This window comes from Hyphomicrobiales bacterium (assembly GCA_039973685.1).
Taxonomy (GTDB): Bacteria; Pseudomonadota; Alphaproteobacteria; order Rhizobiales; family JACESI01; genus JACESI01.
Window position 1 is genome coordinate 1 of sequence record JBDWKL010000049.1, and the last position, 46,166, is coordinate 46,166.

The window sequence follows — 46,166 nt, forward strand, 5'->3', positions numbered from 1 at the left end:
CCACCACGGGCAAGACGGATTTTAGTAGCCATTGTTTTTTTCCTTTAGTGAAGTTCTTTAAATTCTTGAGGGGGAAGATGACGCCAAATGTCGACTTTGTAGTCGCCAAGAGGCACATCGGTTTGTTCTTTCACCGCACCCATTTTCTGGGAGACAGTTTGAGAGGCGTGGTTGTCGCGGTCGATACAGCTCATTGCTGTTTCCCAACCGAGATTAAAATAGACAAAGCTGAGAGCCGCTTTCAGCGCCTCACTAGCATAGCCTTTACCCTGTGCCGTGCGTGCTAGCGTGTAGCAAATTTCCGGTTCAGGGAATTTTGGGGTCGCCCACGGTCCGCAATAGCCAATGAGAGCATTGGTTGCTTTTTCTTCCAGCGCAAACGGGCCGAAGCCACGCAAGGTCCAGTGGGCAATCATCACGGCCATGTAGCGCCATGCTTGATCTTCATTATGAACGCCGCCAGTAAAACGGGTCATTTCTTCGTCGCTCTCAATCACACACAAAGACGCGTGATCATCCTCGCGGAAGCCGCGCAAGATGAGACGTTCGGTCTCGAGTGTTGGAATGGTTGCGAAGGTTGTCATTTCTTTTTCGGACCCTTCGGCATGCCGGGAAGGCCGCCGCCACCAAGGCCTGGGAGTTTTGGCATGCCACCGGGCATTCCGCCTAAACCGCCCATTCCACCAGGAAGTCCGCCACCCATTTGTTTGGCGATTTTTTCAAGTTCTTTCGGGTCCATCTGTGAGGGGTCCATGCCAGGAGGCATGCCAGGCATTCCGCCACCAGGCATACCGCCGCCCATCATGGAGCCGAGGGCGCCCATGATGCCCTTTTTCTTACCTTTGCCGCCCATGGCTTTCATCATGTCTGCCATTTGGCGGTGCATCTTGAGAAGCTTGTTGATCTCGGAGACTTCCGTGCCAGAGCCTTTCGCGATCCGTTTTTTGCGGTTGGCGTTTAAAAGCTTTGGTGTGGCGCGCTCTTTCTTGGTCATCGACGTAATAATCGCCTGCTGACGTTTGAAGATGCTGTCATCCATGCCTGCGGCATCCATCTGCTTCTTCATTTTGCCAATGCCGGGCATCATCGACATAATGCCGCCCATGCCGCCGAGGTTTTTCATCTGCTCAAGTTGCTCATGCAGGTCGTTGAGGTCGAATAGACCCTTCTGCATTTTCGCAGCCATTTCGGCGGCTTTTTCTTGGTCGATTGCCTCAGATGCTTTTTCAACAAGGCTAACGATATCGCCCATGCCCAAAATGCGGTCGGCAATTCGGTTGGGGTAGAAATCTTCTAGGTCTTCGGCTTTTTCACCAACACCAATAAGCTTGATTGGTTTGCCAGTGACAGCGCGCATAGAAAGCGCTGCACCGCCACGGCCATCACCGTCAACACGGGTAAGGACGATACCTGTAATATCAACGCGCTCGTTAAAGCTCTTGGCAAGGTTGACTGCGTCTTGACCTGTTAGCGAGTCAGCAACCAGCAAAACTTCATGCGGGTTGGTGGCTTTCTTGATGTCGGCCATTTCCTGCATAAGCGGTTCGTCAATTGCGAGACGACCAGCTGTATCGAGGATCACGACATCATAACCACCAAGACGAGCTGCCGTTTGCGCGCGCTCAGCAATTTGCACTGGCATTTGGCCTTCAACGATTGGAAGCGTGTCCACATCGTTTTGCTCACCTAGTACAGCAAGCTGTTTTTGAGCGGCAGGACGGCGCACATCGAGGGAGGCCATCAAAACTTTTTTCTTGTCGCGGTTTTGGAGGCGACGGGCAATTTTGGCAGAGGTCGTTGTTTTACCTGACCCTTGCAAACCAACCATCATAATGGCGACAGGCGGGGTTGAGGCGAGATCAATCGGCTCTGCATCAGAACCGAGCATTGCGACCAATTCGTCATGCACGATCTTGACGACCATTTGGCCCGGTTTGATTGATTTTACAACATCCGCACCAACAGCTTTGCTGCGTACGCGGTCTGTGAAGGAGCGCACAACATCAAGGGCTACATCGGCCTCGATTAGGGCGCGGCGCACTTCACGAAGGGCTTCGTTGACGTCTTTGTCTGAGAGGGCGCCACGTTTTGTTAGGCCGTCAAATATCGAGCCAAGGCGGTCGGACAGACTTTCAAACATCGCGTTCCCTCATCTTCAGGTGGGTAAACCACCAACAAAACAGCCATGTTGGCGTAGACCAACAAAGCAAAGCAAAATTACACCAGAGGGCGCATCGCGCTGTCTGATGTTAACCTCCATGATCGCAACCATGGTCAGCCGGAAATGGGTTTCATTTCCAAGAATTGAGCGAGGTATAGAGGGGAAAGCCCTCTTTTGTCAATGGATCAATGCGGTTGGAATGCCGCAAAACTGCTGATTATACGGACTATGCGCACGCGTTTGTGCTTTCCAAGCAGTTGATCATGTTAATTCTGGAGAATATAGAGGTTTTGGACTACAAAGGTTTATGCAGCCTATTTGTTCTGATTTAGAGTTGGTTTGCTTGGAAAGTGTTGTGAATAACGATGTCTGAGACCGGAAAAGACACAATTTTTGATCGCATTGGTCGCTTTGTCGCCAAGGGTTTGAATATGGAAAAGAGCGGCTATGTGCCGTTTACGCCATCAGACCTTAAAACCATGCGTGCCATTTTGCGGCCAGGGGATATTGTGCTGGTTGAAGGAAACCGCCAAGTTTCATCTGCTATCAAATATTTGACCCAATCAACGTGGTCTCATGCGGCGATGTATGTGGGCGATTCTGTTAGTGTTCCCATTGATCAAGATAATGACCCTGAAGACCGGCCTTGTCTTGTTGAGGTGAACTTGGGTGAGGGCTGCGTCGCAGTGCCGCTTTCTAAGTATGAGACTTATAATACGCGGATTTGTCGGCCTGTCTCATTGAGTGATGAAGATACGGAAAAAGTAATCCATTATGCGATTTCGAGAATTGGCACGCAGTATGACCATTCCAACATTTTTGACATGCTGCGCTATTTCTTTCCGATCCCTTTCCCAGCGCCCATCCGCCGACGGATGATTTCGCTTGGATCAGGTGATCCCAGTCGTGCAATTTGCTCCACGTTGATTGCACAAGCTTTTCAAGAGGTTGGTTATCCGGTTTTGCCAGTCTTTGACGATATTGAAAGCAAAGACTGCGCTAAAGGGCATTGTCAGTCAGAAGTCATGCATATCAGGCATCACTCGCTCTTTGCACCGCGTGATTTTGATTTGTCGCCCTATTTTGAAGTGGTCAAACCAACCTTAGTCAAAGGTTTTGACTATAAAAATATCGTATGGAGCGGCGAAGTTGCCTCCATTGATCCACTTAATAAGCGGCATACTAGAAAAGCTGCAGAAGAAGCAGCAGAAGAAAAGCAAAATGCGGCGCCCTAATTGCTCAAATGTTTCTAAACTTGAAGAATTTGATCTCCCTCTAAAAGCGCTTGAAGGCAATTGGATGGGGGACAATCCGCTTAAAGGTGTGGCCGTATGGTACCCAAAAAGCCATGAAACTGCTGGTTTGCCGCTGCTTGTGTGCCTTGCCTCATATCTCAATAGTGGGCCCTCTTTAACGGGGTGGCGCAATTTTGGTGAGAGTATTCCTGAACGTCTCGATCGCTTGTTTGAAAGTGGCGAGCTTGCGCCTTGTGTGGTGGCTTTCGTTGATAGCTATAATCGGCTTGGTGGCACACAATTTGTGAATTCTGCTGTTATCGGCAATTGGTCTTCTGCATTGGCAGATGATCTTGTGCCCGCCCTTGAAGAAAAATATGGCTGTGGCGGTGAGGGTTGTCGTGGACTGTTTGGTCATTCATCTGGTGGATATGGCGCGCTTTATAATTTGGCGAAACGTCCTGATGTTTGGGCAGCCGCTGGCAGTCATGCTGGCGATTGCGGATTTGATTTCGTTTATCGCGGCGAACTGCCAAAAGCGCTGCGTGTACTCGGTGCTTATGATTTTAACGCGCAAGCGTTTCTGGATGCCTTTTGGCGCCAAGAAAAGCCGAAGGGTGAGCAGATTTCTGCCCTTATGATGCTTGCCATGGCGGCGAGCTATGACCCTGTCGGTGGTGCAGGTGCTCCGCTTGACGTCAGATTGCCTGTGACGCGCGACACCTGCGAATTTATCCAAGAGCATTGGCAAAAGTGGTTGGCGTTTGATCCGCTGACATTTGTTCCCAACACGATGGACGCTTTTAAACAAGCAAAAGCGGTTTATATCGATTGTGGGCGTCAGGATGAATACAATATCCTTTATGGCACACGGCGCGTTGTGCGAATGATGGAAGAGGCTAACGTCAAAGGTCGATTTGAAGAATTTGACGGCGGCCACGGCACCATTGGCCCGCGTTATGAAGTGAGCCTGCCTTGGTTGGTTGATGCTTTGGCCAATTAGAGCGGTTTTTTGGGTCTAATTACCCTGATAAAAAGGCTAACTTACAAGAAGAATTAGCCTTTGCGCTTAAATCTCCTTTCCAGCCGTTGCAACCGATGCTATCTGACCCTCATGACAGACATATCCAAAATCCGAAATTTTTCAATTGTTGCCCATATTGACCATGGGAAATCCACATTGGCTGATCGCTTGATCCAAGTGACAGGCGGTCTAACTCAGCGTGAGATGACCAACCAAGTACTCGACAATATGGACATTGAACGCGAACGCGGCATTACGATTAAGGCGCAGACCGTGCGACTTGAATATCCGCACCGCGATGGTTCTACTTATGTGTTGAACCTAATCGACACGCCGGGCCACGTGGATTTTGCCTATGAGGTGAACCGCTCGCTTGCTGCTTGTGAAGGCTCGCTTTTGGTGGTGGATGCATCCCAAGGTGTGGAAGCGCAGACCCTTGCCAATGTGTATCAGGCAATTGAGGTGGACCATGAGATCGTTTCTGTCCTCAACAAAATTGACTTGCCTGCGGCGGAACCAGACCGGATTAAAGCTCAGATTGAAGATGTGATCGGTCTTGATGCGTCTGAAGCGGTAATGATTTCGGCGAAAACAGGCATTGGTATTGAAGATGTTCTCGATGCCATCGTTGAGCGTTTGCCTGCACCTGAAGGGGACCGCGATGCGCCGCTAAAAGCGATGCTGGTTGATTCATATTATGATGTGTATCTCGGTGTTGTTGTGATTGTCCGCATCATTGATGGCACCATGAAAAAGGGTCAACAAATCAAAATGATGGGCACCGATGCCACCTATGGCATTGAGCGCATGGGTGTCTTCCGGCCTAAAATGGAAGCGATGGAAACGCTTTACCCCGGTGAAATTGGGTTCATTACCGCTTCCATTAAAGAAGTGGCTGATACCCGTGTGGGTGATACGATTTGTGATGCCAAAGGCAGCAATGTGGAACCGCTTGGTGGTTTCCGTGAAGCGCAGCCTGTTGTATTTTGTGGCTTGTTTCCTGTTGATGCCAATGACTTTGAAGAATTGCGCGCGGCAACAGGCAAGCTGCGGTTGAACGATGCGAGTTTCTCATTTGAGATGGAATCGTCTGCCGCTCTCGGCTTCGGTTTCCGTTGTGGCTTCTTGGGGCTGTTGCACTTGGAAATCATTCAAGAGCGGTTAGAGCGCGAGTTCAATCTCGATCTCATCGCGACGGCGCCAAGTGTGGTTTATGAAATGACCATGACGGATGGCTCTGAGATTATGCTGCACAATCCGGCTGATATGCCTGATGTGGTGAAAATTGACGAAGTGCGCGAACCTTGGATTAGAGCGACGATTTTGACGCCCGATGAATATTTGGGCCCAATTCTCAAAATCTGCCAAGAGCGCCGAGGCATCCAAATTGAGCTGACCTATGTCGGCACACGGGCGATGCTCACCTATGATCTACCACTCAATGAAGTGGTGTTTGATTTTTATGATCGCTTGAAGTCGATTTCCAAAGGCTATGCCAGCTTCGATTATAACATCACCGATTACCGCGCTGGTGATTTGGTGAAGATGTCGCTGCTAGTTAATGCCGAGCCTGTTGATGCGCTTTCCATGCTGGTCCACCGTTCACAGGCAGATGCGCGTGGCCGTGTGATGTGTGAGAAGTTGAAAGACTTGATCCCGCGTCATATGTTTAAAATTCCAATTCAAGCAGCCATTGGTGGTAAGGTGATTGCACGCGAAACAATTTCTGCTTTGCGTAAAGATGTGACCGCAAAATGTTACGGTGGTGATGTATCTCGTAAACGCAAACTGCTTGAAAAGCAGAAGGCGGGTAAGAAGAAGATGCGTCAATTTGGTAAGGTGGAAATCCCGCAAGAAGCCTTTATTGCGGCTTTGAAAATGGACGATTAAGCTGCCATTTGGCCCTCGCGTTGAGAAAGACTGTTGTCGATGAAACGCCCTCAGATTATGGGAATTTTGAATGTAACGCCGGATTCTTTTTCCGATGGCGGTGCATTTGATGCCCCTGAACATGCTTTGGAACAAGCCCGCCTAATGGAAGCTGATGGTGCTGATATTCTTGATATCGGTGCTGAATCAACAAGGCCGGGCCATGAGGCTGTAACTGTAGAAGATGAATGCGCGCGGCTTGGCCCCATTTTTGATGCGCTTGATGGTAACATTAGCATTCCGATTTCCATCGATACTTATAAAGCCGAAACAGCCCGATTTGCATTGGCGCGCGGCGCAAAAATCATCAATGACGTTTGGGGTTTGCAGCGTGACGCTGACCTTGCGAACGTTGCTGCTGATCACGATAGCGACGTGGTGATTATGCATAATCGGTTTGATGGTATCGACGGAACGATCGACATTTTGGACGACATGGAGCGCTGGTTCGCGCGCTCGCTAGAGATTGCGCGCAAGGCAGGTATTAAAGAGGGCCGAATTGTGCTCGACCCCGGCATTGGGTTTGGCAAAGACTTTGACCAAAACATCAAAGTGCTTGCCAATCTTGATTGCGTAAAGCGCTATGGCTTTCCGGTTTTGATGGGGCTATCGCGAAAACGGTTCCTTGGGGCGATCCTCAATGCGGAAGTTGATGAGCGCTTGTTTGGTACATTGTCTGCTAATTTGCTGAGCATTTATGAAGGTGTTTCAATCATCAGGGTGCACGATGTTAAACCGCATCGCGAGGCGATTGACGTTTTCATGCAGATTGACGCCGCACGTGGTTAAGTGCATAGCTCGAATAAGATCATATTGAACGGATGATCAGGAGACAGATATGAGCGATAAAATACTCGTTTCTAATTTGCGGTTGCATGCTCACCATGGGGTTTTCCAAGAGGAAAACACGCTTGGGCAAAAGTTCGATATCGATATTGAATGCGAGCTGGATACCCGTTCTTTCGCGGCAGAGGATGATTATTCAACCGCCGTTTGTTATGGCTCACTTACTCAAATTGCAGAAGATGTTTCAAACAGTGGACCGTTTGCGTTGATCGAGAAATTTGGCCATGAGATCGCGATCACCTCTTTGAAACGCTATGAAGACATAACATCAATCAAAGTCACCATCCGCAAGCGTTCGGCGCCTGTGCCCCAAGTGGTTGATTATCTTGGCGTGCAGATTGTTCGGACCCGTGATGACATCGGCTGATAAAATCTGGCAACCTGTCGGCTTTTCGCTTGGCAGTAATCAGGGTGATCGTATTGCGGTTTTAAATGAAGCGCTCGATGCGTTGCATGCGAGCGATGGTTTAAGACTCACTGTCGCTTCCAGCTTTTATGAAACCGCACCTTGGGGCGTTGAAGATCAAGCTTCCTTTCTCAATCTATGCGTAATCGGTGAGACGAACCTGTCGCCACGAGCGCTAATGACAGCGACGCAAGCTATTGAGAATAAGATGGGGCGGGTCAAAACAATCCGCTGGGGCCCAAGGTTGATTGATATTGACATCCTCTATTGCGGTGACCATGAGCTTTCAACGGATGACCTGACAGTGCCGCATAAACACATGCTGGACCGCGTGTTTGTGCTTATGCCGCTCGCTGAAATTGCACCTGATGTTGTCATTAGAGGTACCCGCGTTGAAGATGGCTTAAATCAATTGCAGGTTGATGCTGATGAATGCGCTTTGACGAGCGATGAAAAGTGGACGCCAAATAGTTCTGGCGGCATTTCTAGTTAGGCTGAATTTCCCAACTTCTTTTTGGTTTTTATTATTTTACAGTCCATTTTTATTAATTGCGGGTTTCTGGGTCTTTTCGCAGGTGCACAATTGCGCTATTAGCTTCTTCAAACAATCAAACGCGCCAGATTCAGCGGTTCGCTGAATTCTCCAACCCGGATAGGAGACCCCATGGCTATTAAAAAAATTCTCGTTGCTAACCGTTCAGAAATTGCAATCCGTATATTTCGCGCTGCCAATGAACTTGACCTGAAAACAGTTGCTGTTTTTGCTGAAGAAGACAAATTGGCGCTGCATCGCTTTAAAGCTGATGAAGCCTATCAAATTGGTCGCGGCATGGGGCCGATTGAAGCTTATTTGTCGATTGATGAGATTTTACGTATTGCGAAAATTTCGGGTGCAGATGCGATCCACCCAGGTTATGGCCTTCTTTCAGAAAGCCCAGAATTTGTTGATGCTTGTGAAGAAGCAGGCCTTACCTTTATTGGCCCTAAAGCATCCACGATGCGCTCGCTCGGCAACAAAGTCTCAGCGCGTAACTTAGCGGAAAAAGTGGGTGTGCCTGTTGTTCCTGCGACCCAGCCTTTGCCAGATGATTTTGATGAAATCAAAAAAATGGCGAAAGGCGTTGGTTATCCATTGATGCTGAAAGCCTCTTGGGGCGGCGGTGGCCGCGGTATGCGGGTTATCCGTGCCGAGGAAGAAATTGAACGTGAAGTAACTGAAGCCAAACGCGAAGCACGTGCGGCATTCGGTAAGGACGAAGTTTATCTGGAAAAACTAGTTGAACGCGCCCGCCACGTTGAAGTGCAAATGCTTGGCGATACCCACGGCAATGTTGTGCATTTGTTTGAACGCGATTGTTCTGTTCAGCGCCGCAACCAAAAAGTTGTCGAGCGTGCACCAGCACCTTATGTAACACCAGAAATCCGCAAAGGCTTGACCGACGCGGCTATCGCTTTGGGCGAAGCAACCGATTATATCGGTGCGGGTACTGTTGAATTCTTGATGGATGCTGACACCGATGAATTTTACTTCATTGAGGTTAATCCACGTATTCAGGTTGAGCACACGGTAACGGAAGAAATTACCGGTATCGATATTGTTAAAGCGCAGATCCATATTTTGGATGGCTTTGCAATTGGCGATGAGAAGTCGGGTGTTCCAGCACAGCCTGAGATCACCATGAATGGTCATGCACTTCAGTGTCGGATTACAACTGAAGACCCTGAACAAAATTTCATTCCAGACTATGGCCGCATCACAGCTTATCGTGGCGCGACAGGTTTTGGTATTCGTCTTGATGGCGGCACGGCTTATTCGGGTGCTGTGATTACGCGTTTTTATGATCCGCTTTTGGAGAAGGTCACCGCATGGGCGCCAACCTCTGCTGAGGCGATCAAACGTATGGACCGTGCTTTGCGCGAGTTTCGTATTCGCGGTGTGTCGACCAACTTGACGTTCCTTGAAAACATCATCACCCATGAGAAATTCAAAAACGATACCTACACAACAAAGTTCATCGACAACACGCCAGAGCTTTTCGACAAAGTTCAACGTCGTGACCGTGCAACCAAGTTGTTGCGCTATGTTGCTGATGTGTCTGTTAACGGGCATCCAGATGTTAAAGGTCGCGTAAAGCCACTGGATGGTTTGCGTATTCCTGTGGCACCGATTTATCGCCAGCCAGCACTTGATAGTACGAAGCAGATTTTGGAAAAACGCGGCCCTGAAGGCCTCGCCAAATGGATGCGTGAACAAGATCGTACGCTGATTACAGACACAACCATGCGCGATGCACACCAGTCGTTGCTTGCAACACGTATGCGGACCCACGACATTGTCGCAATTGCTGATGCTTATGCGCGCGCAATGCCGAATTTGTTCTCACTTGAATGTTGGGGTGGAGCAACCTTTGATGTGTCTATGCGCTTCCTTACAGAAGACCCGTGGGAACGCTTGGCGCTGATTCGTGAGCGTGTGCCGAACATTTTGCTACAGTGTCTTGTGCGTGGCTCCAACGGTGTTGGTTATAAAAGCTATCCTGAAAATGCGGTTCAATATTTCATCAAGCAGGCAGCTGATTCTGGCATGGATTTGTTCCGAGTGTTTGATGCGTTGAACTGGGTTGAAAATACGCGTGTTTCAGTCGATGCAATTTTGGAAAGCGGCAAGATTTGTGAGGGCGCTGTTTGTTATACCGGCGATCTCATGTCTAGTCGTTCAGATAAGTACACAATTGATTACTACCAAAAACGCGTCAAAGAATTTGTCGATGCGGGTGTTCATATTATCGGCCTGAAAGACATGGCGGGTTTGATCAAACCGGCTGCCGCGACCACATTGGTCAAAGCAATTCGTGATGTGACAGACTTGCCAATTCACTTCCACACACACGACACATCAGGTATTTCTGCGGCTTCTGTTTTGGCGGCTATTGATGCCGGTGTTGATGCGATTGATGCGGCGATGGATCCGTTTTCTGGCCTGACATCACAGCCAGCGCTGGGTTCTATTTCTGCGGCAATTGAGCATGGTAATCGTGCAACGGGTCTTGATGATAAAGCCATCCGCGAAATCGGGTTTTATTGGGAAACGGTGCGTAAGCAATACGCAGCCTTTGAAAGTGATTTGAAAGGCCCTGCTTCTGAAGTTTACCTGCATGAAATGCCAGGTGGTCAATTTACCAACCTTAAAGAGCAGGCTCGTTCGCTCGGTCTTGAAAGCCGTTGGCATGAAGTGGCGCAGACCTATTCTGATGTGAATGAGATGTTTGGCGACATCATCAAAGTAACGCCATCATCGAAGGTTGTTGGTGACATGGCGCTAATGATGGTGGCTTCTGAACTCACCGTTGAAGATGTGCTTAATCCTGACAAAGAAGTTGCCTTCCCAGAATCTGTCGTTGACATGCTGTCGGGCAATCTTGGTCAGCCTGAAGGTGGATGGCCTGAGGCCGTGCAGAAGAAAGCGCTTAAAGGTGCTGAGCCGATTACCGAAGTGCCGGGTAAATTGTTGGCACCAGCAGACCTTGATGCGGAACGTGCGGAAGCAGAAAAAGAGATCGGTCGTAAAATTACCGATCAAGAACTTGCTTCCTATTTGATGTACCCGAAAGTCTTCGTCGAATTTGCCAAAGCGCAAGAGCTTTACGGGCCAACATCTGTGCTTCCGACTTTGACCTATTTTTACGGTATGAAAGAACAGGACGAAATTTCGTTTGACCTTGAAAAAGGTAAAACACTTGTCGTGCGATGCAGAACCTTCTCTGAGACAGATGAGACGGGCGAGCAGAAAGTGTTCTTCGAACTCAACGGTCAACCAAGAACGAGCAAGGTGCCAGATCGGGCCCATGGAGCCGCTGGTTCAACAGCACGACCAAAGGCTGAAGATGGCAATGCCGATCACGTTGCTGCTCCAATGCCAGGCGTTATTTCAACCTTGGCTGTGAAGTCAGGCCAGAAGATCACTTCAGGTGATGTTCTGCTATCCATTGAAGCGATGAAAATGGAAACAGCTATCCATGCTGAGCGCGATGGTGTGATTTCTGAATTGCTTGTAAAAGCTGGCGATCAGATCGACGCTAAAGACTTGCTCGTGGTTTATGAAGGCGAATAATTCGCCTTCGTTTCACGGGTAAAAGCTTAACTGGTTGGCGGATTTAGTATCCGCCTGCCATGATGACCGCTGAGTGCATAAGCAAGCCAATTGCCAAAATGGATGTTGAAGATAGCGTTAGCACCATGCCTGCGATGCGTGGCTTCATATTTCTAGATGGATTTAAAAACCAATAGGCATGTGACATGCGGCCTATGGTGAAAGCTAAACCAAGAATATGCAGAGCAATTGGCGGCGCTGAAAGTAAAGCTGCGACCCCCAATAGCAGGAAGAACAAGGGCATGTATTCTGAGGCGTTTCCCTGCCCGCGCATACGCAGGGCGAGTGTTTTGTTATCGCCATCACCAATTGAAATCTGTTCTCCTCGTCTCACACCAATTACTTTGATGCATAGCCACATAAATAAAAGTGCGTTGATTGATAGATAAAACCCGACGATTGCAAATTTAGCCATTTTTGTTTCCAGAAAATTGAGATTACGAAGCTTAGCAAGCTGGAATTGCAAGGCAAGTGTATTCATGTGATAGAAAACTTGATCAGCGATCTATCGTTATTTTGGTTAGGTCGGAATTGATGGAATTTGGAACGGTATGAGCGATAACTCAACAATCTATGTGGATGCGGATGCTTGTCCGGTTAAAGACGAGGTTTTAAAGGTCGCAATCCGCCATGAGATGCCGATCTACTATGTCGCCAATGCCTTCATGCGCCTGCCTGAAGACCGACTGGTCAATCGCGTGGTTGTGCCAGATGGGCCAGATGTTGCCGATGATTGGATTGCAGAACGGGCGGCTAAAGGCGATGTAGTCATCACCCAAGACATTCCGCTTGCAGGGCGATGTTTGGAGAAAGGCGCGATTGTGATTGGTAATACGGGGCGTGAATTTGATGATGCCAATATTGGCCAAGCACTGGCCTCACGCGCGATCAATCAACATTTGCGAGAAATGGGCGAGATGGGCGGCGGGGCAAAACCGTTCGCCCCACGTGATCGTTCAGCATTTTTGCAAGCGCTCGAAAGCGCTTGCAGACGGGCAAGGAGCGCTTAAAGCGCTGTCCAGCCACCATCAACGGAGATGGTTGTGCCTGTGATTTGTTTGGCATGCTCTGACGCCAAGAAGAGGGCAGTGCCACCGAGTTGCTCGGTTGTTGCCATTTCGCGTGATGGTTGGCGAAGCAGCATGACATTTTTCAACACGTCTTCGCGTGACATGTTGTGAGCTTTCATTTGCTCTGGAATTTGGCTTTCAACCAATGGCGTCATCACATAACCAGGGCAAATTGCATTGCAGGTAATGTCTTCTTCCGCCGTCTCCAATGCTGTCACTTTGGAAAGGCCAACCACACCGTGTTTGGCAGCAACATAAGCAGATTTATAAGGCGATGCTGTTAAGCCGTGAGCGGATGCAATGTTGATCACACGGCCCCAACCTTTTTCGCGCATGATTGGCAAAGCAGCTGCCGTTGTGTGAAATGCTGATGACATGTTGATTGCGATAATCGCATCCCATTTTGAAGCGGGGAATTCGTCAATCGGCGCCACAAATTGGATGCCAGCATTGTTGACCAAGATATCAACAGAACCCAGTTGCTCTTTTGCCTGCGTCACAAGGGCTGTGCATTCGTCCGCTTTTGACATGTCGGCTTTGATGTAAATGACTTTAGCACCAGTTTCGTCACTGAGCTTTTTAGCCAACGCATGATCTTCTGCATTATCGGTGTATGAATTTAGGGCAACGCTATAACCAGCTTTTGCAAATTCCTCGGCGATGCCAAGGCCAATACCTGAACTTGATCCTGTAACGACGGCGCATTTTGGTGATGACATGGTGGTTCCTTTGTGTCTGATTTTTTGCAATGCAGCATAATTGACTGTGTGTTTCAAGCACCTCACGTTTTATCACATTCATTTGCCTAGCCATTTGTTGACTTATTGCGAGACTGTGTTGACCAAATTGAGCCTATTGCGATTGCATGAGGGCGCAATACGGTCTAAATCAAGGACAAATTCAAAAGCGATCAACTTAGGTTCGACCATGACTGAATATCTCACAAAGCCACTTCCTCGCCGTCAATCTGTCGCCGTACAGGTCGGATCCGTTCAAGTAGGTGGCGGTGCGCCGGTGGTTGTGCAGTCCATGACAAACACAGATACAGCCGATATCGAAAAAACGGTTGAGCAGGTAACCGCGCTTTCTGTGGCAGGTTCCGAACTCGTGCGTATCACCGTTGATCGTGATGAGAGTGCGGCCGCTGTTCCCTACATTAAAGAAAAGCTTGATGCAGCAGGCATAGATGTGCCGTTGGTCGGTGATTTTCACTATATCGGCCACAAGCTTTTGAAAGACCACCCGGCTTGCGCTGAAGCGCTGGCGAAATATCGGATCAATCCGGGTAATGTTGGCTTTAAAGCAAAGCGCGATACACAATTTGCCGATATGATCGAAGTGGCAAACAAATACGATAAGCCCGTGCGCATTGGCGTGAACTGGGGTTCGCTTGATGAGGAACTACTCACCAAGTTGATGGATGACAATGCGGCAGCTGGTAGCCCGATGACGGCGACAGAAGTGATGTATGAGACGATTATTCAATCGGCTTTGTTGTCTGCTGATCGCGCCGAAGAACTGGGCATGCCGCGCAATAAGATGATTTTGTCTGCCAAGGTTAGCCAAGTGCAGGATTTGATTGCCGTTTATACCGACCTTGCAGGACGCTCTGACCATTGTTTGCATTTGGGTCTTACAGAAGCGGGTATGGGCACAAAGGGTATTGTGGCGTCTTCTGCTGCTATGGGTGTTTTGTTGCAGCAAGGCATTGGCGACACGATCCGCATCTCGCTCACACCAGAGCCAAATGGCGATCGGACCCGTGAAGTTCAAGTGAGCCAAGAATTGCTACAGACGATGGGCTTCCGTCAGTTCGTGCCAATCGTTGCAGCTTGTCCTGGTTGTGGGCGCACGACATCGACAACATTCCAAGAACTCGCGCAGCAAATCCAAGCAGACATTCGTGACAGCATGCCGGAATGGCGTGAGAAATATCCAGGCGTTGAAGCACTCAATGTCGCCGTTATGGGTTGTATCGTGAACGGGCCGGGTGAAAGCAAGCACGCTGACATCGGCATTTCATTGCCAGGCACAGGCGAAACGCCTGCCGCTCCTGTTTTCATCGATGGACAAAAAGCAAAGACATTGCGCGGCGAAAACATTGCAGAAGATTTCAAAGTGATGGTCAGCGAATATATCGAAAATCGCTACGGTGTTTAACTAAAAAGATAATTTTTATTGAATTAAAAAAATTCAAGAGAATGATTTTTTAGATTTTTAAACTTTCTGGTGCAGAATTCAGGAAATTTCCATAAAAAGGATGATTTTCTGTGGCAAAATACTGTTTGAATTCCTCTAAATTTTTATTTGCATCAAGTGTCTTGGCGAGCAGTGTGCTCCTTATGCCAGCGGTGAAAGCCCAAGAAACGGATAAGGAACAATCGGCGAAAGGCGAGGTGGTAAAGTTTGAACTATCACGTCATCTTGCAAGGCTGATCGAACGGTCGCCAGATAGAGCGCTCGAAAATTATTTGAAAGTCCTTTATCAAATCAATCCTTCAGGCGTTGTCACACCAGCAGATTTGGAGCGGTATAACAACGTTCTTGCTGCTAAAAGTAGAAGTAGAATTGTTGCGCAATTTCTACACCTCGATCTTGATGGGGATACAGTTATAACACCCGAAGAATTCAAGGCGGTTCAAAGTGTTCAGGATTCAAATGCGCGATCTAGAAATAAGATATTCGAACTAAATGCGGATACAGACAATGATGGAAACATCTCAATTAAAGAACTGAGTGCTTATGCGAAAACAAAAGTCGAGCAGGTGCCAGGCAGAAGGACTTCTCAAACCTTCAGTAATGTATTCGTCTTTGATTTAAACAAAGACGGAAAAGTGGACGCTAAAGAGATTTCAGATGCGATCAAGAAAATTTCAGCGGACCCAACATTGGTGGCAAAGAAGCGGCCCGCTGCAAACAGGTCATCGCTCAAACGCAATAAATACGGCAGGAGGAGCGCGCTAGAATGCAAACTCCCGCAAGTGCCTTCAGGGGCTGACGTTGTGGTTGTTAGTGGTAGTGCAGGAGCCGCCGCCTCAACTGTCACTGTTGCTGGGCAGGATGTAATGACAACGACAGGCCATCTCAATATAGAAGCAGGAAAAACGCCTCTTTATATTTTTTCCCACGTATTAAAACCACAGATTTGGCGCATAACTGGGGCAACTGAGCGGATTGCTAAATTTGTCGTGGGAACTCGTCGGGATAAAGAGCATGGCGGCGTTGTTGGGCTGGATGCAGATAAGATTGAGTTTTCTGTTACAGGGCACTGTTTCAACTATGCTCTAAAGGCTGAAGGCGGGCGGGCTAAAATTATGTCTGCTAAGATCGCTACCCTTTTGCAGCAACCTGTAGAAAAATTAATCGCCGACCGTAGGTTTCCCACAGTCCACATTCCTTCAGGCCGACTTGAAGAGGATAAAGCGAAAAAACTCGTACCGCTTGTCGGGCTAGACCGTTTTGCCAAACGACTCGATAGCCAACGAAAGTCTGTTAAGAAATTTGACAGCAAAAAACCGCGCTTGTTTAAAAGCTCAGAACTTAATTCATTTGTAGAAATTGATCCCAAAGCGGTGGTTTCACCAAAGCTAGCCGTTGCCTACCGTGTGATGCCAGGCAGGATTGGTTTGAACCAATTGGTAGAGCAGGGCGCTTTGGAATACACCTCAGATCAATATTACTGGATCAAAAAACCATTCGATAGGTTTCCTGGTGGCCTCTCCGCAATTTACGGGATGAAGTTCATATTGGGTAAGGGGATTAAGTTGCCTGCAGGAGACACAGGTCATTCAAGTGTGTACTCAGAAGAAACTGGAGAATGCCTTACTCATAGGGCTCGATGTCGTTAGAAAAGTGACTGTTCCAGCCCCTAAGAGCTAACACACTCAATTTGAAAAAGATGGTCATCCCCTTCGCTCGCTTTATGCAGGAGGCGATGGCCGCTTTGATTGCAATAGGCTGGGATGTCGATCACCGATAGGGGGTCAGTCGCCTGCACTTCCAAAATATCGCCAGCACTCAAGCTTTTCATGGCTTTTTGAACCTTCAAAACAGGCAGGGGGCATTTTAGCCCTTTTACATCTAAGACAGTTTTGCTCATCGTTTTCTTGGCTTTGTTGTTCTTCGAAGCCACAACCTATCTTTCTCAATCAAAACCACAAGCAGTAAAAAGTTTCATTTGGTGTTTGTGCCGTTTGATATTCTTTGCAAGACTGACGAAAATACGGTGATGTGATTGGGTTCTTGATAAAAATCGCAAGAAATTGACACCTGCCGATGGGTAATGACCTTGACGTAAACGTAAGAAATGGGCAGTTAGTCTATTAGAATAATAAGGATATCATTCACGTTTTTGGAGGAGGAACCAAAAATGTGGAAATGGTAAGTCGGAGGAACTTATGAACTTATTTGCTCGTGCAAAGATGGAATGGACGTATTTAACAGCTGCTTTGCGCACATTAAAACGGACCACAAAAGTCGCCAAAAACCCAGACTACACGCTCTCTCACCAAATTACTGATTTGGCTGAGCAGTATGGTGATAAACCGGCGCTGCTGTCTAAAGAGCAAACGCTTACCTATCGCGGCCTTGATAACCGAGCCAATCAATATGCTCGCTGGGCGCAGGCGCAGGGTGTTAAAAAAGGTGATTGTGTCGCGCTTCTCATGCCGAACAAGCCGGAATATATGGCCGCTTGGCTTGGTGTTATTCGGGCGGGCGGTGTTTGTGCGCTTCTCAACACGAATTTGACTGGCGCATCGCTGGCTCACTGCATCAATATTGTAACGCCTAAGGCTGTTATCGTGGATGCTGACCTTATTGATGCTTATAACGGGACGACTGATCATTTAGATGGTGAGATGAACCCGTGGCTTTATGGTGCTGATGGCGAGTATGCGCGTCTTGATACGATGCTTGATGAATTGTCCTCAGCAGCATTGAGCGGTGATGAAGTTGTTAAGTTCATCAACTGGGATAAAGCTCTTTATATTTACACCAGTGGTACGACAGGCCTGCCTAAAGCGGCCAATATTATTCACTACCGTACCATGGCGATTATGAACGCCTTTGCTGCTGCGACCCAAGCAACTGAGAACGATCGTATGTATGTGTGTTTGCCGATGTACCACACCGCAGGCGGTATTATGGCAATTGGCATTACGCTGACGATGGGTGGATCAGTTTATATCGAAGATAAGTTTTCAGCCTCTACCTTCTGGGATGACATTGTCGATAATGATTGCACGATGTTCCAGTATATTGGTGAGCTATGCCGTTATTTGTTGAACACGCCTGTGCATCCGAAAGAGAACAAGCACAAAATCAGATTGGTTGATGGCAATGGCCTTCGCCCTGATATTTGGGAAGAGTTTCAATCGCGGTTCAAAATTCCATTTATTTTGGAGTGGTACGCTTCAACTGAGGGTAACACGGTCTTCTTCAACTTTGACCAAAAGGTTGGCGCAATTGGTCGACTGCCGAAATGGGCGGAAAAGAAATTTGTCACTGAAATTGTGAAGTATGACCAAGACACGGAAATGCCTGTGCGTGGCGCTGACGGTTTCTTGGTGAAGTGCGAACCAAACGAAGTTGGAGAAGCGGTCAGTCAAATTTTGGAAGACCCATCAAAGCCGGCGCAGCGGTTTGAAGGCTATGCTGACGCAGTTGCAACTGAGAAGAAAATCATTCGTGGTGCTTTTGAGGTAGATGATGCTTGGTTCCGTTCAGGCGATTTGATCCGCAAAGATGAATATGGCTATTTCTATTTTATCGACCGGATTGGCGATACTTTCCGTTGGAAAGGTGAAAATGTCGCGACCTCTGAGGTGTCAGAGGCTTTAACGGGGTATCCGGGCATCAAAGAAGCCAATGTTTATGGCGTTGCCGTTGATGGCTTTGATGGTCGCGCGGGCATGGTTTCTTTGTCTGTTGATGATGATTTCGCTCTTGATGGTTTTTATGATTATATTTGCAATAACCTCGCGGATTATGCGCGGCCGATCTTCTTGCGATTGCAGGAAGAAATTGAGGCAACGGGTACATTTAAGCAGCGCAAAGTTGATTTGGTAAAACAAGGATTTGATCCGTCGACGATTGACGATCGGTTGCTTTTCAAAGACCCGAAAAAAGGCGCCTATGTGGAGATAGATGACGCGCTTCACAAGCAGATTGTTGATGGTGAGTTCAGGTTGTAGCGGATTATTTCGCTCATCACTGTTAACGATACCGACAATAAAACCAAATAGTGAAACGGTTTATACAATAAAATAGGTTATTCTAGTAGCTGTTCGGTGAAATGGGACAGTTACACTGGTTGCAATTGCTAAAAAACCGCAGGCAGAACCTAAATTCCAGGTTTTAGTCGAAAAAGATATGAGGGAGGCATCCTTCGTTAACGCTTGGCGTGAGTTGAGCGAGCAAGCTATTGTGCCTAATCCATTTTTCGATCCCGATTTTTGTCTCCCAGCCATCGATGCTTTGGCAAAAGGAGCTGTCCATCTTGCCGTCGTTTATGGAGATGGAGGGGTGTTGATTGCAGCCGCCCCCATTTATGTATCTCGGTTCGCTCACGTCGGGCCAAAGACGGTTCACATTTGGACGCATGACTATATTCCCCTCGGCACGCCTTTGGTGCATCAAGGTTACGCTTTTGCATTAAACGAGCTTTTGTCTGGCATTTCGGCCACATACGATGCGCCTGTTCTATGTAATCTTTTTAAAGGCTTCGATCACTTTGATTTAAACTCAGGTGATCTCAACGTCGAAGCGCTGGCAAGCTTTGAACGCGCGGCGATGATGACCTCTTTGTCGGGTGAAGAATATCGCAAGGTGACGTTGTCTAAGCAGCGACGCCAAGGCCTTAATCGACGTTACCGTCGATTGGCTGAACGAACGGCTCATTTGGGACCGCTTTATATAGAACTTTGTTCTGATCCCGATACTGTACCCAACCATTTTGAAACCTTTATGAGGGTTGAAAAACTTGGTTGGAAAGGGAGCAAGCAATCGGCATTATTGAATGCGAAGCCCCATGCAGATTTTGCGCGTGCTGTTGCAGTGCGCCTGTCAAGCAGAGGTGCATTTGTGGTGGCGACGTTGAAGGCGGGAGATACAATCCTTGCTGCTCTCACGCTTTTGAAGGCGCAGGGCGAATATTTTTCATGGAAAACCAGTTATGATGAGAGCTTCGCTGAATGCTCTCCTGGCAACCAAATGCTTGCCCGTTTTACCGATGAATTAATGGAGCAGGGGAATGAGACTATTCTCGATTCATGTGCTGCACCAGATAACGCATTAGCCAATGCTATTTGGAGTGAACGCGTTGCGGTAAAAGATTTGCTCTTTATCCACCCTTCGCAAAAGGCTGCAGGGCTTGCCGTTCGCAACATGATGAATTTGCACAGGGAAGCAAAGCAGACAGTAAAAAGCTTGATAAAGCGCGTTTGAGCCTGCTGTTATTTGATTGGATCACCGGTCATAACCAATGTCCAAAAAACTTTAAACTTGCTGTTTGAATTGACGGCTTTTGCAATGCCGAAGCGACGCACGTTTTTGTTCAGCAGATTTGCGTTATGACGCTTTGAATCCCGCCATCCTGAAAAGGCTTCGGCGAAACTGCGATAACCAGCACTGACATTTTCAACGGATACAGAGCGTTTGCTGTTTAGAGTTTTTACCCGGCCTGCAAATGTACCGCCAACTTCATGGCCGACCTTATTGGCGCGGGCTTGGGCGTTGGCGTGGTTTTGGGCTAGAATTACCAATTCAGGATCGACAATTACCGGCGCGAGCCCATTGCTAACGCGATAGGTGGAAATGACCTGGACAGCATCTTGAACATCCAGTCTTGAGGTTGGCAACTCCAGATTGTTATAAAATGCAGGGCGGGTTGGTGCTGCTGGTTGTGGTGCTTCCGCGCAACTTGCAAGAACAGCAGCAAGCGTTCCAATCAATAAACTGCCACGAACCCATTGGCCCGTTGGTTGTTTATCTTCCATCTGCATCTCCTGAATCTTCAATCTCATCACGGCGCATCGTAACAGGTTCTGGCCTCGATGCTGGTATTGGTGCGTTGCTCTTTGTTGTCTCAGTAGGCTTAGCATTTGATTTTGTTGCTTGGCTATTGTCACCAAGGTTTTTGACATACACATCTTGTTGCGGGAACGGTATTTCGATGCCTTCTTCTTTTAACCTTTGAAAAATGGCAAATCGAAGGTCACTGCGTACTGAGAGTCCATTTCCACAATCGGAAAGATAGCCTCTGAGTTCGAAATCCAATGAACTCGCACCAAAATCACTGAAGATCACGTAGGATTCTGGATAAGCCAGCACCAATGGATGGTTTTTGGCGCATTCAAGCAGGATATCTTTGACGTGATTTGGGTCACTGTCATATGCAACCCCTACATTGACGATGAAACGGCCAATTGTATTGCCATACATGAAGTTTTTCACCGAACCGGAAATAAAATCTGCGTTCGGCATGATCACGGTGGCGCGGTCAAAGGTTTCAATCTCGGTTGAACGCACGCTGATCTTTTTCACTGTTCCTTCTGAGCCACCAACAGAAATCCAGTCGCCAGCTTTGATTGGTCGTTCTGCTAACAAAATGATGCCAGAGACAAAATTGCTGACGATACTTTGAAGGCCAAAACCAATACCCAGAGAAAGCGCACCGGCAACAATTGCAAGATTGCTTAAATCAAGCCCAGCTTGTGAAAAGGCAATCATTGCGGAGATGATAAAGCCAATATATCCAATTGCAGTTGTGATCGAGTTTCTTAAGCCGACATCTAGGTTTGTGGTTGGTAAAAAGCGATTGGCAAACCAGCGTTGTAGCGCGCGGGTTGTGAGGATGCCGAGCACTAAAAAGAGAAGAGCTGTTAAAATGGTCGCGGGAGAAATGATGAGTTCACCAATTTTGACCTCTTTAAACAGCCGCCCAATATCACTCCAAATGCTGGACGTATCTAGCCCCCAAGAGGCTGCAAAAACGATGACACCTAATAGTGTAAACAAGACTTTTGCAAAGCCCGAAAACAGCAATTTCGCCTGTGCACGACGCTGACTACGCTTATTGCTCGAGGTGATGATTGGCACGCCGCCAGTTGTTGGATCGACTTCCACACCGAGTAAGGCATCGATGAAGCGAAAAACGATATAAATTATCGCGGAAATGATCCCTGCCAATATGGTTTGATTGACAGCGAATGCACCCAAATTAGGGAACCCTAAAATTGGCGCAATGAGCGCAATAACCAAACTTATAAAGACAAAAATACCCAGTACCTTCAACACCAACACATTGGGAATAAATTGTTGGTCAGGGTCATCTGATTTTTCGCGCATGGCGTATTTCAGCAGGGCTGAGGCGCCAAATAATGCAGAGGTTAATCCCAAGGTGAAAACGACAATGCCATCTGAGGCCACAAGAATTTTTGCAAATTCGTAGAGGGTGAAGCCAATGAGGGCAATTGTCAGGCTAACCATTGCCGTTTTATGGAGGTTTACAGCTCTGGTGTCGTCGATGTTTGTCAGTCTTAATTCCGGCTTTTTAGGAGAGAAAATGGCAAGGCTGAGGCCGCGCGCGAGGGCGAAATAAGCAACACTTGCAAACAATGTCCATAAAAGATCTGCTAGCCGTTCTGCAACGACACCGGCCTGCGTGATTGTCAGCAATACTAAGCCTGGTGTTAGGACAATGAGTGTGAGGCTTCGGATAATCCGCAAGAGAGCATTGATCCCTTGCCCATACCCAACACCTCTGTTTCTGGTGTCGTTTTGGGGGTCGCCACGTTCTGTGAGTTGCAGGAGTTTGAAGTGGTGCAGTAACCCGTAAGATAGCAAAGCTCCAAGCAAGATAGAGCCAAGAAATAAGAATGGAATCTCTGCCCATACGCGGCTTAAGCCGCTTAACAATATTGTGGCCAGTCCCGTGATGAGATTAGGCGTGTCTGAAATCGCTTGTACCCACAATGTTGGTGAGATCAAAAGTGGGGAGGTGTGAAACAGCTCGTTTGTAAATTTGCTTCGTCTCAAATCATTGATGCTTTCAGAGATTTCATCAACACGGAGTAAAATGACTTGTGTACGGCCAAGCTGTGCATTCATTTGTAGAATAAGGCTTTCAAGCTCAGCCTTTTCTGTGTTGAGTGCGATTTCAGAATCTGAGAGTTCAGCAGCGGCAGATGGTTGCTCAATGATCGTTGAAGCTGCTGGGGTTTCTGTTGTGCTTGGTTGTGCAGCTTCTTCAGATGCCTCGGTTTCAGTGGCTTCTTGTTCTTCGTCTTTAGCATCGGTTGATGTTACTAGCGTGGCGTTGGCTGCAAGGTTCAGCTTTTCAAGGCGGCTGGTAAGACTTTCAATTTCGGGCGTCAGTTCATCGGAAAGGTTTTGCGCGCCGTCTGTGATTTCGCTGATGTCTTTTTTGAAACCGAGTAATTCATCATCAGATATTCCTTCTCGTTTTATAGCACTGCTGATTTGATCGAGCTGCGCTCGCCAGCCTTGTATCAATTGATCATGGTTGACACTTGGGGGCAGTTCTTGATCTGCCGATTGTGCTAATATTACGGTTGGTTGAAACGCTAAGAATAAAACAAGCGCTACCATCATGATGGAATTTAAGAGAGAGAAAGTCCGAGCCAATGTTTCCTCGTTGTACAATGTTTTATTCGCCGTTTGCTTCAACGGCGAAAATTATGCGAATCCATTCGATTAACGTGATGTACCACGGATGATTTCATGTTGCTGTAAATTGTTTGTTTTGTGGCATCGGTTGAAAAAATAGATAGAATTTATTCGAGTCATTTTGGTTGTTGTTGCCTTATAATGACGTTGTTTTAAGTGATCAGCAACTTTGGTAGGAATTGTGCAGCAAACCATACTCATTACAGGTGCAAGCCGTGGTCTTGGTAAAGCTTTAGCTGTTAGGCTGGCGAGAGCGGATACCCGGCTTCTTTTATGGGCGCGCAACGAAGAAGCCTTGACCGAGGTTGAGGTGCTTTGTAGAGCCAAAGGGGCCATTGTCGAGGTATTGGCAATAGATCTTATCGATATCAATGCGATCCAGCAGGCAGTGCGCGATGCGGGGGTGATTGACGTGGTTTATGTCAACGCAGGCCTGTTCGATGGGGCAAGGTCTATCAATGCAATAGAAGAGCTTGATAGCGAGCTTGCGGTTATTGATGTAAATTTACGTTCCGCAATTGCCTTAGCAAATATAACTGTAAGCGCTATGCGTGGGCGAGGCACAGGGCATATCGTCTTCATTTCATCTTTAGCGGCAACATTTCCGTTGGCCGATGCTGCGGCCTATAGCGCGTCGAAGGCGGGGCTGTCTGCTTATGCGGAAAGCCTTAGGCAGAAGTTGGGCCGTGATGGGATAAAAATCACCGATGTTCAGCCCGGTCATATCGAGACTGACATGACAAACGGCCATGATGGGTCATTACCTATGATTGTATCTGCTGATAAGGCTGCTGAATTGATTGTTGCAAAGGTTGCCGCGGGAAAGTCTCATATAAGCTTTCCATGGCCCCTTAATTGGGGGACATGGCTTGCCCAATTTCTACCGGCATGGGCTCGCTCAAAAATCGCTGAAACTCAGCGATTTACGATCAAGGGTGATTAAACGGTCAATTTTGATTAGTCAGCCAATCTTACGCCTGTGTTGATCGATTGGATGCCAGGAGCCGTTACGGTTGAGAGCAATTGCAGGAACTTACGGATATTTACGAAGTTTGAATCTGCCGTAAAGATGGCGTCCTTGTTGCGTACAATGAATTCCTTCGCAACAAAGTAAGATACAGGATCTGATACCTTCAATTGGTAAACCACTGGGACGGTTGAGCCTGTAAGGTCAGCTGGAATTGTCCCAAGCTGTTCAGCGACGTGCCGTGGTTCTTGGCGGAAAACGAACATGCCTCGCTTGTTCGCGCGTTCGTTTTGGAAGCCTCTTGCTGACGCAACAGCTTCTAGTAAATTGGTTTGTGTCGACAACATTGGATAGTTGCCTGGGCTATTTACGGCACCAAGCACAAGGAATGCTTCAGGCTCATGACGAAGAATGATCCGATCACCTGCGTTGACTTTGATATTCTCACCTTTGGCGTCGATAATGGTATGCAGGAGCTGACGGCCTTTGGTTTTGCCGCGAATAAAGGTGACGAATGTCTCACGCGTTGGACCGGTTGATCCACCAGCAAGGGTAACAACGTCTAAAAGTGTCGTTTCGCCCAACTGGAGAGGAATGCGGCCAGGAGTGTTAACATCACCGCCGACGATGACTGCGTTGGAATTGTTGCTTGCGACTGCGACTAAAACTTGTGGTTCAATAGCTTGTCCACGTAAGCGTGCCACAATTTTGTTTTGAACGCGCAAAGCAGTGTCGCCATCTACGTTGATAACGCCAGCATATGGCAATGAAATCTGGCCATTTTCAGAAACTTGAATGGCTGGGAAGTTGGCTGATCGAGACCCTTCGCTACTGCTAAACAGGCCACCATCGCCAGATTCAAATACAGTGATGTTAAGCACGTCACCAACGCCGATTGTTTGTCGATGGTTATGAGTATGCTTTGAAGCAAACCGTTCTGCGAGAGCTTTGGATGTATAAGCACTGAGTATATTTACAGTTGGATTATTCAATTCAACCAGCATGTAATTAGCCACGCCGTCGATTTCAGCTTGACCTTTGATTTTACCAGCAGTTGGTCCTGAGCCAGGAATTGATCCACAAGCTGCCAAACTTATGACCATAAAAATGAAGAGTAAGTGTTTCAAAATCGTACAATACCAGTCGCTTGTTGAGTTCCATAAACTTTAGGAGACTCTTTAAACTGAGGACTACCAAACGGAGAAGCAACATACAAGTTCGACGTGCGTTTTGTTCCGCTTAATTAATGAAGTGTGTCCAGTTTAACACATTGGTCTAATATTGCTTAAACTGTTGTGTCAGCTCGTTTACATAATTTCATTTAAGGTGAATCAATTGATAATATATACTCAAATAGTAGGCTTTGTGGCTTGTTGTGCTTGATTTTTTTGGGTATCGGTTGCTCAAACTCGACGCTAGTTTTATAACATCGTTTTATCGCTCGCCAATTATGAATAGTTTGGGACAATAGTTTAGTGACTTGCAAACCTAAGGGTGATGAAATGCTTGGTTCAAGCGATCCTAATTCTGCCGTAAAAATTGGCGTCATGGGCGTGGGCTGTCGGCTGCCTGGATCCGCTAATTATACTGAATTTAAAGACCTTTTGCTGAATGGTGTCTGTGCAGTCAGTGAGATCCCAGATGACCGTTTTGTGAAAGCGCGCTGGTGGCACCCAAAAGCAGGTCGAGCAGGCAAGGCCTACACTTTTGCAGCGGGCGTGATTGATGATATTTGGGATTTTGATCCTGCTCCTTTCGGCATTTCGCCCCGCGAAGCAACGCAAATGGACCCGCAGCAACGATTGATTTTGGAAGTTGTTTGGGAAGCTATTGAAGACGCTGGTATCGCTCATACGCAGCTGGCTGGTCATAAAGTTGGCGTTTATGTAGGGGCTGCTTCGACGGATTATAGAGATCACTTCCTATTTGATCCGGCAACCGTCGACCCTTATTTGATGACGGGTAATACGTTATCATTGGTCTCAAACCGTATTTCTTATATTTTTGACCTTCAAGGACCAAGCTTTACCGTTGATACGGCTTGTTCGTCTTCTCTTGTCGCCTTGGATAGTGCTGTTGAGGCGTTGCGATCAGGTGAGATTGATACGGCAATTGTTGGCGGCGTAAATGCGCTTCTTAGTCCTTTTGCTTTTGGTGGATTTTGTGCCGCAGGTATGTTGTCTCATCAAGGTCTATGTCGAGCATTTGATGCGGATGGCGCGGGATATGTGCGGGCTGAAGGTGCGGCCGCTGTGGTTTTGCAACGACAAGATGTGGCCTCATCAGCTGTAAAAATGCCGCGAATGCGTGCCGAGATCATTGCTGCTGGCATCAACAGTGATGGTAAAACGGTTGGGGTGTCACTGCCTTCTGAGAAAACTCAAGGTGCTTTGCTCGCAAAGTTGTACAGTGAGGCTAAGATTGATCCGAATGATTTGGCTTTTGTTGAGGCGCACGGAACGGGAACCCGTGTTGGTGATCCAGCAGAAGCAACCGCGATTGGCCAGCAAATTGCCAAACACCGCGATGAACCTCTTCTCATTGGTTCGGTTAAATCAAACATTGGCCATTTGGAGCCTGGGGCGGGTATTGCTGGCCTGCTTAAGGCGATTGCGGCCTTCGAAATGGGCGTGCTGCCCGCTTCGTTGCATTTTGAAACGCCGAACCCTGATATTCCTTTTGCAGACCTCAATATTGAGGTCAACACGAAAAACACACCACTTCGTAAGTCCAAAGAGCCGCTTTATGCAGGTGTAAGTACATTTGGTTTCGGTGGAACAAATGCTCATGCTATCATTCGTGATGTTGAGCGGGCAGACGTTGTTTCAGCGACTGAGCAAAAAGGTGGGCTTCTAACGCTCAGTGCTCATGGTGATGTAGCATTGCGTTCATTGGCCAGCCGTTATGCCGCCTACTTGGGCGATCACCCAGATTCAAATATCGATGTCTTAGCGCAAAATATTGAGCGTCAACGGGCCCATTTGCCAAATATGGTCGCGGTGCGCGGCAGCTCGCCTGCCGCGATTGGCGAGGCGCTATCAGCGTTTTCAGCAGGCGATGACCTAAATGTTGTGACACAGAGTGCAAGTCTTGCTTCTGGCAAGGCCGAGCAGGAAAATCGTGAAGTCGCTTTTGTCTTTACTGGCAATGGTGCTCAGTTTGCAGGGATGGGGCGTGCGGAATATGACAACAATTCTGCTTTTCGTCAGCATTTTGACCGCATAAGCGTGATTGCTGAGCCAGTTTTTGGTTGGTCAGCTTCTGAAATGCTGACGGCCAAAGACCTTGGTGAAAAGCTGGAATCTACTGCCATTGCGCAGCCATTGTTATTCGTTCTTCAAATGGCAATTGTTGCATGTCTCTCTAAGCTTGGGCTTTCCCCGAAAGTTAGTTACGGGCACTCAGTGGGTGAAGTCGCCGCTGCCACATGTGCAGGTGGTTTGACGCTTGAACAGGGTATTCAAGTGATCCACGCTCGCTCTCAAATGCAAGAAACAACCCGTGGCCAAGGCAAAATGGCTGCTGGCGGAATTTCGGTGGAAGACGCTGCTCCAATTTTGGCAGATATCCGAAGCAAGGGTCTCCTTATTGAGGTTGCTGCAATCAATGGACCTAATGCGATTACGGTTTCTGGTTCACAAGAAGCTATTGAAATGTTTGCCCGCACCATCAAAAGCAAAGAGTTGCCAGCGAAAGTGCTTGATCTTGATTATGGATTCCATAGCCCGCTGATGGACTCGATTGAGAGCGGGATCTTAAAGAAGCTCGATGGTTTGACGCCTACAAAGAGCGACCATATCTATGTCTCTACAGTGACTGGTAAGGCGTTAGATGCTGCGACTTTGGATCCTGATTATTGGTGGCAGAACATACGCAAACCTGTGTTGTTTCAAAGTGCCAGCGAAGCGGCTTTTGACCTTGGGTGCCGCATTTTTATTGAAGTTGGACCGCGTTCTTTATTCCGTTCTAATTTGAATGAGACCTTGCGTGAACAATCTGAAACAATTTCAGCTCTTGAAACGTTGAAGCAGCCGATTACCAGAAATGTGATTGCAGCTGAGAGAACGTCTGACGATGGCAGACACCTCGAACTTGCTGCTCTATCAGCGTTTGCTGCTGGGGCGACGCGTCCTAAACTTGATATGAGCGATGTTGCGCATTTAGAGCTGCCGAAATATCCGTGGCAAAAACGTAGTTTCCGTGCAGATGATTCCAGCGAGTCTCTCGCAAGAAGTAGTGGTTTTGACAATTATCATTGCCTACTTGGTTTCTCTCCTCATGCGGATGCCCCGTATTGGCGTAACCACATTGACGGCCATAACATCCCGATGTTTCGCGATCATAAAGTTGATGGCAAGATCATTGTGCCGGGTGCTGGTTATGTTGAGATGATGTTGGCGGCTGCCTCGGAATATTTTGAGACAGATAAGATCGAAATTCGCGACATGGACATCATGCGTGCGATAGAGCTTTCTGATGATCAGCTTATGGAAACCCATACTGAGATATCGCCAGACAGCTCAAGTGTACGTATCTATTCACGCTCGCGACTTTCTGAGGATGAATGGGCGCTAAATACGAGTGCTCGGATTGCTAAAATACCGAGTGCTGAATTTGAAATTGAAGAAATTTCAACGCCGCCAAGCGGGACGATTTTAGCTGAAGCTGACACTTTATATCCGTTGGCAAAGACATATGGACTTGATTACGGGCCAACCTTTGAGCGCGCCGATGCCGTTTATTTTGAGGATGATGATACGATCTCAGTATCATTTTCAGCCGCGGAAGAAGGGGCTGAATTAGGTCCTTATGGTTTAAATTTGCTGCTTAATCCGACTGATTTGGATGTTGCATTCCACGGTTTGGTAGCGCTGTATCAAGAGCTTGAAGACAAAGAAATTAAGCGTGGCTATATTCCGATCAGGTTTGGCAAGCTACGCCTTTTCAAGGCTTATGAACGTGCCGCTTTCGCTCGGATTGCGATAAACAGCTTCACCACGCGAAGCATTGCCGCAGATTTCAAGCTTTATAACGCTGATGGTGTTTTGATCGCCTCGTTGCAAGACGCTCGCTTTAGAGCGGCATCGTTGGTTAAGCGCCAAAAACTCGCGCAGTATACCTATCATTTTTCTGAGCGCCGCCATCCGCATCCAACAGAGTGGAGCGTTGTGCAAGGGCCTCAAACCAAAATTGCACCAATTGCACCACTGGGTGATAACTTTTTAGATGGTGAATGGATTGGAAGTGAACCGCGTTTGCTGCTTGAAGCTGCCGCGCAACGGATTGCCTTTGATGCTGCTTTTGCTTTGGCTGATAATGGAAAACTATCCTTTCAATCGTTACTAGAACGCGGGAAACTTAGCCCCGATGATGAAACGAGATTATGGGCATTTCTAACTGTGTTGGAGAATGCCGGATTTGCAGAATCGAGACCTAAAGCCGGAATATGGCAAATCCCTGAAGAAATTGAGCTTCCTGATGCGCAGGCCATTTTAAGTACGGTTATAAGTTCCTACCCAGATTGGGCTGCTGAGTGTGTCATGCTTTCACACATTGCAAGCCATGTAGAACGCGACGGCGTCGCGAGCGTTGAGGGAGCCTCTGCTTTTGAGGGTGCCACGCTTGAGCAGTATTATTCTTCCAGTCCTGAAATGGTCGATCATATCGATACTATTTCAGCCTTTGCGCTTGAAGCGATTAAGCAACTGCCTGACGATCGTCCGGTTCGAATTTTAGAGGTTGGCAGTTCTGCTGGTGGCCTATCTCGACGTTTGCTGTCTTTGTTGGAGGGGACAAATTGGAGTTTGGTTTGTGTCAGTTCCAACCGGCGTGCCAACGGCTTGTTCTCACTTACGACCACTGACACTGCTCAGGTTGACGTGTTGGATGTGGATGCGTTCTTGTTGGAATGTGATGATATGGCGCCGTTTGACTTGGTCATATCGGCAAATGGATTGAGCATAGAACCTGACCTGGAGCGTTTGTTGCGGGCTGCTTGCCGTAAGATGAACGCAGATGGCCGTTTCATTATATCTGAATCCGTACCATCCAATCTGAATGAAGTTATGTTCTCTTTTGAAGAGGGTTGGTTTGCCAGAACAGTTAGTTCTGAATTCCCTCTTTCAAGGCAACGGACTGCTGAAGAATGGGATCATTTCCTATCTGGGTTTGGCCTTGGAGCTATTACTGTTTACTCATCTGATGACGATAGTTTGCCAGGAATTGTAGTTCAGGCGAATGCATCTAACCGAGTGGATATTCGCGATAATCTTGTTTCAATGAACAAGAGTGATGAAAAAGATGGCCAAGAAGCGCCGGAGACTTTTGTTAATGTCGTCCTTGGTTCTAAGTCCTTTTCTGAGGATTGTGGCGAGCTATTAGCCAGTTCAAAAGGCAGCCAGTATTTCACGCTTGATAGCGAAAACAACAGAATTTTAGATGAAATTGTTGACGTTACCTTGTCGGCCAATGATGCAGTTCGTGTTGTTGATCTAACTGGTTTTGCAAGTTCTACAAAGACATCTGATCCGCAAGCCGAGCTTGAAGCTCATGTTTGTCGGTTAAATGATCTTTTAAAGCGATGTTCCGATCGTATCGATGAAATCGTTGTCGTGGCTCCCGGCGGGATGCGCGGACTTTATAATTTAGGCGCAACAAATCCTGTTCAAACTGGCTTGTGGACCTATTTGAGAACGGTGCGCAATGAATATCCTGATGTTGCGGTTAAAACCGTGGATATGGATGAGGCTCTTGCAACAGACGATTTTCTCAAATTGCTCACACAGCATTTGTTGCATAGATCCGTTTGGTCAGAGGCCATCATCTCTCAAGACTACTGCATGGAGTTGATCGCTCAAACAGGCTTCCCATCCGTCAAAAAGTTGAATGAAGAAATAGACACATCTCAACTTATGAGCACGTTAGCCTTTGAAGATTTGTCAGGTGTCGATGAATTAGACTGGGTATTAGTCGAGAAGCCGGAGCCGTCAACCAATGAGGTGCAAGTCGAAGTTTCTGCAACAGGACTGAATTTCCGTGATGTTATGTGGACCCTTGGAATTTTGCCCGATGAAGCGTTGGAAGACGGCTTTGCTGGGGCAACATTAGGTTTTGAATGTGCGGGTCGTATTAGCGCTGTGGGTGAAGGCGTCGCTGATTTCAAAATTGGTGATCCGGTGCTTGCTCTGGGTCCAGCTTGTTTTTCATCGCATGTTACATTCGACGCTTTAAGTGTCGTACCCTTGCCTGAGGGCATTGATCCAGTTGCCGCAGCTTCTATTCCGGTTGCTTTTTTGACCGCTTATTATGCGCTTCACGATCTGGCACGATTGGAGCAAGATGAGTGGGTATTGATTCAAGGCGGAGCAGGTGGTGTTGGTCTTGCTGCCATTCAAATTGCACAATGGCGCGGCGCTAAAATCATTGCAACGGCTGGTACCGATGAGAAGCGTGACCTATTGAGAACGCTGGGTGTCGAGCATGTTTTCGACAGTCGCTCTCTGGATTTTGTCGATCAGGTGATGGCCTTGACAGGTGAAGGCATCGACTGCGTCTTGAACTCTTTGTTCGGCGAAGCAATGGAACGCGGTATCGAATTGCTGAAACCGTTTGGCCGCTTCCTTGAATTGGGTAAGCGAGACTATTACGGCAATACCAAGATTGGATTGCGTCCATTCCGCCGTAATATTAGTTATTTTGGCATAGATGCGGACCAACTTCTTGCGCAAAAGCCCAAAATTGCCAAACGCCTTTTTGCAGAATTGATGGCACTGTTTGAAGAAGAAGTTTTCTCTCCCTTGCCGCATAGACGTTTTGAGGGGCGTGAGATTGTTGATGCGTTCCGTCTCATGCAAAAGTCAGGGCATATTGGTAAAATTGTTGTCGAACCGACGTCGCCAACTGAATTAGGTTTTCAAACCCAGCTACAAGACGTCGCGCTCTCTAACGATGGCCATTATGTGATCATCGGAGGCTTGGGTGGTTTTGGTCTTGAAGTTGCTCGTTGGCTTGCTGATCACGGTGTTCGTCATATCTCGTTGATGGGTAGAAGTGGTGTGGTCAATGAGGAGCAAGCGGCCGTTATAGCGGACTTTGCCAATCAAGGCGTCGCCATTCAGCCGATCGCTTGTGATGCTGCTGACAAAGGGGCTCTTTCTGCCGCACTGGATGGCTTGCGATCTGACAGGCCTATTAAGGGCATTATTCATGCCGCAATGGTGCTGCGCGATGGTTTAATTACCAATATGAGCGATACTGATGTCGCAGATGTTTTAACACCCAAAGTACGCGGTGCATTCAACGTTGACCAACTGACGCGAGATGATCCGTTGGATACATTTGTGTTGTTCTCATCCATCACCACTTTCATCGGCAACCCTGGCCAGGCAAACTATGTCGCGGCGAATGGCTACTTAGAAGGCCTCGCACGCCAACGTCGTATAGCTGGCCTGCCAGCTCTAGCCGTCGGTTGGGGCGCGATCAGCGATGTGGGCTATTTGGCACGAAACGAAGACGTGAAAGAGGCAATTTCTACGCGAACGGGAACCCAGCAATTTACAGCTGATCAAGCGCTCAATGCATTAAGTCGTTTGATGGCTATGGATAATGGTTCGATGGCGAGTGCTGTATTAAGTGTTGCGCCGATGGATTGGGAGATTGCAAAAGGTGGCTTGGAAATTCTCGATACGCCGAGCTATGTCACCATGAAGCGACGAGCAAGTCTTTCTTCGCAAGGTGCGAGCGAGAGCTTTGATCTGGCGGCATTGGTTGAGGGCAAAACAATGCCAGAGGCGCGGGCTCTTGTATCTGGTTTACTTGCAAAAGAAGTCAGTGCGGTGCTAAGAACGCCTGTAGAAGATATTAATGTGAAACGTCCCTTGACCGATTTAGGAATGGATTCTTTAATGGGTGTAGAGTTGCGAATGAGTGCTCAACAAAAATTAGGGGTAGATATTCCATTAGCATCGATAGCGAATGGCGTATCTATAGATGATATTTCGTCGAAAATAATTGAAAAATTGGTTGGAAAACAAGATATTAGTTTAAATCATACTAGTGAATTAGCGTCTGTATATTTAGACGACGGTGCTTATGAGCAAGAAATTAGTTCATTTGATAAATTATCGCGCGATGAATAATGCAAATGTGTTGCTCTTTTAGATGGAATATTGGTGGTGAGTAAGAAATCACGCAGTGGAATGTCAGCTGACTTGAAAAACCAGCTGGTCGCAAGAATGAAGAAGAAAACGACAATGACGCCTCGCGTTGTTGCCGCGCCCGTTCGCGAGCGCCTTCCCCATTTTGACGCGGGGCTAACGGATTTTTCTAAACATCCAGACTATGAGCAAATTCAGTTGCAAACTCTGTTTGCTGATCACACTCAAATGCGCTCACCCTATTTCCGTGATCACAACAGCAGAGCCGGTGCTGTTTCTGAAATTGATGATCAGGCGGTTGTTAATTTTGGGTCTTATGACTATTTGGGCCTTAATCACTTAGAGAGTGTTGGTAAGGCCGCGCAAACTGCGATTGATGTTTATGGAACAAGTGTTTCAGCCAGTCGTGTGGTTGCTGGCGAACGCGGGTTTCACCGTGATCTTGAAAAACAAATTGCCGAAGTTTACGAAACTGATGATGCAATCACTTATGTGAGCGGCCATGCTACGAATGTGAGCACGATTGCCACGCTCTTAGGCCCGGGCGACTTGGTCTTGCATGATGCATGGGCGCATAACAGTGTGAAAGAGGGCGCTAAGCTCTCAGGCGCCACTATTCGTAACTTTGCTCACAATGATCCAGAAGCTCTTGAGACAATTTTGAAAAGCTCTCGCCATCAGTATGCGCGGGTTTTGATTGTCATTGAAGGCCTCTATTCAATGGATGGTGATACGTCTGATCTCGCAGAATTCGTTGAAATTAAAAAGCGCTATCAAGCATGGCTTATGGTTGATGAGGCTCATAGTTTAGGCGTTCTGGGTGAAACGGGCCGTGGCATTGCGGAAGAGCAAAATGTTCCTTTCAGTGATGTTGATATCTGGATGGGTACGATGAGCAAGACACTTGCTTCATGCGGTGGATATATCGCGGGCTGTCGTCAACTCATCACACTATTGAAATTTAAGGCACCGGGATTTGTTTATTCTGTTGGGCTGTCAGCACCCGCTGCTGCGGCGGCTATGGAATCTCTGAGAATAATGAAAACCCAGCCACAACGGGTTAAAAAGCTTCGTGAGATCAGCGCTTTTGCATTCAATGCTGCCAAAGAGGCAGGTATTGATACCGGAGTGAGTGAAGGCTACGCAGTGATCCCGATCATGATCCGTGATGCCATTAAAGCAGTTGTTGTCGGTGAAGCGATGCTTTCACGCGGCTACAATATGCTGCCGATAATTTATCCAGCTGTTCCCATGAAGGAATCGCGGCTGAGGCTTTTCATTACTGCTGAGCATACGAGAGAGCAGATTCAAGGCGCGATTGAAGCGCTTAAAGAAGAGATTGCTAAGGTTTCGGGTAGCACCAATAAAGCAGACGCCTCGCAAGCTTGAAGACTGCTTTCTAGCCCCTTTATTTTGTAAATTTATTTACAATTGCACAAACGTGATTTGTGCGAACAAAACAACTGAACACGAATTCCCTCTAACTAGCCGGAATTACTAGTGTTTTAAGCGCATCAACCCTGTACGTTCCATTTTAATCTTGCTGTGACAAGCTGGCCCCCGTTAATTCGCGCTTGCATTTGTCATGGCTTGTAAATTTTACACATCCAAAAGAAATGGAAGGATGCCTTATGAGTTACACAAGTGAAATAGATGCTGCACAAACAATAATATCATCAAATGGAGCACCTTGGAGTGCCATTACTGCGGAAAATGTTGCGCGTATGCGGTTGCAAAACCGTTTTAAAACCGGATTAGACATTGCTCGTTATACCGCTGACATTATGCGTCGTGATATGGATGCCTATGATGCAGATCCATCCAAATACACCCAATCTCTTGGTTGTTGGCATGGGTTTATCGGTCAGCAAAAGATGATTTCAATCAAGAAGCATTTTGAAACAACTGATCGTTCTTATCTCTATCTCTCTGGTTGGATGATTGCGGCGCTGCGTTCCGAATTTGGCCCGCTCCCTGATCAATCAATGCATGAGAAGACATCTGTTCCGGCACTCATCGAAGAGCTCTACACTTTTCTTCGTCAAGCAGATGCCCGTGAATTGGGTGGGATGTTCCGTGATTTGGATAAGGCACGCTCAGCAGGGGATGCTGCTAAAACGGCGGAGCTTACTCAGCAAATTGACAATCATCAAACGCATGTTGTGCCAATTATCGCGGATATTGATGCTGGCTTTGGTAATGCAGAAGCGACCTATCTTCTGGCTAAAAAGCTGATTGAAGCGGGTGCTTGTTGCTTGCAGATCGAAAACCAAGTGTCAGACGAAAAACAGTGTGGCCACCAAGACGGTAAAGTGACAGTTCCCCATGAGGATTTCCTCGGTAAAGTTCGCGCAATCCGCTACGCCTTCTTAGAGCTTGGCGTTGATAACGGCATCATCGTGACCCGCACGGATTCTCTCGGTGCTGGCTTGACCAAGCAGATCGCTGTTTCTCACGAGCCAGGCGATTTGGGTGACCAGTATAATTCATTCCTTGATTGTGAAGAAATTGCGCCAGAAAATATGAAGAATGGCGATGTTGTTTTGAACCGTGATGGGAAGCTTTTGCGTCCTAAACGTCTCGCGTCAAACCTATTCCAGTTCCGTGAAGGCACGGGTGAAGCGCGCTGTGTGCTTGATAGTATTACATCGCTTCAAAATGGTGCTGATCTGCTTTGGATTGAAACGGAAAAACCACATATTGGTCAGATCAAAGGCATGGTTGATGCGGTTCGTGAAGTGATCCCGAATGCGAAGCTTGTTTATAATAACTCACCAAGCTTCAACTGGACACTCAATTTCCGTCAGCAGGTTTTTGATGTATGGGCAGAAGCAGGCAAAGACGTGTCAGCCTATGACCGTGCGCGCTTGATGGCAGTTGAATATGATGACACAGAGCTTTCAAAAGAAGCCGATGAACGTATTCGTACCTTCCAAGCAGATTCGTCCCGTGAAGCAGGCATCTTCCACCATCTCATCACATTGCCGACCTATCACACGGCAGCCCTTTCAACCGATAATCTTGCAAAAGAATACTTCGGTGACCAAGGCATGTTGGGTTATGTGGCTGGCGTTCAACGTAAGGAAATCCGCGAGGGTATTGCCTGCGTTAAACACCAAAATATGGCTGGGTCAGATATGGGTGATGATCACAAAGAATACTTCTCAGGTGATGCGGCACTTAAAGCTGCTGGTGAAGACAACACAATGAACCAGTTTGCAGCGGCCTAGCGGCCTTGTGGAGAACCAATTTGTTACGGCCTAACGGCCTCGCAATTTGGCGATAATCATTTCGCAGCGGCGAAACTGTAGATTCTCCAGTCTACTAACTTTAAGAGGCAAGCTTCGGTTTGCCTCTTTTTTTGTTACTGTCATGCGAATCAAGAGGGAACTTGTGATGACCGTCAAAGATCGCGTTGCTCATTTTTGTGAGGCGTATAGTTTGGAAGTGCCAATACTGATGGCGCCGATGGCAGGTGCTTGCCCTGTTGAACTTGCGGCTGCAGTCGCGCGTGGTGGCGGCATGGGCGCTTGTGGTGCGTTGATGATGGAACCTCAAGCGATTTCCCAATGGGCACGCGGGCTACGGTCAAAAACCAATGGTTCGTTTCAGATGAACCTATGGATACCAGACCCTGAGCCTAAACGTGATGCGCAAGCCGAAGCAGAGGTTCGCACTTTCTTGGCGAACTGGGGGCCTGAAGTGCCTGCAGAGGCAGCAGACGGTTCCATGCCAAATTTTAATGCGCAGTGTGATGCTTTGCTGGCGGCAGGGCCAACGGTGATTTCTTCCATTATGGGACTTTACCCACCAGCTTTCGTTGGACAGATGAAAGAGCAAGGCATTCGCTGGTTTGCCACTGTTACAACAGTTGAAGAAGCGATGGCGGCGGAGGCGGCGGGTGCTGATGTTATCGTCGCGCAAGGGGCTGAGGCTGGAGGACACCGTGGAGCCTTTCATGCAGAGGATGCAATCCATAAAGCGGTAGGTTTGTTTGCGCTCTTGCCAGCTGTTGTTGATAGCGTCGCTATTCCCGTGGTTGCAACAGGCGGCATTGCGGATGCACGCGGCATTGCGGCGGCTTTAACCTTGGGTGCTTCTGCTGTTCAAATGGGAACGGGTTTTTTGCTGACCCCAGAAGCAGACCTCAATAGCGCGTGGGCGGATGGGCTGCAAAATGCCAAGCCAGAAGATACCTGCGTAACACGGGCCTTTTCAGGTAGAGCAGGGCGCAGCTTGGCGAGCGATTATGTGAAGGCGATGAATGATGTGTCGGCTCCAACGCCTGCACCCTACCCAATTCAGCGAAACCTCACAGCTGCAATGCGGGCGCGTGCTGCAGCTGAAAATGATGCGGGCAGATTACAAACCTGGGCCGGTCAATCCGCGGGCCTTGCTTCAGCCGAGCAAGCAAGCGAATTAACTCGTCGCTTATGGGATGAAGCCCAACACTTGATTGTGTGACTTTCCCCTTGTCTCTTTGAGCGAATCTGCAACTCTGTTGCTAGATTATATCGACCGTTTGTGAGGGCTTATGCGGATTTTTGGTGGTCTTTTGGTGACAGCCTGTTTGATGGGGCCTGTTCAAGCGCTGGAGTTTCAAAACGCTTGTAAAGGCGGCAAGCAGATTGTTATCGGTGCTGTTGGTGATTTTTTGCTGCATGCTGCGATGCAGGACAAGGCCTATAAAAGCTCTGGCGGATATAAGGCTCTGTGGCCAGATGTCATTCCATTTATGAAAGCCCCTGCCGTTATGTATGGCAATCTTGAAAGCCCAACGGCAAAAGGGGTGGCTCTTGGTGGGAAGAAAGCACGAGACCCAGGCCGTAAATTTGATGGCAAGGTCTATTCAGGCTTTCCAAAGTTTAATGCGCACCCAACCGTTTTAAAAGACATGAAGGCAAGTGGCGTCGATATCGTTTCAACCGCTAACAATCATTCTATGGACCGCGGGCCTCTTGGGGTTGAACGCACCATTGACGCGTTGAACAAGGCAAAACTCGCCTTTACGGGGACGCGTAAAAAGAAAGGTCAGGCATTTCACACCATCACCACGGGTGGTGGTTTTAAGATTGCTTGGATTTCCTGTACCCGCGATACAAATGGACTGCCAGATCCGAGAGGCCAAGTGAACCGGTGCTATGGCAATGGCGTATCAAGCACCATTCAAGCGCTTAAAGGCAGCACAGATGCGGTTATCGTAACGCCGCATTGGGGTGTCGAATATAGCCTCTCGACAAATGACAAACAGCGCTCCTTTGCGCGCCGGTGGCTTGATGATGGAGCAACTGCGATTTTAGGTGCGCACCCCCATGTGCCGCAGCCTTGGGAGAAATATCAAACCAAAGATGGGCGTGAAGGTTTTATCATCTATTCGCTTGGCAACTTTATTGCGGCTCAATCGGCAATTGAGAAGAAGACCAGCATGCTGCTTTATCTCGGCCTTTCAAAGTCGGATGGCAAAACATGGGTGAATGGTGTGCGTTATCTTCCTCTTTATATGCAGCACTTCCCGCACAAGGTTGTGCCAACAGGTTATCCAGGACAACGCAAAAAGGGACATGATGCGTCGCTCGCGATCTTATCGAAGATGTATGGCTTGGAGCGCATGGTGCGCTCAGGTCAGCGCATTAATACGAATTTTGAATGCTAGAATTATAAAGCTTTCAATTGCAGACACAAAAAACCCGGCTCAAGGCCGGGTTTTTAAATTCTATATGCAAAGTCTGATTATGATTTCACAACGATGCGGGCGCCAACGCTTGTGCGCTCATAGAGATCAGCAATGTCTTGGTTCCACAAACGGATGCAACCGCTTGAGAGTGACTTACCAATACTCTTTGGATTGTTTGTGCCATGTAGACGATACAATGTATCGCGGCCACCACGGTAGATGTAGAGCGCGCGCGCACCAAGTGGGTTCGTCAAGCTTGGCGGCATGCCTTTAGCCCATTTGCGAAGCTCAGGTTCACGACGGATCATTGCTGCTGGTGGTGTCCATGTTGGCCATTGGCGTTTGAAGCCAACTTTGGCAGAACCAGACCATGCAAAGCCAGCACGACCAACGCCCACGCCGTAGCGAATAGCTTTGCCGTTAGCTTCGATAAAGTACAAGAAGTGGTTTTTAGGTTCGACAACAATAGTACCTGGACGGTACTTTGATTTGTAATCAACGCGCTGGCGAAGAAACTTAGGGTCAACACCGTCAAGATTGATCGCAGGTAGCGGGAAGCGCTCACTTGGTTTCGCGGCGTATGCCAATGCATGGTAGCGGCGAGAGCCGAAGGTTGCAGGGCCTGATGCAGTCGTTGTTTGGCAGCCAGCTAGAGCTGCTACAGAAGCTAGACTACCACCCGCGAAAACGCGGCGGGAGATTTTAGTGTTTTTATCTTGTGACTCATGCATTGTCATATCAATCCATCTATTTCGAAATGATGTTTTGGCCCAGCGACCACCCAATTTAACTCCAGCAGACAATTGCTCTTTATGGTAAACAAAACGTCTACAAAAACGCTCAACTTTGAAGTACTTTGATTTCGTTGCGGCTAAGTGACAGCCCATATAGCCGATTAAACTGGTTAATGGGTACGATTTTAGCCATTGTTAGACAATCATTGGTTTTATGCAGTTTGTGGTTGTTTTGTGTGTGTTGCCTAATTGTCGCATTGAGTTCACGCAACTTTCGGTTGTTATTTGCTGTATCTATAGATGTTGGATGGGGTCGAATCGAATGCGGTTGATCCGTGTTGACGATTTAAAAGGGTGCTTAAATCAACCTGATGACAGCAAAATTGGCTAAGAAATCACTCGCGATTGAACCGTAATAAAGTTCGAATGAGGTGACTTATCAACAGCTTACGGGCTTCATATTTCACCCTAATGCTGCGAATTATTCACAATAACGCGGCGTTTTATCGAAGGCGTTGGCCCGTTTGTTAACGAATAGTTAAATTTCTTGCTCAGAACCCTTTAGCTTCTCAATTGGCTGCGCTAGACTTTTGGGATGGAATTAGTCTCGATAGATACGCATAGAGCGAAATTACAAGAAGCACCCGAGGTCGCGCAGGTGCACCTCGAATCATGGCGAGCTGCCTATAGAGGGATTATTCCTCATGCGCAGTTAGAGCAAATGATTGCGCGGCGAGGCGATGGATGGTGGAACCGAGCGATTTCGCGTGGAACGCATGTTCTCGTGATTGAGTTTAATGGCGTTATTGCAGGATATGCCACAGTCGGTATCAATCGTGCGCGCACGCTTCCCTATGAGGGCGAAGTCTACGAACTTTATATGCGTCCTGAATACCAAGGTATTGGATTGGGTAAGCAGCTTTTCCAAAATGCACGTCGTGCGCTTTCAGAATACGGTTTGAAGAACAACGTTCTTTGGGTGCTTGCTGAAAACCAAAGCGCTTGTGAATTTTATGAGAGAATGGGTGGCGTTCTTGTTGCTCGTTCGACAGAGACCTTTGGCGACAAGACATTAAAAAAGCTGGCCTACGCTTGGGGCGTATAGACCAGCTTTCTTTTCAATCACATTATTGACCGCTTAGCTTAAACGGGTGCGACCTTGGCTTTTGCCGCACGCTTGCGCTCATGTGGGTCCAGGTACGCTTTGCGCAGACGGATAGACTGTGGTGTCACTTCAACCAACTCATCATCTGAGATGTAAGAAAGTGCCCGCTCCAATGTCATCTTCATTGGCGTGGTAAGCTTCACCGCTTCGTCTTTACCGGAAGAACGCACGTTAGAAAGCTGCTTGCCTTTAAGCACGTTTACTTCCAGGTCATTGCCGCGTGTGTGCTCGCCGATAATCATGCCTTCATAAACAGGCACGCCCGTTCCAATCATCATTGGGCCGCGATCTTCTAGGTTGAAGAGAGCGTAAGGGACGGATGTACCTTGACCGTTTGAAATCAGCACGCCTGTTTTACGCATTTCAATGTCGCCACGGTATGGCGCAAATTCATGGAAAACACGGTTGAAGATGGCAGTGCCACGTGTATCTGAAAGCAATTCAGGCTGATACCCAATGAGGCCACGCGTTGGAGCGTGGAACACTAGACGGGTACGGCCAACACCGGATGGCTTCATTTCAACCAAATCAGCACGGCGTTCTTGTAGCTTTTGCACAACCGCACCAGAGTGCTCTTCGTCAACGTCAATGATGACTTCTTCGATTGGCTCAATCAACGTGTCGTTTTCATCGCGTTGCAAGAGAACGCGTGGGCGACCAACTGTTAGTTCGAACCCTTCACGGCGCATTGTCTCAATCAGAATTGCGAGCAGCAATTCACCACGACCAGCAACTTCAAAGGAATCATTGTCGACACCTTCAGAGATTTTGATCGCAACATTGCCCTCAGCTTCTTTGTTAAGACGTTCGCGGATAACGCGACTTTGTACTTTGTCGCCTTCTTTGCCGGCAAGTGGGCCGTCGTTGATGCGGAAAGTCATAGAAAGAGTTGGTGGATCGATTGGCTGTGCTTCAATCGGTGTGTCGACAGAAGCATCACACAGCGTGTCTGCAACCGTTGCCTTTGTAAGACCCGCAATGGAGACGATGTCGCCTGCAACGCCGCCTTCAGCATCTGGCTCACGTGAAAGACCACGGAAAGAAAGCACTTGTGTCACGCGGCCGGTTTCAACAACTTCACCGTCGCGGTTTAAAGCTTTGATCGCTTGGTTTGGTTTGACTGAACCAGAGACGATACGGCCTGTCAAAATTCGGCCAAGGAAGTTATTGGCTTCAATGGTTGTTGCCAACATGCGGAAAGCACCGTCTTCGGTAACAGGTTCTGGCACATGCTCAACAATCTTATCAAGCAGTGGTCCAACACTGTCTTGCGAGCCATTTGGCTCTGCTGCCATCCAACCGTTTTTCGCTGAACCGTAAAGCACGTGAAAATCGAGTTGTTCTTCATTGGCATCAAGATTGGCGAAAAGGTCAAAGACTTCGTCGAGCACTTCGTCAGGACGACCATCTGGTTTATCGATTTTGTTGATCACAACAATCGGGCGAAGACCGAGCTTCAGCGCTTTTGCTAGAACAAACTTGGTTTGCGGCATTGGGCCTTCAGCGGCGTCAACCAGCAGCACCACACCATCGACCATGTGAAGAATGCGTTCTACTTCACCACCGAAGTCAGCGTGACCTGGTGTGTCTACGATGTTGATGCGGGTGTCTTGCCATTGCACGGATGTGACTTTGGCAAGAATAGTGATGCCACGCTCGCGCTCAAGATCGTTTGAGTCCATGGCGCGTTCTTCAACGCGTTCATTTTCGCGATAAACACCAGACTGTTTGAGGAGGACGTCGATTAGCGTGGTTTTACCATGGTCAACGTGCGCGATGATCGCGATGTTTCTAAGATCCATTTTGACTATACCTTGGGAGGAGATGACACCTGAGCCGCATTTAATTGACGGCAGGCTATATAAAGTTGCCTGCCCATATCACGGCGGCAATGGTGCGGCAAGTGCTGAGTTTTATTGAGGTTACTCTGCTGCTATCGAATTTGGCGTGCGATTGTCGGTTTCAGCGGGTAATTGGCTCATTCTGTCGTCGAGTTCACGCTCTGTCGTTTGCCATAAAAAAGCAAAGGATTGGAAGCCTTCATCGGAGACTTTATCAATGTCCAAAGCTTTTACAGCACGTTGGAGCATTTCTTTCAAAAGTACTTTGTGTGCATTTAATTCTTCAACGGTTTGGGCGGAAGATATGCTGTGGCTTAGTTGCAATATTTCATTATTGAAATGGTCTGCTCGATTTTTCTGCGTGGCAGAGAAGCGAGTTTTTAACGCAAATAAACTGGAAGAGAGCATTGCGAAGACTGTGACGAGCAAGGCAAGCGGCTCAGCATGTTCGACAACGAAACTGGGTTCATTACGCGTATAATAACGCTCTGCGCCTTCATGGAGTGGCATGCCAATACCATTTTCCAGTGATGGTTGAGTAATCCGGTTTGCGAGAGGAAAGCGGATCGATAAATCAAAACGGTTTTCAAACAAGATACGGGTTAGCTCTGATACATGGTCTGGGTTGGCGCTTGATTCTGCCACCAAGTAGCGAAGCACGGCGCCGGTTTTTAATCGACGACTTGGCAGCGGTGGCGATCCGTCAAAGGTGCCCTTTTCGATGTGAAAAGGCTGGATATAAGGGCGTTTAACCCCCATCGCTGGTGCTTGACCTATTGGTAACATTCGCAAATCTGGCGCGTTTACGCGCAGTTCAAATTCCTCAATTAATTTGAGCGTCGCATGATTACGGGTGGTTCCAACAAAAAACAGGGCGTCGACTTTGTCATTCAAAAGAGCATTCAATGCGTCCATTTCACCCATTGATGTCCACTCAACATTTTGAACAAACAAATCGTAGTGATCTCCAATCGTCCAGAAATATTCGAGTTCTGATGTGCCATGGGGTGGAAGAGCAAGGCGTTTGCCGTCTAAGTCTTTTATGCGGTAAATGCCCGTATCCGTGCGCGTGATGATTTGGAACACTTCTTCATACAGCGTTGCAATCAGTGATGTTTTTGGAATTGGTGGCGTGTTGGAAAGGACCGTTGTGAGTTGGACGCCCTCTTTGAGGCGGGTTGCTTCACCTTGAACGAGCGGGGGCGATGAAACGACTTTTAGTCGCATTTTCTCAGAGTTGCGTTCAACAACTTCTGCAATTTCCTGCATCAAAAAATAAGTTTCACCGTCGCGTGGACCTGCATCGACGGTAAGGGTGCCGATTTTTTGGTCTTCCAAATAGAAGTATAATAGCCCAAGCCCTGCTACGAGCACAGCAACGATAAAGAGCGTCAAAGCTTTATAAGAGCTGACCAATTCTCAATTTCCTCTTTCCCCCCGCCATAATAACTGCGTTATCTGGCTTTTATTCAGTAGGCAAACTAAGGCAATTTTTCACAATTAACAATGGCGATACACCAATAACAAAACTGATGAGGCTGCAAATTCTGACGCAGCGGCATTTTCAGTATTATTTCGACAACAGGGTTATGCCGTTTTGAAGCGCCTGCATGGTGATTTTACGATAGCAAAGGGAATGAAAAGAGGCTGCCTTTAATTGAGGGGCAACCTCTTGATTTTGAACGAAGTGATTTAGCGTTCGCCCCATGCATGCAGGCTTTCCCATGTGCTCTTGTTCAATCGATAATGGTCTATGGCGACCATGCCGTTGACGGCAAGGGACATGGCCATGCCACTATGAGTGAACTGGAAACCGCATTTTTCTAGCACCCGTTTTGATTGGTGATTGCTGGAACGTGCCGTGGCTGCAACGGCATTGATAGTTTCGTTTTTAAAGGCGAAATCAATGATGGCCTGGGTTGCTTCGGCGGCAATACCATTGCCCCAGAACGGTTCGCCCAGCCAATAGCCGACAACCACACGGTCGGTGTCTAAGTCGCATGGTCTATATCCGCATCCGCCAAGGAAATTGTCCTCAAAGCGATCTGTGACTGCGAATGTTTGTCGTCTGACTGATGGTTTCGCCAGAACCTCTGCCCAATGGGCTGCATCATCAAGGGTATAGGGGGAGGGCATCTGCCCAAGGTTTTTGGCGACATTTGGATTGTTGGCAAATTTTACGATGGCGGCATAATCGCGCTTATGGGGCGCGCGCAACGTCAATCGTTTCGTGCTGAGCACGACAGGTGCCGTTTTCACTGCTTTGTTCTGATGTGTCGGGGCTGAAGCTGTGTTGACCACCCCGCCCTGACTTATTTCGCCTGGTTGCCGTAGTTCGGGGGATAAGCCTTGTTCGTCATATTCATGTATTTCAACCATCGTGATCTCCATTGGTTTGGATAAAGAAAAGGGGAGAGTGGCGGTGGCCTCTCTCCCCTTTGGATCACAATGTGACTTTATCTCCGGGGGTTAAGACCACCGGAAATTTTGTTTCATCCGGTGTTTACTCTGCTGCTTCCATAAGCGGTGCCACAGAAATATACGTGCGACCATTCGCCTTGTTTTGGAAAATGACGTTGCCGGTTTCTTTTGCAAAAATTGTGTGGTCTTTGCCCATGCCGACATTGTCGCCTGGATGCCACTTCGTGCCGCGTTGACGCGCAATGATGTTGCCTGGAATGACGAGCTCGCCACCAAACTTTTTAATGCCAAGACGACGACCAGCTGAGTCGCGACCGTTACGGGATGAACCGCCTGCTTTTTTATGAGCCATTTATCAGTCTCCTACTTAGCAGCTTTTGCAAGCTCTGCAGCTTGGTCTAGCCAGTTGTCACGTTCGATGCGGCCTTTGAATGAAAGAGCATCGTCTACTTTTGCAATGTCGTCAGCAGTGAATGCTGCAACTTGCGCGAATTTTGTAATGCCGAGTGCATGTAGCTTTTTCTCAAGCACTGGTCCAACACCTGAAATTTCTTTCAAATCATCTGGCTCACCATCTTGAGCGGCAAACAATGCGCCTGCTGCAACGGCACCCGCTGCTGCGGCAGCTTTAGGCGCTGCTTTTGCTGCTGGCTTTTCAGCTGGCTTCGCATCGGCTTTCTTTGGTGCAGCTTTCTTAGC

Annotated in this window: 33 protein-coding genes; 19 read left to right on the forward strand and 14 right to left on the reverse strand. The window is 47.9% G+C overall.

The window, feature by feature from the left end; translation table 11 throughout:
* Nucleotides 1-44 precede the first annotated feature (44 nt).
* Nucleotides 45-584, reverse strand: a complete 540-nt coding sequence (locus ABJO30_13730) for a GNAT family N-acetyltransferase (protein ID MEP3233881.1) — start codon at nt 582-584, stop codon at nt 45-47.
* Complete coding sequence (gene ffh / locus ABJO30_13735) at nt 581-2,140, reverse strand: signal recognition particle protein (protein MEP3233882.1); 1,560 nt, start codon at nt 2,138-2,140, stop codon at nt 581-583. Before ffh ends, ABJO30_13730 begins: the two co-directional genes overlap by 4 nt.
* A gap of 386 nt (nt 2,141-2,526) precedes the next feature.
* Here ffh and ABJO30_13740 point away from each other — a divergent pair, with 386 nt between their 5' ends.
* The 7 genes from ABJO30_13740 (at nt 2,527) to pyc (ending at nt 11,712) form a co-directional block, all read left to right on the forward strand.
* The gene (locus tag ABJO30_13740; protein MEP3233883.1) at nt 2,527-3,396 is read left to right on the forward strand and encodes a YiiX/YebB-like N1pC/P60 family cysteine hydrolase; all 870 of its coding nucleotides are present in this window, start codon (nt 2,527-2,529) and stop codon (nt 3,394-3,396) included.
* On the forward strand, nt 3,383-4,399 hold the full coding sequence (locus ABJO30_13745; protein MEP3233884.1) for an alpha/beta hydrolase-fold protein: 1,017 nt from the start codon (nt 3,383-3,385) through the stop codon (nt 4,397-4,399). The genes ABJO30_13740 and ABJO30_13745 overlap by 14 nt, the downstream gene beginning before the upstream one ends.
* A gap of 111 nt (nt 4,400-4,510) precedes the next feature.
* A complete protein-coding gene (gene lepA, locus ABJO30_13750; protein MEP3233885.1) occupies nt 4,511-6,310 on the forward strand; it encodes a translation elongation factor 4 in 1,800 nt (599 codons plus the stop codon).
* A gap of 39 nt (nt 6,311-6,349) precedes the next feature.
* Nucleotides 6,350-7,138 carry a dihydropteroate synthase gene (gene folP, locus ABJO30_13755; protein ID MEP3233886.1) on the forward strand — a complete coding sequence of 263 codons (789 nt, stop codon included), beginning with the start codon at nt 6,350-6,352 and terminating at the stop codon, nt 7,136-7,138.
* Between the two features lie 49 nt (nt 7,139-7,187).
* Entirely contained in the window at nt 7,188-7,562 is a 375-nt protein-coding gene (folB, locus tag ABJO30_13760) for a dihydroneopterin aldolase (GenBank protein MEP3233887.1), read from the forward strand.
* Complete coding sequence (folK, locus tag ABJO30_13765) at nt 7,549-8,094, forward strand: 2-amino-4-hydroxy-6-hydroxymethyldihydropteridine diphosphokinase (protein ID MEP3233888.1); 546 nt, start codon at nt 7,549-7,551, stop codon at nt 8,092-8,094. The genes folB and folK overlap by 14 nt, the downstream gene beginning before the upstream one ends.
* Before the next feature lie 171 nt (nt 8,095-8,265).
* On the forward strand, nt 8,266-11,712 hold the full coding sequence (gene pyc / locus ABJO30_13770) for a pyruvate carboxylase (protein MEP3233889.1): 3,447 nt from the start codon (nt 8,266-8,268) through the stop codon (nt 11,710-11,712).
* A 43-nt stretch (nt 11,713-11,755) separates the two neighbouring features.
* On the opposite strand, the gene ABJO30_13775 is transcribed toward pyc, so the two are convergent.
* Nucleotides 11,756-12,166 carry an MAPEG family protein gene (locus tag ABJO30_13775; GenBank protein ID MEP3233890.1) on the reverse strand — a complete coding sequence of 137 codons (411 nt, stop codon included), beginning with the start codon at nt 12,164-12,166 and terminating at the stop codon, nt 11,756-11,758.
* 136 nt (nt 12,167-12,302) lie between these two features.
* On the opposite strand from ABJO30_13775, the gene ABJO30_13780 reads away from it, so the two are divergent.
* Nucleotides 12,303-12,761 carry a YaiI/YqxD family protein gene (locus ABJO30_13780; GenBank protein MEP3233891.1) on the forward strand — a complete coding sequence of 153 codons (459 nt, stop codon included), beginning with the start codon at nt 12,303-12,305 and terminating at the stop codon, nt 12,759-12,761.
* Here ABJO30_13780 and ABJO30_13785 read toward each other — a convergent pair.
* Complete coding sequence (locus ABJO30_13785; protein ID MEP3233892.1) at nt 12,758-13,540, reverse strand: 3-hydroxybutyrate dehydrogenase; 783 nt, start codon at nt 13,538-13,540, stop codon at nt 12,758-12,760. The two genes, ABJO30_13780 and ABJO30_13785, sit on opposite strands and share 4 nt — an antisense overlap.
* A 208-nt stretch (nt 13,541-13,748) precedes the next feature.
* On the opposite strand from ABJO30_13785, the gene ispG reads away from it, so the two are divergent.
* Complete coding sequence (ispG, locus tag ABJO30_13790) at nt 13,749-14,981, forward strand: flavodoxin-dependent (E)-4-hydroxy-3-methylbut-2-enyl-diphosphate synthase (protein ID MEP3233893.1); 1,233 nt, start codon at nt 13,749-13,751, stop codon at nt 14,979-14,981.
* 182 nt (nt 14,982-15,163) lie between these two features.
* Complete coding sequence (locus tag ABJO30_13795) at nt 15,164-16,669, forward strand: EF-hand domain-containing protein (GenBank protein MEP3233894.1); 1,506 nt, start codon at nt 15,164-15,166, stop codon at nt 16,667-16,669.
* A 20-nt stretch (nt 16,670-16,689) separates the two neighbouring features.
* Here ABJO30_13795 and ABJO30_13800 read toward each other — a convergent pair whose 3' ends face one another.
* The gene (locus ABJO30_13800; GenBank protein ID MEP3233895.1) at nt 16,690-16,920 is read right to left on the reverse strand and encodes a sulfurtransferase TusA family protein; all 231 of its coding nucleotides are present in this window, start codon (nt 16,918-16,920) and stop codon (nt 16,690-16,692) included.
* A gap of 298 nt (nt 16,921-17,218) precedes the next feature.
* On the opposite strand from ABJO30_13800, the gene ABJO30_13805 reads away from it, so the two are divergent.
* Nucleotides 17,219-19,015: a long-chain-acyl-CoA synthetase gene (locus tag ABJO30_13805; GenBank protein ID MEP3233896.1), complete on the forward strand. Its 1,797-nt coding sequence runs from the start codon at nt 17,219-17,221 to the stop codon at nt 19,013-19,015.
* Nucleotides 19,016-19,193: 178 nt separating this feature from the next.
* Nucleotides 19,194-20,267, forward strand: a complete 1,074-nt coding sequence (locus ABJO30_13810; GenBank protein ID MEP3233897.1) for a GNAT family N-acetyltransferase — start codon at nt 19,194-19,196, stop codon at nt 20,265-20,267.
* A gap of 8 nt (nt 20,268-20,275) precedes the next feature.
* Here ABJO30_13810 and ABJO30_13815 read toward each other — a convergent pair whose 3' ends face one another.
* Nucleotides 20,276-20,818: a CAP domain-containing protein gene (locus ABJO30_13815; GenBank protein MEP3233898.1), complete on the reverse strand. Its 543-nt coding sequence runs from the start codon at nt 20,816-20,818 to the stop codon at nt 20,276-20,278.
* Nucleotides 20,808-23,468, reverse strand: coding sequence for a DUF3772 domain-containing protein (locus ABJO30_13820; protein ID MEP3233899.1), 2,661 nt, complete (start codon nt 23,466-23,468; stop codon nt 20,808-20,810). Before ABJO30_13820 ends, ABJO30_13815 begins: the two co-directional genes overlap by 11 nt.
* 223 nt (nt 23,469-23,691) lie before the next feature.
* Here ABJO30_13820 and ABJO30_13825 point away from each other — a divergent pair, with 223 nt between their 5' ends.
* A complete protein-coding gene (locus ABJO30_13825; protein ID MEP3233900.1) occupies nt 23,692-24,453 on the forward strand; it encodes an SDR family NAD(P)-dependent oxidoreductase in 762 nt (253 codons plus the stop codon).
* Nucleotides 24,454-24,467: 14 nt separating this feature from the next.
* Here ABJO30_13825 and ABJO30_13830 read toward each other — a convergent pair whose 3' ends face one another.
* Nucleotides 24,468-25,568, reverse strand: a complete 1,101-nt coding sequence (locus ABJO30_13830) for a polysaccharide biosynthesis/export family protein (protein ID MEP3233901.1) — start codon at nt 25,566-25,568, stop codon at nt 24,468-24,470.
* Nucleotides 25,569-25,952: 384 nt separating this feature from the next.
* Here ABJO30_13830 and ABJO30_13835 point away from each other — a divergent pair, with 384 nt between their 5' ends.
* From ABJO30_13835 to ABJO30_13855, 5 genes are all read left to right on the forward strand, one after another.
* On the forward strand, nt 25,953-33,614 hold the full coding sequence (locus tag ABJO30_13835; protein MEP3233902.1) for a type I polyketide synthase: 7,662 nt from the start codon (nt 25,953-25,955) through the stop codon (nt 33,612-33,614).
* 36 nt (nt 33,615-33,650) lie between these two features.
* Nucleotides 33,651-35,021, forward strand: coding sequence for an aminotransferase class I/II-fold pyridoxal phosphate-dependent enzyme (locus tag ABJO30_13840; protein ID MEP3233903.1), 1,371 nt, complete (start codon nt 33,651-33,653; stop codon nt 35,019-35,021).
* A gap of 242 nt (nt 35,022-35,263) precedes the next feature.
* Nucleotides 35,264-36,862, forward strand: coding sequence for an isocitrate lyase (locus ABJO30_13845; protein ID MEP3233904.1), 1,599 nt, complete (start codon nt 35,264-35,266; stop codon nt 36,860-36,862).
* 166 nt (nt 36,863-37,028) lie between these two features.
* Nucleotides 37,029-38,096, forward strand: a complete 1,068-nt coding sequence (locus ABJO30_13850; protein MEP3233905.1) for a nitronate monooxygenase — start codon at nt 37,029-37,031, stop codon at nt 38,094-38,096.
* A 70-nt stretch (nt 38,097-38,166) separates the two neighbouring features.
* Nucleotides 38,167-39,285 carry a CapA family protein gene (locus ABJO30_13855; protein MEP3233906.1) on the forward strand — a complete coding sequence of 373 codons (1,119 nt, stop codon included), beginning with the start codon at nt 38,167-38,169 and terminating at the stop codon, nt 39,283-39,285.
* 77 nt (nt 39,286-39,362) lie between these two features.
* Here the strand turns inward: ABJO30_13855 and ABJO30_13860 are convergent, their stop codons facing one another.
* Nucleotides 39,363-40,037: a L,D-transpeptidase gene (locus tag ABJO30_13860; GenBank protein MEP3233907.1), complete on the reverse strand. Its 675-nt coding sequence runs from the start codon at nt 40,035-40,037 to the stop codon at nt 39,363-39,365.
* Nucleotides 40,038-40,635: 598 nt separating this feature from the next.
* Here ABJO30_13860 and ABJO30_13865 point away from each other — a divergent pair.
* On the forward strand, nt 40,636-41,145 hold the full coding sequence (locus tag ABJO30_13865; GenBank protein MEP3233908.1) for a GNAT family N-acetyltransferase: 510 nt from the start codon (nt 40,636-40,638) through the stop codon (nt 41,143-41,145).
* A gap of 38 nt (nt 41,146-41,183) precedes the next feature.
* On the opposite strand, the gene typA is transcribed toward ABJO30_13865, so the two are convergent.
* The 5 genes from typA to ABJO30_13890 all read right to left on the reverse strand — a co-directional run.
* Entirely contained in the window at nt 41,184-43,007 is a 1,824-nt protein-coding gene (gene typA, locus ABJO30_13870; GenBank protein MEP3233909.1) for a translational GTPase TypA, read from the reverse strand.
* A 120-nt stretch (nt 43,008-43,127) separates the two neighbouring features.
* Entirely contained in the window at nt 43,128-44,462 is a 1,335-nt protein-coding gene (locus ABJO30_13875) for a TAXI family TRAP transporter solute-binding subunit (GenBank protein ID MEP3233910.1), read from the reverse strand.
* 276 nt (nt 44,463-44,738) lie between these two features.
* On the reverse strand, nt 44,739-45,425 hold the full coding sequence (locus ABJO30_13880; protein ID MEP3233911.1) for a GNAT family N-acetyltransferase: 687 nt from the start codon (nt 45,423-45,425) through the stop codon (nt 44,739-44,741).
* Nucleotides 45,426-45,549: 124 nt separating this feature from the next.
* Nucleotides 45,550-45,819 carry a 50S ribosomal protein L27 gene (rpmA, locus tag ABJO30_13885; GenBank protein MEP3233912.1) on the reverse strand — a complete coding sequence of 90 codons (270 nt, stop codon included), beginning with the start codon at nt 45,817-45,819 and terminating at the stop codon, nt 45,550-45,552.
* A gap of 11 nt (nt 45,820-45,830) precedes the next feature.
* Nucleotides 45,831-46,166, reverse strand: a 336-nt coding sequence (locus ABJO30_13890) for a hypothetical protein (GenBank protein ID MEP3233913.1), incomplete at its 5' end; no start/stop codon positions are given.

What these genes read in the sequence shown, in the direction of transcription:
- ABJO30_13730 (MEP3233881.1), bottom strand. Translation starts at nt 584, where the DNA reads ATGACAACCTTCGCAACCATTCCAACACTCGAGACCGAACGTCTCATC.
- ffh (MEP3233882.1), bottom strand. Translation starts at nt 2,140, where the DNA reads ATGTTTGAAAGTCTGTCCGACCGCCTTGGCTCGATATTTGACGGCCTA.
- ABJO30_13740 (MEP3233883.1), top strand. Translation starts at nt 2,527, where the DNA reads ATGTCTGAGACCGGAAAAGACACAATTTTTGATCGCATTGGTCGCTTT.
- ABJO30_13745 (MEP3233884.1), top strand. Translation starts at nt 3,383, where the DNA reads ATGCGGCGCCCTAATTGCTCAAATGTTTCTAAACTTGAAGAATTTGAT.
- lepA (MEP3233885.1), top strand. Translation starts at nt 4,511, where the DNA reads ATGACAGACATATCCAAAATCCGAAATTTTTCAATTGTTGCCCATATT.
- folP (MEP3233886.1), top strand. Translation starts at nt 6,350, where the DNA reads ATGAAACGCCCTCAGATTATGGGAATTTTGAATGTAACGCCGGATTCT.
- folB (MEP3233887.1), top strand. Translation starts at nt 7,188, where the DNA reads ATGAGCGATAAAATACTCGTTTCTAATTTGCGGTTGCATGCTCACCAT.
- folK (MEP3233888.1), top strand. Translation starts at nt 7,549, where the DNA reads ATGACATCGGCTGATAAAATCTGGCAACCTGTCGGCTTTTCGCTTGGC.
- pyc (MEP3233889.1), top strand. Translation starts at nt 8,266, where the DNA reads ATGGCTATTAAAAAAATTCTCGTTGCTAACCGTTCAGAAATTGCAATC.
- ABJO30_13775 (MEP3233890.1), bottom strand. Translation starts at nt 12,166, where the DNA reads ATGGCTAAATTTGCAATCGTCGGGTTTTATCTATCAATCAACGCACTT.
- ABJO30_13780 (MEP3233891.1), top strand. Translation starts at nt 12,303, where the DNA reads ATGAGCGATAACTCAACAATCTATGTGGATGCGGATGCTTGTCCGGTT.
- ABJO30_13785 (MEP3233892.1), bottom strand. Translation starts at nt 13,540, where the DNA reads ATGTCATCACCAAAATGCGCCGTCGTTACAGGATCAAGTTCAGGTATT.
- ispG (MEP3233893.1), top strand. Translation starts at nt 13,749, where the DNA reads ATGACTGAATATCTCACAAAGCCACTTCCTCGCCGTCAATCTGTCGCC.
- ABJO30_13795 (MEP3233894.1), top strand. Translation starts at nt 15,164, where the DNA reads ATGCCAGCGGTGAAAGCCCAAGAAACGGATAAGGAACAATCGGCGAAA.
- ABJO30_13800 (MEP3233895.1), bottom strand. Translation starts at nt 16,920, where the DNA reads ATGAGCAAAACTGTCTTAGATGTAAAAGGGCTAAAATGCCCCCTGCCT.
- ABJO30_13805 (MEP3233896.1), top strand. Translation starts at nt 17,219, where the DNA reads ATGAACTTATTTGCTCGTGCAAAGATGGAATGGACGTATTTAACAGCT.
- ABJO30_13810 (MEP3233897.1), top strand. Translation starts at nt 19,194, where the DNA reads ATGAGGGAGGCATCCTTCGTTAACGCTTGGCGTGAGTTGAGCGAGCAA.
- ABJO30_13815 (MEP3233898.1), bottom strand. Translation starts at nt 20,818, where the DNA reads ATGGAAGATAAACAACCAACGGGCCAATGGGTTCGTGGCAGTTTATTG.
- ABJO30_13845 (MEP3233904.1), top strand. Translation starts at nt 35,264, where the DNA reads ATGAGTTACACAAGTGAAATAGATGCTGCACAAACAATAATATCATCA.
- ABJO30_13850 (MEP3233905.1), top strand. Translation starts at nt 37,029, where the DNA reads ATGACCGTCAAAGATCGCGTTGCTCATTTTTGTGAGGCGTATAGTTTG.
- ABJO30_13855 (MEP3233906.1), top strand. Translation starts at nt 38,167, where the DNA reads ATGCGGATTTTTGGTGGTCTTTTGGTGACAGCCTGTTTGATGGGGCCT.
- ABJO30_13860 (MEP3233907.1), bottom strand. Translation starts at nt 40,037, where the DNA reads ATGCATGAGTCACAAGATAAAAACACTAAAATCTCCCGCCGCGTTTTC.
- ABJO30_13865 (MEP3233908.1), top strand. Translation starts at nt 40,636, where the DNA reads ATGGAATTAGTCTCGATAGATACGCATAGAGCGAAATTACAAGAAGCA.
- typA (MEP3233909.1), bottom strand. Translation starts at nt 43,007, where the DNA reads ATGGATCTTAGAAACATCGCGATCATCGCGCACGTTGACCATGGTAAA.
- ABJO30_13880 (MEP3233911.1), bottom strand. Translation starts at nt 45,425, where the DNA reads ATGGTTGAAATACATGAATATGACGAACAAGGCTTATCCCCCGAACTA.
- rpmA (MEP3233912.1), bottom strand. Translation starts at nt 45,819, where the DNA reads ATGGCTCATAAAAAAGCAGGCGGTTCATCCCGTAACGGTCGCGACTCA.